Below are 57,671 nucleotides of genomic sequence, written 5' to 3'. Positions count from 1 at the left end.
GCAACGTCTGGGAGTACGGCTGGGACGGCGACAGCCGGGTCGTGGACCTGTGTGTGCAGCGGCTGCGCCGGAAGCTGGGCCGGGACCGGATCGAGACGGTCCGCGGCTTCGGCTACAAGCTCAGGCGCTGAGGCCGGTGCGCCCGTTCCAGCGGCTGCGGCCGGCCCGCATGCCCCTGCGCTGGAAGATCGCCGCACTGGCCGCGGCCACCGCCTGTCTGGTCGCGGTGGCGGTGGGCGTGCTGGTGCACGTGTGGACCGCGCAGGACATCCGGAGCCGGGCCGCGGCACAGGCGTTCAACAGGCTGTACTCGGCCATGGACGCCTACCGGCGCACCGGAACGCTCACCGACGGTGCGGAGCTCGATCCGGCCGGGCTGCCCGCCGACCTGCGGCACCCGGCCGACGGCGCACGGCACACGGCCTACGACGGGCGTGTCGAGGGGAACGTGGGCCCGAGCGCCTGGGCCGCCCAGCGGGTCGACGGCCCGGGCAGCCGGGTGCTGGCGCTTCAGGTCAACATGAGCTCGGAGCTGTACACGCTGCGACGGCTCGACATGAGCATGGCGGTGGCCTCGCTGGTCGCGCTCGCGGCGGCGGTGCCCCTGGCCGTCTACGGGGCCGGGCTGCTCGGCCGCCGACTGCGGCGGGTCTCCGAGACCGCGGGGCGGATCTCCGCCGGTGACCTCGACGCCCGGACCGGGCCCACCAAGGGCAGCGACGAGGTGGCCGACATCGCCGCCACCGTCGACCTCATGGCCGACAGCCTCGGCCGGCGGCTGCGCACCGAGCGCCGGTTCACCGCGGACGTGGCCCACGAGCTGCGCACCCCCGTCGGCGGTCTGCTGGCCGCCGCCGATCTGCTGCCGCCGGGTGAGACGGAGGACATGCTCCGGGCCCGGGTGCGCGATCTGCGCGGCCTGGTCGAGGACCTGCTGGAGATCTCCCGGCTCGACGCCGGCGCCGAACGGCCGGTCCACGCCCGGGTCCCGCTCGGGGCGGTCGTCCGCGAGGCCGTGGCGCGCACCGGCCTCGACACCGAGGTCACCGTCGCCGGCGCACCGCACGGAGCGGACGCGCAGCCCGTCCAGACCGCGCGCCCCGTGGAGACCGTGGAGACCGACCCGCGCCGCCTCGAACGGATCGTCAGCAACCTCGTCGTCAACGCCCACCGGCACGGGGACGTCCCGGTCCGGGTCACGGTCGACGGCCATACCGTCGTCGTACGCGACCACGGCCCCGGCTTCCCCGCGGACCTGCTGCGCGACGGCCCGCGCCGCTTCCACACGGGCGCGAAGGAGCGCGGCACCGGCCACGGCCTCGGCCTGACCATCGCCCTGGGCCAGGCCGGGCTCCTCGGCGCCGAGCTGCGCCTGCACAACGCCCCGGACGGCGGCGCCGTCGCCACCCTGCGCCTGCCGCACTGACCGCCGCCCCTACAGAACCGGTACGCAACGGAGCAGACGCCGATACACGGCGGCCGAGGTCCCGATACGTACCTCGGACACCTTTCGCAGTGCACCCTTCCGCACCCCGAAGACCGCACCCCGAAGAGGAGTCCCCGTGACCGCCGCCCCCCTCGACACCTTCGCGCAGTACCCGCCGACCGGGATCGCGGCCGCCACCACCGACCTGTCGAAGGTCTACGGCAGCGGCGACACCCGCGTCGTCGCCCTGGACCGGGTCAGCATCGCCTTCCCGGAGGGCGAGTTCACCGCGATCATGGGCCCCTCCGGCTGCGGCAAGTCCACCCTGATGCACTGCGCCGCCGGGCTCGACGCGTTCGACTCCGGCTCCGTCCGCATCGGCACCACCGAACTGGGCACGCTCGACGACCGGCAGCTCACCGCGCTGCGCCGCGACCGGATCGGCTTCGTCTTCCAGGCGTTCAACCTGCTGCCGACGCTGACCGCGCTGGAGAACATCACACTGCCGCTGACCGTCGCCGGGCGCCGGCCCGACCGGCAGTGGCTGGACCGTGTGGTCTCCATGGTCGGCCTCTCCCGGCGCCTCGACCACCGGCCCGGCCAGCTGTCCGGCGGGCAGCAGCAGCGCGTGGCGGTGGCCCGCGCCCTGGTCTCCCGCCCCGCGATCGTCTTCGGCGACGAGCCCACCGGCAACCTCGACTCCCGCGCCGGGGGCGAGGTCCTCGGCTTCCTGCGCGACTCGGTGCGCGAACTGGGCCAGACCGTGGTCATGGTCACCCACGATCCGGTCGCCGCCGGCTACGCCGACCGCGTCGTCTTCCTCGCCGACGGCCGCCTGGTGGACGAGATGGCCCGTCCCACCCCGGACCGGGTCCTGGACGTGATGAAGACCTTCGACGCCCGCGCACACACCGGCTGACCCGCCGTCACCCCCGCACCGAGCCGACCGACCGCTCGCGTCCCGGGCCCCGCTCACCTGCGTCGCACCGCCCCGTACCCCCACGTCCCGGAAAGCCACCCATGCTGAGAACAGCCCTGCGCAACGTCCTCGCGCACAAGGCCCGTCTGGTCATGACCGTCCTCGCGGTCTGCCTGGGGGTCGCGTTCGTGTGCGGCACCCTTGTCTTCGCGGACTCCTCCGCCGCGGCCTACCGCGCCGCCGCGTCGAAGAACTTCGCGGACATCGCGGTCACCGTGACCGCGAAGGCTCCCCCGCCGGGTGCCGCCGCGGACCACCGCACCAGCGTGCTCGACGACGCACTCGCCAGGAAGCTGGCCGGCGTGCCCGGTGTCGCCGCCGTGCACCCGTCGGCCGACGGCTCGGCCACCCTGAACGCGGCGGACGGCACTCCGCTGCGGGCCGGCAAGGCGTGGGCGAACCTGGCCGCCGCCTACGTACCGGGCAGGGACGGCAAGGACACCCGCCATCCGCTGGTCGAGGGCCGCGCCCCGCGGAACGGCGGTGAACTCGCCGTGGACAGCGGCACCGCCGCCGCCGGCCGGTTCCGCATCGGCGACACGATCACGCTGGCCACCGACGGCCCGGTCATGACCGAGCGACTCGTCGGCATCGTCACCACCGACGACACCCGGGTGACCGCCGGCGGCACCCTCGCCCTGTTCGACAAGGCCACCGCCCAGCGGCTGTTCGCGTCCCCCGGCCACTACACCGGGATCGACCTGTCCGCCGAGCCCGGCACCGACCAGGTCGAACTCGCCGGCCGGGTCACCGCCCGGCTCCCGGCCGACCGGGCCGAGGCCGTCAGCGGCGCCGCCCAGGCCGCCCAGCAGGCCACCTACGTCGACACCCTGACCCGCGGCTACACCAAGCTGCCGCTGGTCTTCGCCGGGGTCTCGCTGTTCATCGGCTCGTTCCTCGTCGTCAACACCTTCACCATGCTCATCACCCGGCGCACCCGTGAGATCGCGCTGCTGCGGGCGATCGGCGCCTCGCGCCGCCAGGTGGTCCGCTCCGTCCTGCTGGAGGCCCTCCTGCTCGGCCTCGGCGCGTCGGCCGCCGGCTTCCTGCTCGGCCTCGGCATCGCCGCGGTGCTGCCCGACGTCCTGAGCACCGGCCAGGACACGCTGCCCAACGGTCCCCTGGTGATCGGCCCCCGCCCGGTCGTGGCGGCGCTCGGCGTGGGCGTGGGCGTCACCGTGCTCGCCGCGTGGCTGCCGTCCCGCCGGGCGGCGAAGGTCGCGCCCATCGAGGCGCTGCGCTCGGCCGAAGCGCCGCCGTCCGCCACCCGGTCCCGGATCCGGGCCGGGGTGGGGCTGGTCCTCCTCGTCCTCGGCGCCGGTCTGCTGGTGTCGCTCACCGGGGCGAAGGACGCCTCGGTAGCGAACCTGCAAAGCGCGATGCTCGGTTGCGCCGCCCTCGCCGTCGCCATGATCGTGCTGGCGCCGCTGCTCGCCGCTCCCGTGATCCGACTGACCGGACGCCTGACCGACCGCTTCGGGATCACCGGCCGGCTCGCCCGGGAGAACGCGCTGCGCGACCCGCGGCGCACCGCGGCCACCGCCTCGGCCCTGATGATCAGCACGGCGCTGGTCGCCGGGCTCGCCGTCATCGGGAACTCCACCGGGCAGGCCCTCGACCGCCAGGCCGCGGCCGGCCTCGGCGCCGACTACGTCATCAGCACCCGCACCACCACGACCGGCATCGGCCCGGACGCCGTACGGCGGGTGGCCGACGCCTCCGGGGTGCGGACCGCCGCCGCCGTCGCGGACTCCTCCCTGTTCGTCGGCGGCGGTGTCCGGCAGATCTCCGGTATCGACCCCGACACCGCGAACGCCACCATGAAGCTCGACTTCGTCAGCGGCTCCCTCGCGGACCTCGGACCGGGCCGGATCGCCGTCTCCAGCACCCTCGCCCGGGAACACGGCGTGCGCGCGGGCGCCCGGCTCAACGCCCGCATGGGTTATGGCCAGGGCTTCACGCGGTACACCGTGGTCGGCGTCTACAAGGACAACCCCATCGCCCGGGACGCGCTGGGCGCCCGCGGTGAGGTGCAGCGGCACGGCTTCACGCCCGGCTCCGTCCAGCGGGTCCTCGTCCGCACCGACGGCGGCGCGCTCTCGAAGGCCACCGAGGACCGGCTGCGCACCGCCGTGGGCAACAACCCGCTGCTGACGGTCCAGGACCGGGAGGCGCTCGTCCACGAGGCCGCCGGCGCCCTCGGCAACCTGCTGACCCTGATGTACGGGCTGCTCGCCATCGGCGCCGTGATCGCCTCGCTCGGCATCGTGAACACCTTGGCCATGTCGGTCTCGGAACGCACCCGCGAGATCGGCGTGCTGCGCGCCGTCGGCATGGACCGCGCCGGCGTCCGGCGGATGATCCGTCTGGAGTCGGTGACCGTCGCCGCGTTCGGCACCCTGTTGGGCCTGACGGGCGGGCTGTTCGGCGCCTGGGCGGTCGGCGCGCTGGCCAACGGCGCGCTGGAGCAGTACTCCCTGGTGCTGCCCTGGGGGACGCTGCTCCTCGTGTGCCTGGTGTCCCTCGCCATCGGCGCGCTGGCGGCCGCCGTCCCGGCCCGCCGGGCAGCCGCCCTGAGCCCGCTGGAAGCCGTCGCGGAGATCTGACGGACGGCACCGGTGGAGACTGACGCACGACACCGGTCGGAACGACGCCGCGCCATTCGCCACCGGTCCCTCCCCTCGTGGGGACCGGTGTCGAATGGCGCGGGCGGGTTCGATCCGCGCCCCCCGTACCGGCGCGGATCCAGAGAAGAGCCGGACCCGTGGTCGACGCGGCAGCTGTGGTGCCGGCTCTACGGACTCCCCGCTCATGGACCGGGGTCGTCACCGCCGGCTCGCGAGTCCGGCGGCAGGTGACCGAGAACATGCGTCATGGGAGTTGTCCCTCCGAGCGCTGAGCTGGTGACCTGTCCGGGTGATTACCCGATGGCTGCGCCGCTGGGTCGTGATCCTGCCAGCCGCGGATCCGGGCGAGCAGGTTCCGCCCTCGGGCCGACGGCGTAACCGCAGGTCAACCAGCTAAGGTGAGTTTTCCGGTCCGGACGTCCAGATGCGGGGGAAGTAAGGGGTAGAGACCTTGAGTTCCGACTCAGGGGCACGCACGGCCCTCGCCGAACGCCTCGCGCTGTTGTACAAGGAGGCCGGTAACCCGCCTCTCAAGAAGGTGGCCGAGGCGGTCGTCCGACTCCAGCGGGTCGACGAACGAGGGCGGCCCGTACGGGTGTCCGTGCAGCGGATCAGCGACTGGCGACGGGCCAAGAACGTGCCCGCGCAGTTCGCCGCCCTCGCAGCCGTGCTGCACGTCCTGATCCCCCAGGCACGGCGCGTGCGGCCCACACCGGTGTCCACGGGCCTGTACGACCTGGCCCAGTGGCAGCGCCTGTGGGAGCGCGCGGTGGCCGACCCGGTCGGCGACCGCACCGCATCCGCGGAAGTGGAGGAACGTCCGCCGGTAGAGGCCCCGGCCGTCCCCGGTGTGTGCCCGTACCGCGGGCTGGCCTCGTACCGTCAGCAGGACGCCCGGTGGTTCTTCGGTCGGGAGCGGAGCACGGGCGCCCTCGTCGCCCAGCTCCGCGCCGCGGAGGAGACGGGTGGCCTGGTCATGCTGGTGGGCGCCTCCGGGGCGGGAAAGTCCTCCCTGCTGAACGCCGGTCTGGTGCCCGCCCTGCGGAACGGCGCGCCGGGCGACGGGAGCGGGCAGCGGCGGGAAGTACTGCAACTCGTGCCGGGCGGCGACCCCCTCGCGGAGCTGACGCGCCGGATCCCCGACCTGGCACCCGTCGTCCCCGGCGCGGACGCAACGGCGGCGCCGGAACCCGGTACCGCGCCGTTCGCCCGGGCGGTGCGGGAGGCCGTCACGGCGTGGGCGCGACGCGTGACGCCGCCGTCCGCCGGCCGTCCGGTCGTGATCGTGGACCAGTTCGAGGAGGCGTTCACCCTCTGCTCCGACGAGGCGACCAGACGCACCCTCATCCAACTCCTGCACGCCCTCCCCCAAGCTCTCGACTTCGCTCGAACAGGGGGGACCCCCACCCGCCGCCGACCCGGCCCCGGTGCTCGTCATCATCGGCATACGCGCCGACTTCTACGAACACTGCCTCGTGCACCCCGAACTGGCCGACGCGCTGCAACACCGGCACATGGTGCTCGGGCCGCTGACCGCCACGGAGCTGCGCGAAGCGGTGGCCGGGCCGGCCAAGGCCGTGGGTCTGGAACTCGAACCGGGTCTGGCGGAGCTGATCGTCCGGGAAGTGAGCGCCGACGGCCCCGGCGGGGCGCACGACGCGGGCGTACTGCCGCTCCTCTCGCACGCTCTGCTCGCCACCTGGCAACGGCGGAAGGCGGGCCGGCTGACGCTGGCCGGCTACCGCGCGGCCGGCGGCATCCAGGGCGCGGTGGCGGCGACCGCCGAGCGGGCCTGGTCCGGCCTCGACCCGACGGCACGCACGGCCGCGCGACTGCTCCTCCTGCGGCTGGTGCGGCTGGGCGAGGACACCCAGGCCACCCGTAGGCGGGGGAAGCGGCGCCAACTGGCGGACGAGTCGACGGACCCGGGCAAGACGGAGGAGTCGCTCGAAGCGCTGGTGCACGCCCGTCTGGTGACGCTCGACGCGGACGCGGTGGAGATCACCCATGAAGCGCTGCTCCATGCGTGGCCGCGGCTGCGCGACTGGATCGACGAGGACCGGAACGACAACCTGCTGCGCCAGCGGCTGGAGGAGGACGGCAGGGCCTGGGAGGGCTCGAACCGCGACGCGTCACTGCTCTACCGGGGTTCCCGTCTGGAACAGGCCCGCGTCTGGGCGCAGTCGGCCGGTGACACCTTCCTGACCCGCAGCGCGGTGGAGTTCCTGGCCGCTTCGGTTCGGCTGCGCAAGCGCACGGTCCTGATCAGCCGCGGTGCGGTGGCGGCTCTGGTCGTCATGGCGATGCTGGCCATCGGTTCGGCGGTGCTCGCCTGGCAGCAGCGGGACGACACCGTCTTCGAGCAGGTGCTCGCCGAAGCCGATCGCGCCCAGTACACCGATCCGTCCCTGTCGGCGCAGCTCGACATGGTGGCGCACCGCCTGCGGCCCGACGACGAGGGCACCAACAACCGGTTGATCTCGATCGTGAACGCGCCGCTGGCCACGCCGCTGCTGGGCCACACCGGCGCCGTCTACCTCACCTCGTTCAGCCCGAACGGCCGCGTCCTGGCCACCGCCGGCTACGACCGGACCGTCCGTCTGTGGGACGTGGCGGACCCGACGCGCCCCAAGCCCCTGGGCAAGCCCCTCACCGGCCATACGAGCTGGGTGAGCACCGCCGTCTTCAGCCCGGACGGGCACACCCTCGCCAGCGCTTCGGACGACGGCACGATCCGGCTGTGGGACGTGCGGGACCCCGGCCGTCCGCAGCTGCTCGGTGCGCCCCTGACCGGCCATGACGGCACGATCTACCTGCTCGCCTTCAGCCCGGACGGACACACGCTGGCCTCCGCCGACGAGAAGCGGACCGTCCGCCTGTGGGACGTCGGCGACCCGCGCCGGCCGAAGCCGCGCGGGGTGTTGACCGGTCACACCGCCGCCGTGCGCTGCGTGGCGTTCACCCCCGACGGACGGACGCTGGCGGCCGGGAGCGACGACGACACGATCCGGCTGTGGGACATGACCGACCGACGTCGTCCGACGCCGATCGACACGGTGCTGACCGGCCACACGGGCACGGTGCACTCCGTGGCCTTCAGCCCGGACGGCCGCACTCTCGCCAGCGGCAGCTCGGACAACACCGTCCGGCTCTGGGACACCACCGACCCACGTCGTGCGGCACCGCTCGGCGCACCGCTCACCGGCCACACCGGCCCCCTGTGGTCCGTGGCGTTCAGCCCCGACGGAAACATGCTCGCCGCCGGCAGCGCGGACAGCACCGCGAGCCTGTGGAACGTCAGTGATCCGGCCTACCCGTCGCAGGTCGGCGAGCCCCTCGCGGGCAGCAGCGGTGAGATGTACGCCGTGGGCTTCAGCCCGGACGGGCGAACCCTCGCCACCGGGAGCGGCGACAGCAAGGTCCGGCTGTGGTCGATCCCTACGTCGAACATGGTCGGCCGGAGCGGAGCGTTCCGCCCGGACGGGCGGGTGCTCGCCACGGCCGCACGCGACGGCAGGGTCCGGCTGTGGAACGTGAAGGCCCCCGACCGGCCCGTTGCGCTGAACACACCGTTCATGCCCGGGGACGGTGGCCAGCGTTCGCTGGTGTTCTCCCCCGACGGCCGCACACTCGCGGTACTGACGGGGAACCAGGCGGTGCGTCTGTGGAACGTGACCGACCCGGCGCGACCGGTCTCCTACGGGCGGCCCCTCACCCTGCGGACGCGGTTCATGGGCCCCAACGCGCTGGCGTACAGCCCCGACGGGCGCACTCTGGCCACCGCCTACGACGACCGCACCCTCCAGTTGTGGAACGTCAGCGACCCCTCCCGCGTCACCCCGCTCGGCAAACCGCTCACCGGCCACAAGGGCTACATCGAATCCCTGGTCTTCAGCCCGGACGGACGCACTCTCGCCAGCGGCAGCGCGGACGCCACGATCCGGCTCTGGAACACGGCCGACCCACGTCGTCCCGCCCTGCTCGGCGCACCCCTCAGGGGACACCTGGGGCCCGTCAACGCGCTCGCCTACAGTCCGGACGGCCACACGTTGGCCAGCGGCAGCGACGACGACACCGTCCGGCTCTGGAACACCACCGACCCCCGCACGGCGACCCGGCTGGGCTCCGCTCTCACCGGCCACACCGAAGCGGTGGTGTCGCTGACGTTCAGCAAGGACGGCCGCACCCTGGCGAGCGGCGGCAACGACAACACGGTCCGGTTCTGGAACGTCACGCACCCGTCCGGGGCCACGCCCATCGGTCAATCGACGAGCCCCAACGCCAAGACGGGCAACTTCCTGTCGTTCAGCCCGAAGAGCCACATGCTCGGAGTATCGACCGGCGGCGGCACCGTCCGGCTGTGGAGCCTCGATGCCGACAAGGCAATTCGTCGCATCTGCTCGACCACGCGGGGCGTTCTGACGCCGGAGAAATGGCACGAGTATCTGCCCCATCTCTCGTACGAGCCTCCATGCGACGAGTAACGGGCCCGGCCCTCTGCCAGCGGCATGCGTGCGTCCCGGTAGACCACTTTGGGTGAGTCTGATCACAACTCCGCGGCGCAATTCCACAGTTGACTCCCATTGCACCGCCAGCCTTGCTAGGCTTGGCCACAGCCCGATCGCTGGTGCATCCCCCGTCGCCAGCGATCGGGCGTTTTCGTGCGGCGGGCCGGTGATCCCCGTCGAGGAACACCACGGAAATACCCCTCGGCAATTAGTCGAATATTCAATGAATTCGGATGCGGATTCTTTCTCCGGCCGCGCACTCCGTACGGCATGCCGCCTTCCACCCCTCTTGCGGACTCGTAAGCTGAGCGCGCCGGTCAGCCGGCCGGCCAGGGCATCGATGCCGTTCACCGTTCCCCTGGAAAGGTGGTGAGTGCCGTGCGACGGCGCATCATCATCGTCACCGCCGTACACGCGCCGTCGGCGCACTACCTGCCGGACGCCCACGCCTCCCTCTGCCGGCAGGAACTCCCCGAGGGGTGGGAGTGGCACTGGGTCGTCCAGGAGGACGGCAAGGGCGACGAGGTCGCTCCGCACGTACCCGAGGACGCGCGGGTGACGTTCCGTCAGGGGCGCTCCGGCGGCCCCGGCGTCGCCCGCACCATCGCCCTCGCCCATGCGGACGGCGAGTACGTCAAGGTCCTGGACGCCGACGACCAGTTACCGCCCGGGGCGCTCGCCCGCGACCTGGCCGCCCTCGAAGCCGACCGGAGCATCGGCTGGGCGACGTCCCGCGCCCTCGACCTGCTGCCCGACGGCTCCACCGCCGGCTTCCCCGGCGACCCCGAGCCGGGGCCGGTCGAGCGCGGCGCCGTGCTCGACTTCTGGAAGGCGAACGGTTTCCGCGCACAGGTCCACCCGGCAACCCTGTTCGTCCGCCGCGACCTGCTGCTCTCCCTCGGTGGATGGATGGCCCTCCCGGCGTCCGAGGACACCGGCCTGCTCCTGGCGCTGAACGCGACCAGCCGTGGCTGGATCTCCCCCGAGGTGGGCCTCCTCTACCGCAAGTGGCCCGGCCAGGCCACCGGCCAGGCCGCCCACGTCGACACCGCCGAGCGCGACGCCCGCATGGCGGTGGTGGAGGCCAGGGCGCGCCAGCTCGCGCACTTCAACTGGCGCTATCCGGCCGGGGATTGAGCGACGCCACCGATGGGCCGGCGCGGCACGCCGCTCTGGTGTGTTCGGGCCCGACGTGTCACCCTGCGCGGCACCCGGCGCTCGGTCCTGGCGGGCCCGGTGCCGGGGCACGCCGCGGGCATCCGTCTGCCGGCGGCACCGTCGCTCTGACAGAGAAGGAGACGGCATTGAGCGAGACCCATGAAGGCGAGCGGCAGGGCGCCTCGCCGGGCGCCGACACCGTGGTCCGGGAAACGTCGGGTGCGAGCACCGAGGAGGCGCTCCGGAGGGTGCACGCCGCCCGGGCGCGGAGTGCGGCCGGGCGCACCACGGCGGCCTGCCGGTACGCCGGCTTCGCGGCGGATCCGGCGGTCGTGGTCGCCGTCCCGCGAGAGGCGGCCGCCAAGGCCGCCAACGCCGTCCGGTTGTCCTCGGACGCCGTCGCCGCGCTGGCCGGGAGTGCCCCGGATCCGGCAGCGGACGGCCGGCAGGCCAGGAACGCCGCTGCCGCCGCCGTACTGGCCGCCCAGATCGCGCAGTCGCACGGCGGCGGCGAGCCGTCCGACGCCGCGTACCGGGCTGCGCTCACGGCGTCCCAGGCCGCGGGGAAGGCCGCCGGCCGGGACGGTCTGGGCCGGAACGCGACATTGAACGCCGAGGCGGACGCCGCGGAGGCCGCCGCCGTCGTCGCGGCCGAGGCCGCCGGCTGGATGTAGCGGGCCCCGGGACCCGTCCGGCACCGGCCCGCGCCGGGGCGCGGCGCCGGACGGGAGCAGCCCCGCTCCGAGGGCCAGCCCGGTCGGAGGGTCAGCCCCGGTCGGAGGGTCAGCCCCGGTCGAAGGGGAGGTCCAGCATCCGGATGGCGTTGCCGCGGAGGAGCTTGTACGTCACGTCCTCGGGCAGGCCCGCGACGTGCTCGGCCGCCACCTGCCTGGTGTGCGGCCAGGTCGAGTCGACGTGGGGGTAGTCGGTCTCGAACGTCGCGTTGTCCACCCCCACCGTCTCGATCGCCTCGATGCCGTGCTTGTCGCGGAAGAAGCAGCAGAAGATCTGCCGGTAGTAGTACGACGAGGGCGGCTCGGGGACCAGGTCCTTCACCCCGCCCCACGCCCGGTGCTCCTCCCAGACGTCGTCCGCCCGCTCCAGCGCGTACGGGATCCACCCCATCTGGCCCTCGCTGTAGGCGAGCTTCAGCCGCGGGAACTTCACCAGGACGCCGCTGAAGAGGAAGTCCATCATCGAGGCCATCGCGTTGTTGAAGCTCAGCGACGCCTGGACCGCGGGCGGCGCGTCCGGCGAGGCGGCCGGCATCTGCGACGACGAGCCGATGTGCATGTTCACCACCGTCCCGGTGTCCTCGCACGCGGCGAAGAACGGGTCCCAGTACCCGGAGTGGATGGACGGCAGCCCCAGGTACGTGGGGATCTCGCTGAAGGTCACCGCGCGTACCCCGCGCGCGGCATTGCGCCGGATCTCGGCGACGGCCAGGTCGATGTCCCACAGCGGGATCAGGCACAGCGGGATCAGCCGGCCGCCGCTGTCCCCGCACCACTCCTCCACCATCCAGTCGTTGTACGCCCGGACGCAGGCAAGCCCGACCTCCTTGTCCTCGGCCTCGGCGAAGGTCTGCCCGCAGAAGCGCGGGAACGTCGGGAAGCAGAGCGACGCCTCGACGTGGTTGACGTCCATGTCCGCCAGCCGGGCCTTGGGGTCCCAGCACCCGCGGCGCATCTGCTCCCGGGTGATCCCGTCCAGCGTCATCTCGTCCCGGGAGAAGCCCACGGCGGCGATGATGCGCTTGTACGGGAACAACAGCCCCTCGTACTCCCACCAGTCCGTGATCTGACCTTCCGGGTCCGTGGTGAACCGGTACTTCCCGCCGACGTACTCCAGCTCGCCGATGCCGGCGGTCAGGGGCTTGGGCCCCTTGTCGCGGTACTTCTTCGGCAGCCAGGTCTCGAAGAGGTGCGCGGGCTCGATCACGTGATCGTCCACGCTGATGACCTTGGGCAGTTCCGCGGTGCCGCTCTCCCTGCTGATCACGCTGTACCCCCAACTTCCCGCCGGTGAACCACTCGGAGCGCAAATCTGACGCTCCATCAGTTTCGAGGCTATGGGCTCACCCCTGCGACGGCAAGGCGCGTCCGGGAACTCCACCCCTTGCGGCGCGTCGCGAAGTCCGCTGAACTGACGGTCCGTCAGCTCACTGCGGAACGAGAGACGAGGGCAGCATGCAGACGATCTGGCTCAGCGGCGCCGAATGGTTCGCCGTCCTCCGCATCGGCCTCGGGCTGTGGTGGCTGGAGAGCTGGCGCCACAAGGACAAGAAGACCTGGTTCGCCGGCGGCGGCATCACCTGGGCGGCCGGTATCGCGGCCGAACACCGCTGGCCCCTGGTCCGCAAGGGCTTCGAGCGCTTCGTACAGCCCCACCCCCGGCTCATGGCGTACCTCGTCGCCTACGCCGAACTCGCCCTCGGACTCGGCCTGATCGTGGGCTTCCTGACGCCGATAGCGCTGGTCGCCGGTGCGCTGCTCAACCTGATCTACCTCGTGCTGATGATCCACGAATGGGCGGAGCAGGGGCAGAACCTGATGATGGGGCTGGTCTCGATCACCGGTCTGTTCGCCGTGAGTTGGCAGACCTGGTCGATCGACGGGGCCTGGGGGCTCTTCGGGTAGCCGGCCGCCTGGAAGGACGTTCGGCCTGAGGGAACGGAGCCCGTGCACCGGTCGCGACCCGGCCGTGGCGGGCCGCTGTCAGCCGGCTGTCAGCAGGTGCTTGGTCCAATGGGCGGCGTCTGTGGCGGAGAGGCCGAGAGTGGTCGGCGGTGATGAGCGGGAGGCGCTTGATGGCCTGGACGGAGTGCAGCGAGAACCGGCCGTTCGCAGCTCGGCGGTTGGTCTGCTTCCCGCATGCCGGTGGGTCGTCGTACTTCTTCCGGGAGTGGCGGAAGGGACTGCCCGAGTTCGAGGTGCACGCGGTGTGCTACCCGGGGCGGGCGGACCGGTTCGGAGAGCCGCTGGCCACGGATCTGGTGGCCATGGCCAGGGAGATCGCCGAGGCGATCAGACCGCTGATGGACCGACCAACGGCCCTTTTCGGACACAGCATGGGGGCGATCGTCGCGTACGAGACCGCGCGGGCACTGGAGGCCGATGGCGTCCGGCCGTCGCACCTGCTCGTGTCGGGCGCCCGTGCGGCGCACCTGGTGCGGCGGGACGCGCGCGCGGCGGCGACGGACGACGAGACCGCCGTCGCGACGCTGGTGGAGCTGGGCGGCACCGACACCGAGTTGCTGGACAACCCGATGTTCCGTGAGCTGATCCTGCCGTATGTGAAGGGCGACTTCCGCATGTTGGGCGCCTACGGGCATCGGACCGGTGTGCCGCTGGGGTGTCCGGTCACCGCTGTGGCGGGAGAGAGCGACCCCCGGGTAACGGCTGATCAGGTCGCGCAGTGGGCAGGGCTGACCGAGGGCCGGTTCGTGCAGCGGATGGTGCCGGGCGGTCACTTCTACCTGGCGGACGCACCGCCGTACGCGCTGGTGCGGGAGGCGTGTGCCGGGGAGCGGGACGAGCGGGCGGGAAACCGGTAGGGCGGGACGACGCCGGTGGACATCGATGGGGCGGGACGACACCGGTAGGGCAGGACGTCGGTAGGACGCAAGTCGGTAGGACGCAGGTCAGTAGGGCCGGAGCGCGGTGGGGGCGGGCGGTGGCTGGTGCGGATGCGGCCGACCGGGGCCTTCGCCGTGGCGATGTGACGACTACGGAACCACGGGGGACGGGCGTGCGGGTGGGAAGCGGGTTCGGCAAGAAACGGGTCGCTGTGGTCGCCGTGATGGTGGTGGTGCCGCTGGCGGTGATCGTCTGGGCGGCGACGGCCGTCGTCACGGGCGAGGCGCCGGGCAGGGGCGCGGCCGGGGCGGGGCACGGACTGGACAAGGCCGGGCACTTCTTCCTCGCCGTGGCGGTCATTCTGGTCGCCGCCTACCTGGGCGGACTGCTGGCCGACCGGCTGGGGCAGCCGCGGGTGATCGGCGAGATCTGCGCGGGGCTGGCGCTGGGGCCGACCGTGCTGGGCCGGTTCGCGCCGGACGCGGGGCACTGGCTGTTCCCGGCGAACACGCTGCCGATGCTGGACGGGCTGGCCCAGGTCGGCCTGATCTTCTTCATGTTCGGGGTCGGGCGGGAGCTGACCGGGATGCGGCTGCGGGGCACCGGGCCGCAGGCCCTGCTGGTGAGCCAGGCCTCGCTGCTGCTGCCGTTCGCGGCGGGGACCGCGGCGGCCGTGCCGCTGGTGCACGGGTTCGTGGGGCGGACGGCCGATCCGATGGCGTTCGTGCTGTTCGTGGGGTGTGCGCTGAGCGTCACCGCGTTCCCCGTGCTGGCCCGCATCCTGACCGACCTCGGCATCACCCGCACCCGCCAGGGGCAGTTGAGCCTCTTCGCGGCGGCGGTCGGGGACGGGGCGGTCTGGCTGGTGCTCACCGGGATCCTGGCGGGGCTGCACGGGAGCAGCCCGGCGGGCGTGCTGTGGAACGGGCTGATCGCCGCGGTGATCACGGTGGTCTTCCTGGGGCCGCTGCGGATCGGGTTGGCCCGGTGGGCGCGGTCCCGGGCGGCGGCCGGGGCGGAAGGCGAGGGCGATGCGACGACCATGGTGCTGCTCGCCGTCGGGATCGCTGCGACGTCCACCCTGACGACGGTGGTCGGGGTGCACCAGCTGATCGGGGCGCTGCTGGTCGGGCTGGCCTGGCCGGTGGGCAATGACGGGGCGATGGGGGTACCTCCCACGCCCTTGAGGCAGTGGGGGAGCGTCGCCGACCAGCTCTCCGGCACGGCCAAGACCGTGCTGCTGCCGTTCTTCTTCTTCGGTTTCGGGCTCAGCATCGACCTGGGGTCGTTGCGCTTCGACCGGGCCTCCGTGCTGGCGCTGGGCACACTGCTCGTCCTGGCCGTCGTCACCAAGGTCTTCGGGCCCGCGCTGAGCGCCGTCCTCACCGGGATGCGCGTGCGGCCGGCCCTCTCGCTCGGCTGGCTGCTCAACTCCCGCGGCCTGACCGAACTGGTCATCCTCCAGATCGGCTACCAGGCCGGCATCATCGACCAGCGGCTGCTCAGCATCCTCACCATCGTCGCGCTGGTCACCACGATGATGACCCGGCCGATGCTCCGGCTCCTCGGGCCGGACGCGGTCGAACCGGCGCCGGCACGGCGCGCGGCGGACGGCGCGTCCGGACACGATGCGCCCGAGCTCTCCTCCGCCCCCCGGTAGTCGCCCGGTAGTCCCCCGGTAGTCCCCCGCACGGAGCGGCCGCGTGATCGACCAGATGCTTCCCCCGGCCGTCGCCGCCGCCGAGTCCTTCGGGGATCCGCCCGATGCGCGGCTGTTCCCGGAGGAGCGGGCCGCGTTGGGCGAGGCCGGCGCGGCACGCCGGCGCGAGTACACCACGGTGCGGCACTGTGCGCGGCGCGCCATCGGCGCCCTGGGCCTGCCGCCGGTGCCGATACTGCCGGGCGTACGCGGTGCCCCACGATGGCCGGACGGCGTCGTCGGCAGCATGACCCACTGCGCCGGCTACCGGGCCGCGGTCGTCGCGCGCGACTCCGCGGTGCGCACCCTCGGCATCGACGCGGAGCCCCATGAGCCCCTGCCGGACGGCGTGCTGGGCTTCGTCGGGCTGCCCGAGGAACGGGCGCGGGTCGCCCGGCTCTCCCGGCTGGAGCCCCGGGTGTGCTGGGACCGGCTGCTGTTCTGCACCAAGGAGGCCGTCTACAAGGCGTGGTTCCCGGTGACCGGGAGCTGGTTGGGCTTCGACGGCGCACGGGTCTCGCTCCGCTCCGACGGCACCTTCCACGCCCGCGTCCTGGTCGCCCCGCCGGCCGAACACCCCACCGCGCCAAGGGACTTCACCGGGCGCTGGCTGGCGCGCGAGGGCCTGGTGGTGGCGTGTGTGGTGGTCCCGGCAAGCGCTCCCTAGGCGGCCGGCGGGCGACTGTCCGGCGGGGCTCGTCGGCTGTCCGGTGGGGCTCCGTCGGCTGTCCGGTGGGGCTCCGTCGGCTGTCCGGCGGAGGCTCCGCCGCGGGTCCGCGCACGGCTTCCCGGGCTGCCCACAGGGGGTTTGACAGCCTTTCTCGGCATGTGAAAGATTTAACTTACACATACAGTCCGGCAGGCTGGGGAGGTGGACGTTGACCAGCGAGGAGCTGCTGACCTTTCTCGCCGCGGTGGGCCACGCACAGCGTCTCCGGGCCATCGCAGGGCTCGCCGACGGCCGGATGTACGTCAGTGAACTGGCCCGTCAATTGGGCATGTCCCGCCCCCTGCTCTACATGCACCTCGAACGCCTAGAGAAGGCCGGCCTGGTCGTCGGCAATCTGGAACTCTCCGACGACGGGAAGGCTCTGAAGTACTTCGAGCTGGCTCCGTTCGAGGTGCGTCTCAATGTGCAGACGATCCTGGACGTCCTCCGGGAGGACGAGGAACGGGCACGTGAGGCGGACGGGCCTACCGATGAGGAAGGTTAGAACGCAATGAGGGGGACCCGGACATGACCGGCGCCATCGTCGCCATCGCCATCGTCTTGATCGTCGTCGGGGGAATCACAGCGGCGGTGGTTTCGCACTTCAGACTCCAGCGCCACCGCGCCGATGCCGTGGCCATGGCCTCCTACCGCAAGCTCGCCGAGGAGGCGGTGGCCCGACAGGAGGCCCTCCAGGCCGAGTTGGCCGAGCTGAAGGCCCGGGTGGGCTCGATCGACGAGATGCTGCGGAGGATCGAGTGACCGCGCTGCCCCCGGGGCGGCTGCGTCCGCCGGACTCGCTGGTCAGACTGCCGTTATCGGCCGCCCCCTGGCTCGCCGCCGGCTACCTCGCGAGCTATCTCGTGGCCGGCAGCGCACTGTTCGCCGTGGCGACGGCGGCCTTCCTCGGCGGGGTGGTGCTGAGCCAGTTCACCGTCACGGTGCCGCTGATCATCGGGTCGGCGTGGGTGATCCGGGGCTGTGCGCAGGTCGAGCGGGGCCGCGCGACTCTGATCGACCGGCCGATCCCGTACCTCTACAAGGAGGTCACCGAGCCCGGTCTGCCCGCCCACCTCAAGGCCCGCTGCGCCGATCCGGCGATCGTCCGGGACTGCGCCTATCTCATCCTCCTCTTCCCTCCCCTGTTGCTGCTGGACCTCCTCGCCCTGGTCGTCTGGCTGGTGCTGCTCGGCTGCGTCACCCTGCCGCTGTGGTACCGGGTCGTGACCGTCTCCGGCGGAACGGCGGGGCAGGGCCATGCGTTCCTCGCGGTCGACACCCTGCCCGGAGCGCTGGCCATCGCGGTCGTCGCGCTCCTTCTGCTTCCCTTCGCCGCCCGGCTGCTCGTGACCGCCGCACGGCTGCACCTGGCCGTCGCCCAGGCGGTGCTCCGTCCGCCCGGTGACCCGCTCGCGCAGGTCAAGGGCGTGCTCGCTCGTCCCGGTCCGCTCTGTGCGCAGAGCGGGCTTCGCACCAGCACTTCCACAGACACGACATCTGATGAGGAAGCCCATGAACCGAAACCCGGGCGGGCCGGCTGACGCCGTCGTCCATCTGGACTCCGTGTACAAGGTCTACGGCGGCGGCAAGAACAAGGTGGCCGCCCTCGACGGGGTCAGCATCGGTCTGCGACGGGGCTCCTTCACCGCGGTGATGGGCCCCTCAGGATCCGGCAAGAGCACCTTCCTGCACTGCGCCGCGGGGCTGGACCGGCCGACGTCCGGCACGGTCCAGCTGGACGGCGTGGAGCTGTCCCGGCTCAAGGAGAAGCAACTGACCAAGCTCCGCCGGGAGCGGGTCGGCTTCGTCTTCCAGGCGTTCAACCTGATGCCCGCGCTGAGCGTGCGGGACAACGTCACCCTGCCGTTACGCCTCGCGGGCCGCCGAGCCAAGGCATCCGAGGTCGACGAGGTCATCGAACGCGTCGGCCTCGCGTCGCGTCAGAAGCACCGCCCCGGCGAACTCTCCGGCGGCCAGCAGCAGCGGGTGGCCATCGCCCGCGCACTGGTCACCCGCCCCGCCGTGGTCTTCGGCGACGAGCCGACCGGAGCGCTGGACACCCGCACCGCCCGTGAGGTCCTCGGCCTGCTGCGGGAGGCCGTCCAATGGGCCGGGCAGACCATCGTGATGGTCACCCACGACCCGGTGGCCGCCGCACACGCCGACCGCACCCTCTTCCTCGCCGACGGCCGGATCGTCGACGCACTGGAGCGCCCGACCGCGGACATGGTCGCCGAGCGCATGACCCACCTCGGCGCCTGGGCCGACGAGCAGGCGTCGCAGGGCGGGCAGCACGGAGCGGCCCGATGATCGGCCTCGCGCTGCGCTCCCTGAAGTTCCACAAGGGCGGCTTCATCGCCTCCTTCATCGCACTGTTCTTCGGCGCGTCCATCGTGATCGCGTGCGGCGGGCTGCTGGAGACCGGGGTGCGCGGGCTGGCCGCGCCGCAGCGGCTCGGGGCCGCGCAGATCGTCGTCACCGGGGACCAGAACTACCCCGAGTCCAACAAGGTCTTCCAGGAGCGGGTCCGGCTCGACGCCGCCGCGGTGCGCAAGGCCGCCGCGGTGCCCGGCGTACGGGCCGCGGTGCCCGACGTCTCGATGCCCGTCGCGCTCGTCCTGAAGGGCGGCAAGGGCGGCACCACCGCCACCGGACACGGCTGGGACTCCGCCCGGCTCGGGCCGTACCGCCTGACCAAGGGCGGCGCCCCGGTCGGCGCGGGGAAGCTGGCGCTGGACTCCCGGCTCGCCGCACAGGCCGGTGCCGGCGTCGGCGACCGGATCACCCTGGGCGTGCACGGCACCCTCCGGCCGTACGAGGTGACCGGGCTGGTGGACGGGCCGGGCGAGGCCGGGACGGTGTTCCTCTCGGACGCCGATGCCGCGCGGTACGCCCCCCAGCCGGGCAAGGTCGACTCCATCGGCGTGCTCACCGCCCCCGGCACCGATGTCGGCCAGGTGCAGACGGCGCTCGCCGACGCCCTCAAGGACACGCCGGTTTCGGTGCTGACCGGCGACGAGCGGGGCCGGGCGGAGTTCCCCGACGTCGTCACCCACGGCAAGAACCTGGTGTCCATGTCCGCGGTGTTCGGCGGTCTGGCCGCGATGGTGACCGTCTTCGTGGTGGCCAGCACGCTGGGGCTGTCGATCCAGCAGCGGCAGCGGCAGATGGCGCTGCTGCGCGCGATCGGCTCGACGCCGGGCCAGGTCCGCCGGATGATCCTGGCCGAGACCTTCACCGTGGCCGTCTTCGCCACCGCGCTGGCCTGTGTGCCCGGACCGCGACTGGGCAACTGGCTGCTGGGCCGGTTCGTGGACGCCGGTGTGGTGCCGGACGTGGTGATGTACCGGGCCGGCTGGATCCCCCTGGTCGCGGGGGCCGGCGCGGCGCTGCTGACCGCCCTCGGGGCGGCGTACATCGCGGCCCGCGGTGCCGCCCGCACCCGCCCGACCGAGGCGCTGGCCGAAGCGGCCGTGCAGCGCCGCTGGCTCAACTGGATCCGGCTGCTCGCCGCGCTGCTCTGTCTGGCCGGTGGCACCGCCCTGGCGTTCGTCACGACGCAGATGGACGGTGCGAAGGCGGGCAGTGCGGCCACCCCGGCCGCGATGCTGTGGGCCGCCGGCTTCGGACTGCTGGGGCCCGGCCTGACCAAGCTGATGACGGCCCTGCTGCGCTGGCCGCTGCGGGCGGTCACCGGCTTCGCCGGGCAGCTGGCCATCCTCAACGCCAGGGCCCGGGCGATCCGGCTGGCCGGCGCGGTCATGCCGGTCATGCTCGCCACCGGCCTGGCCACCGCGCTGATCTACCTCCAGACCACCCAGAGCGAGGGTGCCGAGCAGGCGTTCAAGGACAACCTCCGGGCCGACCTGGTGATCACGTCGGCGACCGGCGGGATGCCACCGTCCGTCGTCGACCGGGTCGAGCGGCAGTCCGGTGTGGCGGCGGCGTCCGCCTACGTGCCCAGCTCCGGCTTCCTGGAGCCGTCGAAGGCCGAGTGGGCCGACTACAACGGCAAGGGCCGGAAGCCGAAGGGCACACCGGTGCAGATCACCGGCGTCTCGCCGAAGGGCATCGAGCGGACCACCGCGGTCCGGGTGGTCAGCGGCAGCCTCGCCGGTCTGCGCGGGGACACCGTGGCGCTGCCCGAGTCCTCCGCCAAGGGCCATGCGCTCGGTGAGCGGATCCCGATGCGGATGGGCGACGGCACCAAGGTCGAGCCCCGGCTGGTGGCCACGGTCGGCGAACGGCGCGGCTACGGTGCGGTGTTGATGCCCGCCGCGCAGGTCACCGCGCACACCACCAAGGGCGTGGTGCCGCAGCTCCTGGTGGCCGCCGCGCCCGGTACCGACACCGCGCGCCTGGCCGCCGAGCTCACCGGCCCGGGTGCCGCATCGCCCGGACTGCGGGCGGTCGACCGGTCGTCGCTGGTCACCGCCCAGGTCAAGCAGAACGACACCCAGACCTGGGTGGCCTACCTCCTGGTCGCCATGGTCATCGGCTACGCCGTCATCGCCCTGGTGAACACCCTGGTGATGGCGACCGCCGAGCGGCGCCGGGAGTTCACCCTCCAGCGGCTCATCGGCGCCACCCGGGCCCAGGTCATGCGGATGATGACGGTGGAGGCGCTGCTGACCGCATTGGCCGGTATCGTGCTCGGCCTGCTGGTCGCGGCCGCGACGCTGGTGCCGCTGAGCTATGCGGTGCTCGAACGGGCCCTGCCCGCCGGGCCGCCGTCGATCCTGATCACCGTCGTCGCCTTCGCGCTGGTGCTGACCCTGGGCGCCACCCTGCTGTCGGCCCGGATGGCGCTGCGCACCCGGCCCTCGGCGGCGGTCGGCACCCGGGAATGATCTGAAATCTGGAAAACTCGCCTACGTCACCTGCGAATTTCGCCCACCACTTAACAACGTGGTGGGCGAAGTCTTGTCAAACCTACGCTCGCTCTTATGGCGTTGAAGCCCCTCAAGCACCGTCTTGTCGCGGAATTGGAGTTTCCCAATGCTCAATAGAGTCGTGATCGTGGGTGGCGGTACAGCCGGCTGGATGACCGCGTCGTACCTCAAGGCGGCATTCGGTGACCGGATCGACATCACCCTGGTCGAATCCGGAAAGGTCGGCACCATCGGCGTCGGCGAAGCCACTTTCAGTGACATCCGGCACTTCTTCGAGTTCCTCGGTCTGAAGGAATCCGACTGGATGCCGGCGTGCAACGCCACCTACAAGCTCGCGGTCCGCTTCGAGAACTGGCGGAAGCCCGGCCACCACTTCTACCACCCGTTCGAGCAGATGCGGTCGGTCGACGGCTTCCCGCTCACCGACTGGTGGCTGAAGAACGGCCGCACCGACCGCTTCGACGTCGACTGCTTCGTGATGGCCAACATCTGCGACGCGGAGCGCAGCCCGCGCCACCTCGGCGGCGCGATGCTCTCCCAGCCGTACGACGAGCACGCCGACGAGCCCGCCGGTCTGACGATGTCGGAGCACCAGGGCAAGACCCAGTTCCCGTACGCCTACCACTTCGAGGCCGCGCTGCTGGCCAAGTTCCTCACCAAGTACACGGTGGACCGCGGCGCGAAGCACATCGTCGACGACGTCAAGGACGTCACGCTCGACGAGCGCGGCTGGATCAAGAGCGTGGTGACCGCCGAGCACGGCGAGCTGGAGGGCGACCTCTTCATCGACTGCACGGGCTTCCGCGGGCTGCTGCTGAACAAGGCCCTCCAGGAGCCGTTCATCTCCTTCCAGGACACCCTGCCCAACGACAGCGCGGTCGCGCTCCAGGTGCCGCAGGACATGGAGAAGCGGGGCATCCGGCCCTGCACCACCGCCACCGCCCAGGACGCGGGCTGGATCTGGACCATCCCGCTCTACGGCCGGATCGGCACCGGCTACGTGTACGCCAGCGACTACCTCTCCGCGGAGGAGGCCGAGCGCACCCTGCGGGAGTTCGTCGGTCCGTCGGCGGCGAAGGTCGAGGCCAACCACATCAAGATGCGCATCGGCCGGAGCAACCGCTCCTGGGTCAACAACTGTGTGGGCGTCGGCCTGACCAGCGGCTTCGTCGAGCCGCTGGAGTCCACCGGGATCTTCTTCATCCACCACGCCGCGGAACAGCTGGTCAAGAACTTCCCCGGGGCGGACTGGAACCCGGTGCACCGCGACAGCTACAACAGCTCGGTCGCCAACGTGATGGACGGCGTCCGCGAGTTCCTGGCGCTGCACTACGCCGCTGCCGCGCGCAACGACACGCAGTACTGGAAGGACGCCAAGACCCGGCCGCTGCCGGACGGCCTGGCCGAGCGGATCGAGCACTGGAAGCACCAACTGCCGGACAGCGAGTCGGTCTTCCCGTACTACCACGGGCTGCCGCCGTACTCCTACATGTGCATCCTGCTCGGGATGGGCGGCATCGACCTCAAGCCGTCCCCGGCGCTCTCGCTGGCCGACGAGACCGCCGCACTGAAGGAGTTCCAGGCGGTGCACGACCGGGCCGCGACCCTCATCGACCAGCTCCCGACGCAGTACGAGTACTTCACGCACATGCGCCACTGAGCCCGCCGGCGCCGGGGCGGCCGCCGTGCCCATGTGGTCGCGGCGGCCGCCCCGGCGCCGTGTCCGTCGCCCCAGGAGCGTCACCCATGACCGAACTGACCCAACTCTCCGAACCGACGCAGTCGGCCGACCCGCACTCCGCGGCGGCCGTCGCCGCGGGCCAGCGCGCCATGATGAGCGGCTTCCCCACGGGGGTCGCCGTCCTCACCACCGTCGACCACGCCGGCACGCCCCGCGGGATGACCATCTCCTCCGTGTGCAGCGTCTCGCTGGACCCGCCGACGCTGCTGGTGTGCCTGCGGATCGGCAGCCCGACCCTGGAAACCGCCCTGGACACCGGCCGTTTCGCGGTGAACCTGCTGCACGGCGCGGCGCGGCCGGTCGCCGAGCTGTTCGCCTCGGGCGCGCCCGACCGCTTCGACCGGGTGCGCTGGCAGCACGACGCCGACGACCCGTACGCCGCCGGGCCGCACCTCTTCCACGACGCGCACGCCATCGCGGACTGCCGGGTGAGCGACCGGCACCGGAGCGGGGACCACCTGGTGGTCTTCGGCGGCATCCTGCGGGTCACGCCGTACCCGGGCCGACAGCCGCTGGTCTACGGCCGGCGGGAGTACCGGGCGTGGCCGGTGGGCGCGGAAGGCCGGTAGCCGCCGCCAGGGATCCGGGCGGCGGCCGTTGGCGCGGCCGTTCACGCGGCCGTTCTCGCGGTCTCTCTCGCGGGGCCGCCGGCGCGTCTCTCGCGGGGCCGTTCCGGCCGGTTGGGCCGGTTGCTCAGGCGCCCGCCGGTGACGGTACGGCCGGCGGGCCGGGGAGCCGTGCGGGCACGGTGACGCTGCTGGTGGCGGGGGCGATCACCTTGCCGTCCAGCAGGGCCATCCCCAGCGGTGTCACCGAGTGCAGCACGGTGTTGCGCACCCGCCGGGTGGTGATCAGCCCGGACTGGCGCAGCACGGCGGTGTGTTGGCTCGCGCAGGGCGCGGAGATCCCCAGCCGGTCGGCGAGCTGACCGGTGGTGCACGACGCCCGCAGCTCCCGCAGCGCCGCCGCCCTGGTCTGCCCGACCAGGGCGCCGAGCGCCTCCGAGGAGATCGCCGTCTCGTCCCACAGGACGCCGGACTGTTCGGCGTCCGGCGGCGCGGCGAAGACCAGGGCGGCCTGGCCGCGCTGCCGGTCGCCGTGGAAGAGCCGGGCGGGGCGGTGGGCGAGGAAGACCGAGGGGCTGAGCACCAGGCCGTTGCCGCCCAGGTGGACGTCCTCGTCGGGGCCGTCGTGGAGCTGGAGGACCTGGCCGTTCCATTCGGCCCTGCGCCCCAGGCCGGTGAGCAGCTGATCCACCCCGCCGGCCATCACCATCCGGCCGCGGGCGTCGCACTCGGCCTCGCAGTAGGCCAGCACCCGGTTCCAGTACGGGGCCACCGCGGCCCGCCAGAAGTCGGCCGGCGTCGGCGCGGACGACGGCTGCGGGCCGGCCTTGGCCCGCAGCCTGTTGTAGACCTGGCGGCGCCATCGTGCGTACACGTTGCCGGCGCCGCGGGCGAACAATTCACGGGCCAAGCCGGCCTCGATTTCCGGTCCTGCGGTGGTCCGCAGGCGGGTTCTCCCGAGATCGGCCGCCGTGAAATGAATTCTCTGCATTACGGTTCCCCCGTTGTCACCGTAGTTTTTGTGACGCGTCCACCCCCATGCGGGCAGCCGACGGGGGGAGACACCATCCGTACCGGCTTCAGCCGGACGGTTCAGCCCGCACTCCGCCCGGTGAGTTCGGCGAAGGCGTCGTCGAGAGTGGGCCGGCGCACGGCGAAATCCGCGACGGTCACGCCGGCCTTTTCGAGTGCGGTCGCGGCGGCGGCGATACTGCCCATACCGTCGTCGAGCCGTAGTGAGATGACGCCCTTTTCCGGGTCCACGGCCGGTTCTTCGGCCGCGCCCGTGCACAGGACCGCCAGGGCGTCGGTGACCGCGCCGTGGCCGACCACGCGGATCTCCAGCCGGTCCGGGCCGACGGACCGCTTGAGCTCGTCCGGCGTGCCCTCGGCGATGACCCGCCCGGTGTCGACGACCGCGATGCGGTCGGCCAGGAAGTCGGCCTCGTCCAGGTACTGGGTGGTCAGCAGGACGGTCACGCCGTCCGCCACGAGTTCGCGTACGGCGCTCCACAGTGCCATCCGGCTCACCGGGTCCAGGCCGGTGGTGGGCTCGTCGAGGAAGAGCACCGAGGGCGCGGCGACCAGGCAGGCCGCCAGGTCGAGCCGGCGGCGCATACCGCCGGAGTAGGTCCGGGTGGGCCGGTCGGCGGCGCCGGTCAGGTCGAAGCGCTCCAGCAGGTGCTCGGCGCGCTGGCGTGCGGCGCGCCGGCCCAGGTGGAGCAGCACACCGATGAGGGTGAGGTTCTCCCGGCCGGTGAGCAGTCCGTCCACGGCCGCGTACTGGCCGGCCAGTCCGATCCGCCGGCGGACCTCGGCGGGCCGCTCGACGACGTCGAAGCCGGCCACCTCGGCGTGTCCACCGTCCGGTGCGAGCAGGGTGCTCAGCACCCGGACGGTGGTCGTCTTGCCGGCTCCGTTCGGGCCGAGCAGTCCGAGTACGGTGCCCGTCGCGACGGAGAGGTCGACGCCGTTCAGGGCCTGGTGGTCCTTGAAGTGCTTGCGCAGGCCCTCGGCCCGGATCGCGGTTTCCACGTCACTCTCTCCGGCCGGCGGGGGTGCGGGTCAGGCGCCGAGGTCGGCGGCGGGTGCACGGAGGCTGTTGGGCCGCAGATCGGTCCAGTGCTCCTCCACATGGGCCAGGGCGGCTTCCCGGGTGCTCTCGCCCAGGGACACCGTCCAGCCGTCCGGCACCTCGGCGAACGCGGGCCACAAGCTGTGCTGGCCCTCGTCGTTGACGAGTACGAGGAACGTGCCGTCCTGGTCGTCGAAGGGGTTCGTCACGTCGCGCTCTCCAGATCTGAGTAGGAGGCCACAGTGGGTCTCATCAGCGGGCCTCGACGCGGAACATGGTGTCGAGGCCCGCTGACACAGCACTGACCGCAGCCTGAAAGCCACGTACTACGCGGGAGTGGCCGCCTGGCGGGACGCGACGAAGCGCACCACGTCGTTCACCGTGCGGAAGTTCTCGATGTCGAGGTCGGTGGGCTGCACCGCGATGCCGAAGGTCCGCTCGACCCACATCACCAGCTGCACGGCGAACAGCGAGCTGACGCTGCCGGTGGCGAAGATGTCGTGGTCGTCGGTGAGTTCGGTGTCCCGGACGTGCTCGGAGATGAAGCCACGGACGGTCTTGACGATGTCGTCTGTCATCAGGCACCTGCCTTGTTCCCGGCGATGGCCGGCTCGTAGGAGTAGAAACCGTGGCCGCTCTTGCGGCCGAGTCGGCCGGCGGCCACCAGCTTGCGCAGCAGCGGCGCCGGGGCGAACTTGGGGTCGTTGAAGTTGTCCAGGAGGACTTCCAACGAGTACATGACGGTGTCCAGGCCGATCAGGTCCGCCGTCTCCAGCGGGCCCATCTGGTGGCCCAGGCACTGCCGGAAGAGCCGGTCGATGTCGCCGGCCTGCGCGACGTTGTCCTGGAGCAGCAGGATCGCCTCGTTGACGCTGAGCATCGCCACGCGGTTGGTGACGAAGCCCGAGGAGTCCTCGACCACCACGATGTCCTGGCCGATCAGCCCGAACAGCTCACGGGTCCGCTCGATCGTCTCCGGCGAGGTGTGGAATCCGCGGATCACCTCGACCAGCTTCTTCAGCGGCACCGGGTTCATCAGATGGGTGCCCACCACCCGGTCCTGACGGAGCGTCACCGAGGCCATCTTGGTGATCGGGATGGCCGAGGTGTTCACGCCGAAGACGCAGTGCTCGGGGGCGACGGCGTCCATCTTCCGGTAGAGCTCCTCCTTGACGTCCCAGTTCTCGGTGACGTTCTCGACGATGAAGTCGGCGTCGGCGAGGCCGTCGAGGTCGGTGCGGAACTCGATGCGGGAGAGCACCTCGTCGGGGGTGCTGGCGGCGAGCTTGCGGTCGATCAGCCCGTAGAACCGGGCGTTCTTCCCGATCAGGTCCCGGGCCCGGTCCAGGGCCTGGTCGGTGGTGTCCACGAGCACCACCGACAGCCCGGCCGCCGCGAAGGCATGGGCACCGCCGATGCCCATCGTGCCGGCGCCCAGTACGCCCACGCGCCGGATCTGGCTGGTCTCAGTCATCACATTCCCCTGGCCGGTTGTGGTGTGCGGTGTGGTGTGGTCCGGCACCGCTCGGCGAGCGGTGCCGGCCAGTCGTCGACGTCCCATCCGTACTGGCAGAGCAGGGCGTAGGTGAGCCGCTCCAGGCCGAATCCGACGCAGGCGGAGTGGACCGTGCTGCCGTCGGGGCCCTTGATGCCGAAGGCGTCGCCGAAGTGCTTTTCGTGCAGGTTGAACGAGCCGACCGAGATGCTGTCCCCGGGGCCCACGTCCAGGTGGAGTTCGTGCTTGAGCTCCAGCAGGCGCTGCGAGGAGACCTGCGCGGCGGTCGCCGCCCCGGCGAAGAACGGGTCGCTCGCCACCTCGCAGCGGCCGGCCAGGTCGAGCCGTTCGACGAGCTCGACGGCGCGCCGGCGGAACCGGTCGCGGGCCTCGCGGACGAACTCCGCGGTGCCGAGGAAGACCGTCTCGCGGATGGTGAAGTCCGCGAGCCGCTCCATGGTCTGGTGGTAGCGGGACTCGTGCCGGAAGGACCCGCCCTTGGCGGTCACCACGGTGTTCTCGTCCGGCAGGGTGGCGCCGGCGAACTGGTCGAAGGTGTGGTAGCACATCGTCGGCGGCAGCACCCGGTCCACCGGTGCGCAGCGGTGCAGCACCCGGTCCCCGATCGTCTCCCGCGCCCCGACCTCCTCGGCGAAGGCGCGGTAGGTGTCGACGTCGCCGTCGAGCCGGGCGGCGAACATCATGTGCTGCGGGAACGAGGAGAGGTACCCGCTGCGGTGCAGCGCGGTGACCGGCAGCAGCGTCGGATAGCGGTACTCCCGCGCGCCGAACTCCTCGCGGATGATCTCCTGGAGCAGCCCGTCCAGGGCGTCGAGCGCGGCCAGGGCCGGGGCGCCGAGCGCCACCTGCCCGGGGCCGATCTCGTGCACCACGCCGTCGGCCAGCAGCCCGGCGAAGGTGTCGGGCCGCGGGGTGCGGCCGGACGGCGAGCGCCACAACACCTTGGGGGGCGTGTGAAGTTGGGGGCGCACCTCGGTGTCGACGACGTGTCGGAGCTTCTTGCCGAGGGCCTCGGCGTCGACCGGCTGCTCGGTGGTCACCACGACGGCGCCCACCGCGTCGCCGCCGGTGCCGTCCGCGCCCTCGGCGGGGACCAGCCGGAATCCGGTGATGGCTTCGGAGATGTAGTAGACCCGCCGGTTCAGCTCGTCGAGGTGGGCCCCCGAGACCGGTTCGTCCAGGTCGAGTTGGTAGGAGTGCATGTCGGCCGCCTCTCGTCGTTACGCCGTCACGCCGCGGTGGGCAGGCCCAGCAGGCCGGCGATGATGGACCGCTGGATGTCCGAGGTGCCGCCGTAGATGGTGCCGGCGAGCACATCGCGCACCTCGCGCTCGATGCCGAGCTCTTCGGTGTAGCCGCGGGCGCCGTGGATCTGCATGGCGTCCAGGGCGGTGGTCTTCAGGCTCTCGCTGACGTAGAGCTTGAGCATGGAGGCCTCGTGCATCGCGAGCCGGCCCTGGGAGCGCAGCCAGCCGACCTTGTAGAGCATCAGCCGGGCCAGCTCCAGCCGGACCCGCATGTCGGCGATCTTGTTGGAGACGGACTGGAACGAGCCGATGGCGCGGCCGAACTGGCGGCGGTCGGCGGCGTAGGCCACGCAGCGGTCCAGCAGCCGGCTCATCACACCGACCTGGCTGGCGAACATGAAGCCGCGCTCCCACTCCATGGTGGCGGTGAACAGCTGGTACCCGGCGCCCTCCGCGCCCAGCCGCTGGTCCTCGCGCACGACGCAGCCGTCGAAGGTGATCTCGCCCATCAGGGTGCCGCGCAGCCCCGCCTTGGGGATGTCGCGGGCGCTGAGCCCCGGGGTGTCGGCCGGCACGACGAAGGCGGAGACGGCGCGCTGCGGGGCGCCGTCGCGGCTGGTGCGGGCGAAGACGATGAACAGGTCGGCGCGCGGCCCGTTGCTGATGAACTTCTTCGTCCCGTTCAGCACGTAGGTGTCGCCGTCGCGCTCGGCGGTGGTGGTGAGCGAGAGCATGTCGGAGCCGGTCTCCGGCTCGGACAGGGCGTGCGCGCCCACCAGCGAGCCGTCGCACAGGGCCGGCAGCCAGCGGTTGCGCTGCTCCTCGGTGCCGTGGTCGGCGATGTAGACGGCGCAGGCGAAGAGGTGGTTGTTGATCGCGAAGACCAGGCCGTTGTCGACGCAGCCTTCGCCGAGCGCCTCGTACGCCATGATCGCGGTCAGCGGGTCCAGCCCGCCGCCGCCGTACTCCTTCTTGATCGGCCAGCCCAGGACGCCGAAGTCGGCGCAGGCCTTCCAGCCGCTCTCGTCGAAGGTGGCGTTGCGGTCGTGCTCGGCGACCTGGGCGCCGAGGGTGTCCCGGGCGAACCGGACGACCTTGTCGCGCAGCGCCTGCTGTTCCGGCGTGGGGGCGAAATCCATCATCGTTCTCCGTGGTCGGGGGTCGCGGTCCGGGTGGGTGCGGGGCCGTGGTCGGGGGTCAGACCTCCCACAAGGTCACCGCCCAGGCGGCCACCGGGCTGTTGTTGAGGACCAGCACCAGGTCGCCCTGCTCCAGTTCGCCGCCGGCCAGCAGGGCGTCCAGGTTCAGCACCACGTCCATGGCCCCCAAGTGGCCGTACGCGGCGAGGTGTTGGCCGCAGACCGGGTGGATGGGCAGGCCGAGCAGGGTGGTGTAGAAGTCGTAGGCGGCGGCGGTGACGTTCTGCATCAAGGTGGCTTTGACCCGGTCCCGGCCCACGCCGGCGTCCGCGAGCACCTGCTCCACCATCGCGCCGAGCTTGCGGTTGCTGAGGGTGGCCAGTCCGAAGCGGTAGCGCGACGGGTCCTGGCACACCTCGCGCCACTCGTACCAGGGGGCCTGCTTGTAGTCGACGCGGAAGAGGTCGTGGAAGCTGCCGTCGGTCTGCTGGCGGTGGGCCCGCAGCACCGGACGGCCGCCGCGGACCATGGTCATCGCATAGGCGGCGTCGCCGACGACGGTGACCGGGAAGCGGATCCGGTCCACGCCGGTGGGGCGACTGGCGTGCGTGATCACCACCTGCTCCCGGGACGGGTCGGCGACCAGCAGGTCCCTCGCCAGCGCCCAGGCGGCGCTGGAACCGGTGCAGCCCAGTCCGTCGACGGTGAAGGCGAACGCGGAGGTCAGCCCGGCCTCGGTCTGCACCCGGCAAGCGTCCGAGCCGAGCAGCACGTCCGGGGCCCGCGGGCCGACCAGCAGCAGCGCGTCCGGCTCGCCGGGGTGCGCGGCGTACAGCTCCCGGCAGGCCCGCGCGGCGAGCGGCGCCTGCTCGGTCTCGTCGAAGACGCCGACGCTCCGTATGCCGGTGCCACGGGCAAAAGCGGCGGTGTCGGCGTCCAGCATCCCGAATTCGGGGAGCTCCTCCAGCGGCACCGTGGTGTCGGGGAGCAGACAGTGGATCGACCCGATGCCGATGGTGGTGGCGTCGGAGGTGGTGGCGTCGGAGGTTCCGGGGCCGGTGCTCATACGACGCTCCCCTCCACGGCCGGCTCGGCGGTGAGCGCGACCGGCAGTCCGCTGTAGCCGTTGACGAAGTTGGAGTAGAGCCGCTTGGGCGGGCCCTGGAGCCGGATGTCCGCGACCTGGACGCGCAGCGCGTCGAGCATGGCGTTCACATGGACCCGGCCGAGGAAGGCGCCGAGGCAGAAGTGCGGGCCGTGTCCGAAGGCGACGTGCTTGTTGGGCGTACGGGCCAGGTCGAAGACGTCCGGGTCGGTGAAGACGGTCTCGTCGAAGTTCGCCGAGCTGTTCCACAGGCTGACCACGTCGCCCGCCTTGATGGTCTGGTCCCGCAGCGGGACGTCCACCAGGGCCCGGCGCCCGAAGTGCATCGCGGGGGTGGTCCAGCGCAGCACCTCCTCGGTGGCGCTGTCCACGCTCACCGCGCCGGACTTCAACGCCCGCCACTGGTCGGGGTGTTCGGCCAGCGCGATCAGTCCGCCGACGGAGGACATCCGGCTGGACTCGTCGCCGCCCAGGATCAGGCTGTAGCAGTTGAAGACGATCTCGTCCTCGGTCAGCGGCTCGTCGTCGATGGTGGCCGTGGCCAGTGCGCTGATCACGTCGTCGCCGGGGTGGCGCCGGCGGCGGGCGGCCAGGTCGGAGAAGTACATCAGGATCTCGTTGCGCGCCATCCACTCCTCCATCTCGCTGTCCTCGGCGCTGTGCCGGGAGAGCGTCTGGGTGTTCCAGGCGACGAGCTGCTCACGGTCCTCGCGCGGAACGTCCATGAGGTCGCCGATGGTGTTGATGGGGATGTGGTCGGCCACGTCGGTGACGAAGTCCAGCTCACCGCGGGCGAGCGCCTCGGCGACCAGCGCCCGGGTCCGCTCGTGCACACCGGCGACCACCGGCTCCAGCACCCGCGGCGAGAAGGACTTGAGCATCAGGTTGCGGATCTCGCGGTGCCGGGCGCCGTCGGTGACGGCGAGCATCTTGCGCGAGGCGGAGTCCTCGCCCTGGAGCAGGGTCGCCAGGACGTTGCCGCGTTCGGAGGTGAACTGCTTGTTGTCGCGGTAGAGGGTGACCACGTCCTCGTAGGTGGAGATCACCCAGAACCCGGGGCCGCGGTCGGTGACCCGGTGCCAGAAGACGGGGTGCTCGGCCCGGAACCGGCGCCACATGTCCGGGAGGTCCACGTCGAGGAACGTCTGCGGATCGGTGAGGTCCACCGTGGCCAGGTCGTCCGCGGTCGACCGTAGTTGGGGCTTCATGTGCGGAATTCCTCCAGGAACGGATCAGGCGCCCGCGGTGCGGTAGCGGCGGAGACTCACCAGGGAGCAGAGGGCCAGGAGCAGGACCAGACAGACCGCGGCCACCACCCCGGGGTGGTCGGCGGGGAAGGTGCCGCCGGCCGTCGCGGGGTTGCCCCACAGCCGGCGGCAGCAGGCGATCACGGCGCTGACCGGGTTCCACTCGGCGACCGGCCGGATCAACGACGGGATGTTCTGCGGGGCCAGGAACGCGTTCGACAGGAACGGCAGCACGATCACCACGAACGGCGTGATCACGCTGATCGTCTCCACGTTGCGCAGGGTCAGCGCGAACAGCACACCCAGCCAGAGCATCACGTAGACGAAGGCCGCGATCAGCGCGAAGCCCGCCAGCACCGACAGCGGCCCGGTGTGCGGGCGCCAGCCGAGCAGCAGCCCGGCGCCGGTGACGATGGTCAGGCCCAGCAGCCCGACCAGCAGATCGGCCAGGGTGTGTCCGAAGAGCACCGCGGACCGGCTGATCGGCAGCGAGCGGAACCGGTCGGTCATCCCGCCCTGGAGGTCCAGCGCCACCGAGACCGCTGTCGGCCCCACACAGGCGAGGGCGACCTGGACCGCGCCGCCGGCGAAGACGTACTCCCCGTACGAGCCGCCGGCCGGCAGGTTGATGGAGTCCCGGAACAGGTAGCCGAGCATCACCATGCTCACCAGCGGGCTGAGCGCCACGCCCAGCACCCGGGCGGGTGCCCGCCGCAGGTGCCGCAGTCGGCGCCCGGTCACCGCGGCGACCTCCGTGAGGAGCGCCGCCGCGGGAGCGGGACGAGGTGCCACCACCGTCGTCATGACCGCCCGCCCTCGTGCTCGGCGTGCCAGCGGTCCAGCTCGGCGGTGATGGCCGGGCCGATCTCGTTCAGCGGTCCGCGGCTCATCATCTCGTCGTGGGTGCAGGCGATGTGGTGCACGTCCATCGGCCCGTCGAAGACCGGCTGCCACAGGGCGACCTTGTTCGTCCGCTCGCCGTCGGAGAGCGGCGACTCGGAGACGAAGAGCTGCATCTTCCCGTCGTAACCGCGGGGCGCATAGAGGGACTTGAGGGTCTGGTGATGGGCCATCAGGTCCACCATCCGCGCCATCCGGCGCTCCCCCATCTCCGCCAGCGGGCTGTTGTCGCGGCGCAGGGTCTCGAAGATGTCCTGGACGGTCAGGTCCCGGTCGCCGAACTCCGAGCGGTGGTGGCCGATGCCCTCCAACAGCCAGGCGAACAGCGACTGTTCCTCCCGGTCGTCGGGCACCCCGGTGCGGGGGTAGGCGTCCAGGACGGAGAGCACCCCGACCTGCTCGCCGGCGGCCCGCAGCTGCACCGCCATCTCGTACGCGATGGTGCCGCCGAACGACCAGCCCAGCAGGTGGTACGGGCCCTCCGGCCGCAGCTTCCTGATCATCTGGAGGTAGTCGGTGGCGATCTCCTCGATCGACCCGGGCAGCGGTGCGAAGTCCACCACGCAGGGGGCCTGGATGCCGTAGATCGGGTGCTCGGCCCCGAGGTGCTGGGCGAGCGGCAGGTACGGCAGGCTGAAGCCGACACCGCTGTGGATGCAGAAGACCGGCGGCCGGCTCCCGGTCGGCTTGATGCACAGCATCGCGCTGAACGGATCGGACAGGTCCAACTCCGCGGAGGCGCCGAGCGCCCCGGCCATCAAATCCGCACCGCTGCGCGCCTCCGCCTCCGGCCCGGCCCCGGCGGCCTGCTCGGTCCGCGCGGCCTGCGCGGTCGCCGCGGGCTCCGCCGGTTCGGCGGCGAGCGGACCGGGACGGCAGGCGTCGGCGAGCGCCGCCACGCTCTGGTGCACGAAGACGTCCGCGATGGTGATCTCCAGCCCGGCGTTCCGCGCCCCGCTGACCAGTCGCAGCGACTTCATGCTGTCCATGCCGACGTCGAAGAAGTTCTGCTCGACGCCGAACCGGGACAGCCCCAGCACCTCGGCGACGATGCCGTGCAACGCCGTCTCGGTCGCATCGCGCGGCGCGGTCCCGGCCACCTGACTCGCGGCCTCCGGCGCGGGCAGCGCGGCGCGGTCCACCCGCCCGTCGGCGGCCAGCGGGAGGGCGTCGAGCGCCACGAACACGGACGGCACCATGTAGGCGGCGAGCGCCGACCCGGCGGCCTTGGCGAGCGCCGCGGGGTCGATCACGGCCCCTTCGGCGGGCACCACGTAGGCCACCAGCCGGACGTCGCCCGGACGGTCCTCGCGGGCCACGACCACCGCCCGGTCCACCGCGGCCTCCCGCGCCAGCACGGAGGCGATCTCACCGAGACCGACCCGGTAGCCGCGGATGCGCACCTGGTCGTCCGACCGGCCCACGTACCGCAGCGTGCCGTCCGCGTCCCACTTCACCAGGTCGCCGGTGCGGAACATCCGGGACCCGGCCGGGCCGTAGGGGCAGGCGACGAAGCGCTCGGCGGTCGCCGCCGGGTCACCGGCGTAGCCGCGGGCCAGGCCCGCGCCGGCGAGGTAGAGCTCACCGGCCACGCCGGGCCCGACCGGCCCCAGCCAGGGATCGAGCACATACGCCCGGACGTTGTCGATCGGGCGGCCCAGCGGCAGGGTCCCGGTGCCGGTCTCCCGGCCGGGCTCGACGGTCCCGGCGACGGCGCCGACCGTGGCCTCCGTCGGGCCGAACTCGGTCAGCACCCGCGCCTGGGGGTGGGCCTTGCGCCACCCGGCCAGCTGCTCGGCCTCCACCGGCTCGTCGGCGAGGACCAGTTCGCCGGTCGGCGAGCAGCCGTCGGGCAGCACGTCGAGCAGCGCCAGGTGGCTCGGGGTGCCCTTGAAGAACGCGGCGCCGGCGCCCGCCACGGCGTCGCCCTCGGCCAGTTCGCCGAGCCGCACCGTGCCGCCGGTGAGCAGCGGCAGGAACAGCCCGGTCACCGAGACGTCGAAGGACAGCGGGGTGGTCAGCAGCGCGTCGTCGGCCGGGGAGCGGTAGGCGTCCCGGGCCCAGGCGAGGTAGTTGACCACCGCCCGGTGCTCGACGACCGTGCCGCGGGGGTGCCCGCCCGCACCGGCGGTGTAGATCACATACGCCGGGTGCCCGGGGAGCAGCGGGGCGAGCCGGTCCGCGTCGGTCAGCGACGCGGTCGGCGTGCCCGTCACCGCGGGCCCGTCGAGCACGACCGGTGGCGTTCCGGCGGCCAGCATCCGCCGGGCGAGACCGGCGGTGGTGACCACCCGCAGCGGTGCGGCCCCGGCGAACATCCGCTTGATCCGCTCGACCGGCTCGTCGGGCTCGACCGGCAGGTAGGCCGCACCGGACTTGAGCACGCCGAGCATCGCCACGACCGCCTCGGGCGACCGGGGCAGGGCGATCGCCACGGTGGTCTCCGGGCCGGCGCCGGCCTCGACCAGATGGCGGGCCAGCTGGTTCGACCGGGCGTCCAGCTCCGCGTAGCTGAGGGAGCCGGACGCGGCGTGCACGGCGGTGGCGTCCGGGGTGGCCGCCGCCCGTGCGGCGAACAGCTCCGGCACGGTGGCCTCCGGCACCTCCCGCGCGGTGGCGTTCCATGCGGTCAGCACCTGGTCGCGCGCGTCCTCGCCCAGGACGTCCAGCCGGCTGAGCCGGACGTCCGGGTCGGCGACCACCGCGCTCAGCAGCCGGGTGAAGGCCGCCACGATGCGCTCGGCGGTGGCCCGGGTGAACAGGTCGGTGCTGTAGCCGAGCAGACCGCGCATGGAGCCGTCCTCGGGCCACTCCAGCAGCTGGAGGGAGAGGTCGACCTTGATCCGGCCGGACTCCACGAACTCGGGGCGCACCGTCAGTCCGGGCAGGACCAGCGGTGCGTCCTCGTTGTTCTGGAGCGTCAGCATGACCTGGAACAGCGGGTGCCGGGAGAGCGAGCGGGCCGGGTTGAGCGCGTCGACGATCCTCTCGAACGGCACGTCCTGGTGGGAGTACGCGGCCAGGTCGGCCTCCCGGACCCGGGACAGCAGCTCGCTGAACGTCGGGTCGCCGGCGGTGTCGGTGCGCAGCACCAGCGAGTTGACGAAGAAGCCGACCAGGTCGGCCAGTGCGTCGTCGGTGCGCCCGGCGACCGAGGTGCCCAGCGGGACGTCGGTACCGGCGCCGAGCCGGGTGAGCAGGGCGGCGAACGCGGCCTGGAGCACCATGAACTCGGTGGCGCCGGCCCGGCGGGCGATGGCCACCAGCGTGCCGTAGAGGTCGGCGTCGAGGGTGAACAGCACCTCGCCGCCGGAGTTCCCGCTCACCGCCGGCCGCGGGAAGTCGGCCGGCAGGGCCAGCTCGTCGGGCAGCCCGGTCAGCGCCTCCTTCCAGTACGCCAGCTGCCGGGAGACATGGCTGTCGGGGTCGTCCGCGGAGCCGAGCAGCTCCCGCTCCCAGACCGCGTAGTCCGCGTACTGCACCGGGAGCGGCGCCCAGTCGGGTGCCCGGCCGGCGCAGCGGGCCCGGTAGGCGGTGGACAGGTCGCCCAGCAGCGGCGCCATCGACCAGCCGTCGAAGGCGATGTGGTGGAAGACCAGCAGCAGGACGTGTTCGTCCTTGCCGAGGGTGAACAGCCGTACCCGCAGCGGCGGTTCGGCCGTCAGGTCGAAGCCGAGGTCGTACTCGGCGGCGAGGGCGGCGGCCAGGCCGTCCGCGGACAGCGAGCGGACCTTCAGCGCCGGGCCTGCGGTGGCCGCGTCCAGCACCCGTAGCGAGGGCCGTCCGTCGGTCTCCGGGATCACGGTGCGCAGCACCTCGTGCCGGCCCGCGACGTCGCGCAGCGCCGCCTGGAGGGCGTCGGCGTTCAGCCGCCCGGTGAGCCGGAAGGTCATCGGCGAGTTGTAGGTGCCGGTGGACCTGCCCTCGCGGCGGTTGAGGAACCACAGCCGCTGCTGGGCGAAGGACAGCGGCCGGTGCCGGTCGCCGTCCTCGCGGGGTGCCGGGACCAGCGGCGGGCGGGCGGCCGCGGCGGACTCCAGCTGACCGGCCAGCGCGGCCACCGTCCGGGCCTCGAACAGCGCCCGGATGGGCAGTTCGACGCCGAGCGCCGCCCGGGCCCGGCTGACCAGCCGGGTCGCCAGCAGCGAGTGCCCGCCGATGTCGAAGAAGTCCTCGTCGATGCCGACCCGGTCCAGGCCGAGCACATCGGCGAACAGACCGCAGAGGATCTCCTCGGCGGGGTTGCGCGGCTCCCGGCCCTGGAGCGCGGTGTGCAGCTCCGGCGCGGGCAGCGCCTTGCGGTCCAGCTTGCCCTGCGGCGTCAGCGGCAGCTCGGGGAGCACCACCACCGCGGAGGGGACCATGTAGTCGGGCAGCGCCCCGGCGAGCTGCTCGCGCAGCCCGTCGGCCACCGCGTCCTCGTCGTCGAGCACCACGTACGCCACCAGCCGCCGGTCGCCGCCCTCGTCCTCCCGGACGGTCACCACGGCCTGGTTCACGCCCTCCTGGGCGAGCAACGCCGAGGAGATCTCGCCGAGTTCGATGCGGAAGCCGCGCAGCTGGACCTGGTCGTCGGCGCGTCCGACGTAGTCGAGTTCGCCGTTCGCGAGCCACCGCACCAGGTCGCCGGTGCGGTACATCCGCCCGCCCGGAGCGCCGTACGGGTCGGCCACGAACCGCTGGGCGGTGAGCCCGGGACGGTCCAGGTAGCCGCGGGCGAGACCGCCGGCCACGTACAGCTCCCCGACCACGCCCACCGCGGCGGGCGCCAGGTCGCGGTCCAGCACGTAGACGCGGTGTGCGGAGGTCGGGCGGCCGATGGGCGGCCGGCCGCCCCCGGCCAGCGGCCCGCTGACCGTCGAGCTGACCACGGCCTCGGTCGGGCCGTACCCGTTGTACAGCCGCACCCGGGACGCCCAGCGTTCGACGGTCTCGGCGGGCACCGCCTCACCGGCGACGGCCAGCCGCAGGTCGGCGGGGAGCGTGCTGCCCTCGGGCAGGCCGTTGACCACCACCGGCGGCAGACCGGCCAGGTTGACCCGGGCGCGGTGGATGAGGTCGACCAGCGGCCGGCCCGGCGTGCGGCACTCCTCGTCGGCGATCACCAGCGTGCCGCCGTTGAGCAGCGCCAGCATCAACTCCCAGACGGAGGCGTCGAAGCTGAACGAGGCGAACTGGAGCACCCGGGTGTCGCGGTCCAGCCCGAAGCGCTCCACCAGGCTCGCGACCATCGCCAGCATCCCGGCGTGCTCCACCACGACGCCCTTGGGCCGCCCGGTGGATCCGGAGGTGTAGATGACGTAGGCGGGGTGGCGGGCGGCGAGCGGGGCGCGGCGTTCGGCGTCGGTGACGTCGTGGCCGGGGTACCAGTCCAGTGCGGCGACGGTGCCGGCCGCGTCCACCGCGACGGCGTCGGTCCCGGTGGCCGGCAGCCGCTCCAGGACCTCCTCGGTGGTCAGCAGGGCCACCGGACGGGCGTCGTCCAGCATGTACCCGATCCGGTCCGCGGGGTACGCGGAGTCGACCGGCAGGTAGGCCGCGCCGGCCTTGAGGACCGCGAGCGCGGCCACCACCATCGTGGTGGACCGCGGCAGCGCGACCGCGACCACCTGCTCGGGGCCGACCCCGCGGTCGATCAGCAGCCGGGCCAGGCGGTTGGCGCGGGCGTTGAGGTCCCCGTAGGCGAGTTCCTCGCCGCCGTCGCCGTGGACGACCGCGGTGGCCTCGGGCGTGCGTGCCGCGTGCTCCTCGAAGAGCTCGGTGGCCGGGCGCCGCGCGTCCGGTGCCGGGGTGCCGGCCCAGGCGTCGAGCAGCTGCCGGCGCTCGTCGTCGCCGAGGGCGTCCACCGTGCCCAGCCGTGCGCCGGGCGCGGCGACCAGCGCCTCCAGGACGTGGACGAAGCGTCCGACGATCGTCTCGATCTGCGGGGCGTCGAAGACGTCGGAGCGGTACTGCGCCTCCAGGCGCAGCCGGTCGCCGGGGAACACCCCGAGCGCCAGCGGGTATTCGGCGATCACCCGGGCCTTCCAGGCCAGCATGGACAGGCCGGGGATGCGCTCGCCGAGGCCGTCCAGCACCCCGGTCGGGTAGTTGTGGAAGCTCACCACGGTGTCGAAGAGCTCACCGATCCCGGCGCCCTGCTGCACCTCGGCCAGCCCCAGGTGCTGGTGCGGTTCGAGGGCGAGCTGGCGCGACTGGAGCTCGACCAGCATCTCTTCGAGGGTGGTCTCCGGGGCGAGGGGCACCCGCACCGGCAGGGTGTGCATGAACGAGCCGACCATCTGCTCCACGCCCGCCAGCTCGGCGGGGCGTCCGGAGACCACCGCGCCGAAGGTGACGTCCCGGCGGCCGGTCAGCCGGCCCAGGGCCACCGCCCAGGCGCCCTGCGCCACGGTGTTCATGGTCAGTCCGCGGGCGTGCGCCCACGAGGTCAGCGCGGCCGTCAGCTCCTCGGGCAGCTCGGCGGTCCAGGTCTCCGGCAGCGTCTCGACCCGGGCCCGGTCGGCGGGGCCGAGCCGGGTGGGCTCGTCCACCCCGGCCAGCTCCTGCTGCCAGGCCTCCCGTGCGGCCTCCTTGTCCTGTTCCGCGGACCACTCCAGGTAGCCGCGGACGGAGGCGACCGGCGGCAGCGCGGAGGGGTCCGCGCCGTTGGCCCACAGGGTGACCAGCTCGTGTGCCAGCACGGCCGACAGGGACCAGCCGTCGACGAGGATGTGGTGGGCGGTCCACACCACCCGGTAGCGGTCCGGGGCCAGCTCGTAGACCGTGAACCGGGTCAGCGGCGGCTCGGCGACGTCGAAGCGGCGCAGCCACTCCTGGTCGGTCAGCCGGACCACCTCGGCCTCCCGCTCGTCCGCCGGCACGCCGGTCAGGTCGACCTCGTACCAGGGCAGTTCGACGGAGTCGGGGATCAGCTGGACCGGGTCGCCGGCGTCCCGGTCGCGGAAGCAGGCCCGCAGGGCGTCGTTGCGCTCCAGCAGCGCGGCCACCGCCCGGCGCAGTGCGCCCTTGTCCAGCGGCCCGGCGATGTCCATGAGGACCTGGAGGGTGTACGCGTCCATCCCGTGCCGGTCGAACTCGGCCTGGAACAGCAGGCCGCGCTGGAGCGGGGAGAGCGGCAGGACGTCGGTGAGCCCCTCGACCTCGCGCTCGTAGCCCTCGATCTCGCTCTGGTCGACGGTGACCAGCGGGAATTCCGACGGGGTGCGGCCGCCGGCGCCGGGCTGCCGGGCGTGCTCGGCCAGCTGCCCCAGGGCGTGGAACCACCCCTCGGCGAGCTCGCGGACGTCGTCCTGCGCCAGCAGCCCACCGGCGAACGTCCAGGTGGCCGAGAGGACCGGGCCCTCGGGGTGGTCCTCGGTGACCGAGACGACCTCGACCGGGTAGCGCAGCGGGGTGTCCGGGTGCGCGGTCTGGCCGGAGGCGCCGGCCTCCATCTGCCAGGCCTCCCCGGTGCCGGCGGTGAACCGGCCCAGGTAGTTGAAGCCGATCTGCGGTACGGCGTGCCGGGCCAGCACCCGGGCGGACTGCGGGTTCAGGTGCCGCAGCAGGCCGTAGCCGATGCCGTGGCCGGGGACGGCGCGCAGCTGCTCCTTGATGCGCTTGAGCGCGGTGCCGCAGCCGGGGCCGGCGTCCCGCACCTCCTTCCAGTCCACTGCGCCGAGGTCCAGGCCGACCGGGAAGACGCTGGTGAACCAGCCGACGGTGCGGGAGAGGTCGAGCTCGCCGGCGACCGGCTCGCGACCGTGCCCCTCCAGCTCGATCAGCGTCCGGTCGGCGGACACCCCGCGCCTGCGGCGCCAGTCGGCGACCGCCAGCGCCAGGCCGGTCAGCAGGACCTCGTTCACCTCGGCGTGGAAGGCCGCCGGGACGGTGGTGAGCAGCGCGGCGGTCTGCTCGGCGGACAGCTCGATCCGCACCTCCCCGGCGGTGGCGCAGGTGTCCTGGGCCGGGTCCAGGGGGCGCGTGCCCAGCAGCGGGTCGTCCCCCGCCGACTGCTCGGTCCACCAGCCCAGTTCGGCGACCCGCTGGGCGGTACGGGCCTGCTCCGACAGCGCCTTGGCCCAGCCGCGGTAGGACGTGGCGACGGGGTCGAGCCGCACCGTGCGGCCCGCGGCGGCCTCGCTCCACGCGGCCTGGAGGTCGGGCAGCAGGATGCGCCAGGACACGCCGTCCACGGCCAGGTGGTGGACGACCAGCAGCAGCCGTCCCGGCCGGTCGGGGCCGGCGTCGAGGAGGACGGCCTGCAACACCAGCCCGTCCATGGGGCGCAGCCGGGCCCGTGCGGCGGCCAGTTGGGCCGGCAGCGGGTCCTGGTCGGCTCCGGAGACGTCGACCCGGGTGACGGTGTCCACGGCGCGCACGGCGCCGACCGGCAGCGCTTCGAGGGACCACAGCCCGGGGGCCGGGGCCACCAGCCGCAGCCGCAGGGCGTCGTGGGTGTCCAGCAGGGCCTGCACGGCCGTGGTGAGCCGTTCGGGGTCGGTCCCGGCGGGCACCGCGACGGTGACGTACTGGCTGAACTCCCGTGCGGCATCGGGCAGTTCGGCGAGTTCCTCGCGGAGCTGGTCGACGATCGGGGTCAGCTCGATCTCGCCGACGCCGTCCTGTGCGGCCTCCTGGGGCCGCTCCTCGACCGGCCGGGCCGCCGCCGCGATGGCGGCGGGGGTGCGGTGCAGGAAGACGTCCCGGGAGGTGATGACCAGACCGGCCTTACGGGCCCGGCTGACCACCTGGATGGAGCTGATGCTGTCGCCGCCCAGGGCGAAGAAGCTGTCGTCCGGGCCGACCGAGGGCAGCCCGAGCACCTGGGCCAGGACCTGTCCGATGACCTCCTCCGCCCGGCTGCGCGGCGCCGCGACATCGGGGGTCGGCGCGGCCGCCGCGGCCGCCGGGGCCGCGAACTCGGGCGTGGGCAGGGCCTTGCGGTCCACCTTGCCGTGCGCCGTCAGCGGCAGCCGGTCCAGGGCCGTCAGGGCCGCCGGGACCATGTAGCCGGGCAGCACCTGCGCCAGCCCGTCGCGGACCGCTGCGGTCCCGGGCGCGTCCTGCTCGGGCACGAAGTAGCCGATCAGCCGCTTGTGGCCGGCCTGGTCGGCGCCCGCGACGACCACCGCGTCCGAGACGCCGGGCAGGGCCCGCAGCGCGGTCTCGATCTCGCCCAGCTCGATCCGGTGGCCGCGGATCTTGACCTGGTGGTCGCGGCGCTCGATGAAGTCCAGCTGCCCGTCGGCGCGCAGCACCACCCGGTCGCCGGTCCGGTACATCCGCGCCCCGCCGCCCACGAACGGGTCGGGCACGAAGGTGGTGGCGGTGCGGCGCGGGTCGGCGAGGTAGCCGCGGCCCACACCGGCGCCGCCGATGAAGAGCTCGCCGGGCACGCCCTGCGGCACCGGCCGCAGTTCGTCGCCCAGCACGTACAGCAGGGTGTTGCGCAGCGGCCGGCCGATCGGGACGAACACCCCGTCCAGCACGTCGCCGTTGCGGACGTAGGCGTGCGTGACGTCGTCCGAGCACTCGGTCGGCCCGTACATGTTGACCAGCGGGATCGCCGGGTAGCGGGCGAACCAGCGGTCGCACAGCTCGGGGGCGAGCGCCTCGCCGTTGGAGATCATCCAGCGCAGGCCGGGCAGCCCCGGGGCGTGGCCGGTGGTGTCCCAGGCGTCGAGGGTGGCGCGCAGCAGGGACGGGACCACCTCCAGCACGGTCAGGCCCTCGTCGCCGATGACACCGAACAGCGCGTCCGGATCGGCCGCGGTCTCCCGGCTCACCACCCGGATCCGACCGCCGACCAGCAGGGTGGTCAGGGTCTGCCACACCGTGATGTCGAAGGTCACCGGCGCGTTGTGCACCAGGCTGTCCGCCCGGGTGAGGGAGAGCTCCTCGACCTTGGCCAGCAGGTGGTTGATCATGCCGCCGCGCTGCACCATCGCGCCCTTGGGCTTGCCCGTGGACCCGGAGGTGAAGATCACGTACGCCAGGTCCTTCGGCCCGCCGACGACCGGGGCCAGCGCGTCCGGTGCGTCCTCGGCGTCGTCCAGGACCAGCAGATCGAGCGCCCGGTCGGCCTCGGCGGTCAGCCGCTCGGCCAGCTCGCGGTTGGCCGCGTCGGCCACCAGGCAGGTCGCCCCGCTGTCGGCCAGCAGCGCGGTCAGCCGGGCGTGCGGCGAGCGCGCGTCGAGCGGCAGGAAGGCCCGCCCGGCACCCAGCACGCCCAGCTCGGTGACGACGAAGTCCCGCCCGGGCTCGGCCAGTACGGCCACCAGTCCGCTTCCGCCGAGCCGCCGGGAGAGCGCGCTGGCGCGGCCGGTCAGCCGGGCGTAGGTCAGGCTGCCGGCGTCGTCGGTCACCGCGACGGCGGTGGGCCGCTCGGTCGCCCGGGCCCGCACCCGCTCCACGACGCCGAGGTACGGCTCGGGCCGCTCCGGACCGGTCAGCACCCGCGCGAGCCGCTCGTCCTCGCCGGGCGCCAGCAGCTCCAGCGCGCCCAGCCGGTCGTCGGCGCCGGCGGTCACGAAGCGGTCGAGGTAGCCGATGAACCGCGCCAGGTGGCCACGGACCTCGTCCCGGTCGTAGCGGCTCTCGTTGGCGCTGAGGTCGACGCCGACGCCGGCCGCGCCCTTGTCGGCGACGGTGAACTCCAGGTCGTCGACGAGCCCGGTCGACGGGCTGTACAGGACCGCCTCGCAGGGCCCGATGGCCAGCTTCTCGATCTGCGGCATCATGTTGAGGAACGGCCCGAACGGGCGCCGGTCGTCGCTGCCCAGCCGCATCGCCCGCCGCACCTTGCTGACCCGGTAGCGCTGGTGCTTGAGGGCCCCGGTGATCTCCTTGTACGCGGCGGCCAGCAGCTCGCCCCGGGTGGTGCCGGGGCCGATCCGCAGGCGCAGCGGCAGGTAGTTGACGACCATGCCGGGGATGTTCTGCATGGTGCCGCCGACCCGCGCGGTGACCGGCAGCGACAGCAGCGCGTCCGCGGCCCCGGTCATCCGCTGGGTGTACGCGCCGAGCGCGGCGACCAGCACGGTCTGCCAGGTCACCCGGGCGTCCCAGGCCACCGCCCGCAGCCGCTCGGCGAGCTCCTCGGTGAGGACGGTCTCCTCGCGCAGGAACGACTGGGCCGGTTCGGCGTCCCGGCGGGCCAGGGTGACCAGTTCGGGCGCGTCCGCGAAGTGCTCCTCCCAGTAGGCCCGGTCCCGCTCGTAGCGGGGGGAGTCGCCGTACGCCGCCTCGGCCTCGATCAGCGCGGTCAGCGGCGCGAACCGGCCCTCGTCCAGGGAGCTGCCGGCGGTCATCGCCTCGTAGATGGCGGAGAGCCGCTGCCAGTAGATGACGTAGCTGAAGCCGTCCGAGACCAGGTGGTGGTTGAGGAGGCAGAAGAAGGTCCGGTCCTCGGCGAGGGTGAACACCAGCAGCCGGAACAGGGGCGCGTCACCGCCCACCGTGAACGGCACCCGCAGGTCGGCCCGGATGGCCTCCCGGGCCGCAGCCACCGGGTCGGCGGCGGCGGAGACATCGGTCACGGTCAGCGGCAGGGTGCGGAGCTCCTCGACGACCTGCCGGGGCTCGCCCTCCACCTCGAAGAACCGGGCCCGCAGGCACTCCGACTCCTCGGCGAGCCGGGCCAGCGCGGCCGCGAAGCGCTCCTGGTCCAACGGGCCCTTGATGTCCCAGTAGATCGCGGTGTTGTACGTGGCACCGCCGCCGGTGAGCTTTTCGTCGAACCAGATGTCCTTCTGGCCAGCGGTGAGCGGCAAGCCGGCCGTCGGCACACGCGTCATTGCAATCCCCTCGGAAAGGTTCATCAGGTCCATGCCGTCCGTCCGGCCGTCACCACGCGATCGCCCGCTCGACGTCCCAGGCATGGGGCCACGCACACGTACTGCCCCTCGCTGGCTGTCCAGGGCGGCAAGGGGCAGCGTCGTGTCCGATGGTGTCCAAGTGCGCTGAAAGTGCGCTGACAGCGCACTGACCGAGAACTGACGGTCCTCGGCACCGGGCCGGGTCAGCCGCAGCCCCCGGCGTGACCGTCGTCGGTCCCGCGGCCGATGCCGACCGCGCCGGCGGTGGCGGCGGGCAGCGCCTGGGCCGTCGGCGCCGTGCCGCGCAGGTGCGTCACGAAGGCGTCCAGGCGGTCCAGTCCCCAGTACCGGTTGAAGCCCTGCACGAAGAACGGCACCCCGAAGACCCCGTCCTTGCAGACGTCCATCAGCACGTCCACGCCCCGGGCACGCAGCTCGGGGTCCTCCTTGGCGCGGGAGACCGCCTCAGGATCGAGGCCCAGTTCGCGGCCGACGTCGGCGATCGTCTCCGGATCGCAGATGTTGCGGCCCTCGCCGAACCTGGCCCGGTAGACCGCGGCGATGTAGTCGTGCCCCCGGCCCGCCCGGTCCGCCACCAGGTAGCCCAGGTGCGGCACCTCCCATACCGGGTCCTTGTCCACCGGCCAATTCACCGTGATCCCGCGGGACTTGGTGATCCGCCCGATGTCCTGGAGCACGTACATGTTCTTCGCCCGGGACATCTCCGAGTACGGGAAGGTGCCGCCGCGCTCCTGGAGCATCCGCGCGCTGACCTCGTCCGGCTCGAAGAACGGCAGCCACTCCAACCGCTCCACCACGTCCGGATGATGCGTCGTCAGATCATGGTAGGCGAGCCAGGAGTACGGGCTGCGCAGCGAGAAGTAGCACCGCGGCGTCTTGTTCTTGGGCATGCAGCTCCCCCATCCGATTCTGGGTACACGAAGGGGCGGGCCCGCCAGGACCCGCCCCGCGGGGCGCTCAGACGACCAGACCGCCGTCGACGCCGAAGACCTGTCCGGTGATGTACGCGGCCCGGTCGGAGACCAGGAACGACACCAGGTCGGCCACTTCCTGGGGGCGACCGAAGCGGCCGAGCGGTATCCGCTCGGTCATCTTCCGGGTGTGCTCCTCGGCGAGCCCGGAGAGCATGTCGGTGTCGATGAAGCCCGGCGCGACGGCGTTGACCCGCACGCCGTAGCGGCCGGACTCCTTGGCCAGCGCCTTGGTGAAGCCGATGATCCCGGCCTTGGACGCCGAGTAGTTGGTCTGCGTCGCGTTGCCGTACACCCCCGCGACCGAGGACATCGTGACGACGGTCCCGGCCCGGCGCTTCATCATCGAGAACACCGCGGCCTTGCACAGGTGGTACGTGCCGTCCAGGTTGGTGCGCAGCACCGCGTCCCAGTCGGCCTCGGGCAGCATCACCAGCGGGTTGTCGCGCACGATGCCGGCGCAGGACACCACCGCGTGCAGCGGGCCGAGCGCCTTCTCGGCGGCCAGGACGAACTCCCGCACCGCGCCCGGGTCGGCGACGTCGGTGCGGTCGGTGAACACCGCCGCGCCCTCCTTCTCGGCCTCCTCCGCCACGGTCCGCGCGGCGTCCTCGTCGGACCGGTAGCAGAACGCGACGTCGAAGCCGTCCCGCGCGAGCTGGGTGACCACATGCCGCCCGATGCCCCGGGAGCCCCCGGTCACCAGCGCGACCCTACGGGCGGTTGTCTGCACGCTCACTTCTCCTCGTTCGTGGGGGCGGCGAGCAGCGCACAGCCGGCCGTCCCGTCCCGGTCGACCGCCGTGACCAGCGCCAGGGCGGGTGCGGCCGCCGCGTCCTCGGCGACGTCCTCGAACACCGTGAGCACCGCGGCGAGTTGCAGGCTCCCGGCCGCCGCCGAGGCGTCGCCCAGCAGCGCCCGGCTGCCCAGCCACCGGGGCCGGGCCGCGCCCAGCGCGTCACCGACCGCGGCCTCCTCGACACCGGCGAGCACCCCGCCGGTCTCCACCGGAGCCACCAGTCGGACGTCCTCGGCGGCCGCGCCGGCCTGCTTCAGCGCGTCGCGAACGCACTCGGCCAACGCCGCCCGAGCCCCGCCCGGTTCGTCGAAGGCCCGGAACCGCGTGGTCAGCAGCCGGGCCCCGATCGGCCGGCCGGCGGCCCGCGCGTCCTTTGCGGTCTCCAACAGGAAGACCGCGCCGCCCTCACCGAGCGGCGACGCCTGATCGTCACCGTCCCGGCCGTGCCACTCCAGCCAGGCCCGTTGCACGGAGTACTCCTCCGCCGCCCCGCACAGCACCCGCGCACAGTGCCCGCCGCGGTGCAGCCGGGCGGCGTAGCTCAGCGCGGTCAGACCGGTCAGCCGGCCGCCGGCGATGGTGGTGTTCGGGCCCTTGATGCCGTGCCAGATCGCGCTCTGCCCGGCGGCCCGGTTCATCACCGTGTTCGGGAAGCGGGCCGGGTCCACGTGGTACGGGCGCTCCCCCACCAGCGAGTCCCGGGTGAAGTCCATGATGCTCTGCACGCTGCCCGAACCGGTGCCCAGGACCAGCCCGATCTCCTCGGGCCGGGCGGTCAGTTCCGGCCCGCCCTCGGTCAGCAGCCGGCCGACCGCGGTCACCGCGATGGCGGTGACCCGGTCCATGGTGCGGGTGCCCTTCCGGCCGACGTACTCGGCGGCGCTGAACCCCGGCACCAGCGCACCCCGCGCGAACGGACCGGGGTGGGCCTCCCGGTCCAGCTCGGCGACGGCGCTGCGCCCGGCTCGTATCCCCGCGCGGAAGGGATCGCTCCCCACTCCGAACGGGGTCACCGCCGACCAGGTGGAGAAGACCAGTGCGGACATCAGGCAGCCTCCCGGTGCCGTCCCAGGATGAGCACGGCGTTGTTGCCCGCGAAGGCGAGCGCGTTGTTCTGCACCACCGAGAGCTCGGCCGGCCGCGCCTGGTTGGGCACACAGTCGACACCGCAGTCCGGGTCGGTCTCCCGGTGGTTGATCGTCGGCGGGATGAAGCCCTCGGCGATGGCCAGCGCACAGGCGGCCGAACCCAGGGCGCTGGCCGCGCCCATGCTGTGCCCGACCATCGACTTGATCGAGACGGTCGGCGGCGGCGCGTCGAAGACCTGCCGGATGGCCCCGGCCTCGGTCACGTCGTTCGCCTTGGTACCGGTGCCGTGCGCGGAGATGAAGTCGACGTCCCCCGCGGCGATCCCGGCGTTGCGGTGCGCCAGCGCCATGCACCGCGCGAGGCTGTCCTGGTCCGGGGCGACGGGATGGTGGGCGTCGCAGTTCAGCCCGTAACCCAGCACCTCGGCGTAGATCCGCGCCCCGCGCGCTCGCGCGGACTCCAGGCTCTCCATCATCAGGATGCCCGCGCCCTCACCCGTGAGGATGCCCTTGCGGTCCCGGTCGAAGGGCTGGCACACCTCCGGTGCGATGGTGCCCAGCCGGTAGAAGCCGGCGAAGGTCTTGCGGCACACCGCGTCCGCCCCGCCGCACAGCGCCACGTCGACGTCGCCGGCCCGGATCGCGTCGTACCCGCTGCCGATCGCGTAGTTGCCGGCCGCGCAGGCGGTCGGGATGGTCAGCGCCTCGACGTCGACCAGCCCGAGTTCGCGGACGATGCTGGAGGACAGCCGGCTGGCGTGCGCCCGGCGTACGACCTGCCGGGACAGCTGCTCCGGGCCCCGGTCGAGCTGCTCACCGGCCAGCACGTCCAGGTCGCGGGACTCCGCGTCCGTGGTGCCGACCGAGACCATCGCCCGTCGGCCGCGCAGCTCGGCGAGGTCGATCCCGGCGTCGGCGACCGCCATGTTGGCCGCCGCCACGGAGAACTGCGTGGCCCGGCCCAGTTCGTCCGGCTCGATGGTGTGGATCCACTCCGCCGGGTCGAAGTCGGTCACCTCGCACCCGTAGGAGTGCGCGAAACCGGTGGTGTCGAACGCCGTGATGGGCTTGGCCCCACTGCGACCGGCCCGCAGACCGGCCAGGAACTCCCCGACGCCGAGGCCGATGCTGGTGACCAGGCCGAGTCCGGTGATCACCACCTGCCGCGGCCGCTGATCGTTGTCGTACACCCTGTACTCCAGTCCCTGACGCCCGGCCCCGGGCGGCCCCGAGGCGGGCAGCGCCGGCTACTTGGCGGCCACGGCCTCGTCGACGACCGCGACCACGGCGTCGAGGTTGACCATCCGGGCCAGCACGCTCTGGTCGAGGTCGATCCCGAACGCGCGCTCAAGGGAGGAGAGGATCTCGATGGCTCCCATGGAGTCGGCCTCGTGGTCCTCCTTGAACCGACTGGTGTCGGTCATGTCGGTGGGCTCGATCTCCAGGATGTCGCAGATGATGTCCTTGATCTGGACACGCCGTTCGGCGCTGGTGGCTGCTGTAGTCATGCGCACGATGCTGGAGCAACGGCCTGACAGCTGGCTGACCGCGAACTGACGTAGGACGCCGCCGACTTCAGCCCCTACCGGCCTCAACTCGAAGGGGGCCGGACGATTGTCCGGCCCCCTTCGAGTTCGTGGCTCATGTCCACAGCAGCGCCGAGGTGGTCAGCCGATGGGGTTGACGAAGGTGGCCGGGTGGGTGGCGCTGCGCTGGTCGACGAGCGTGCCCCAGGGCCACTCGATGGTGATCGCCTTGGTCTCGTTGGGCGGGGTGATGTCCGCGTAGGCGGGCTGGTAGAAGCCCTTGTCCTCCTTGGTCAGGGCGACGTTGATCGTGAAGTCGGTGCTGTCCCCGGGCCCCAGGGTGATCGAGCCGTGCTTCGCCGACGAGCGGACCAGCGACCAGCGCTCACCGCCGTTCACGGACTTGAGGTCCACGCCCGGGAAGCCGCCGATCACACAGGCACGGCTGCCCTTGTTGGTCAGCACGACGCTGGTGGTCGTCGAGCCGCCCGCGTTCGGGTCCGGGGCCGCATCGCCACCCATGGCGAACGCCGCCTTCAGGCCGGAGGTGTGGCAGCGCTCGACGCCCGAGCCCGCCTTGCCGGCGCCGGCGGCCTGCCCGCCGCCCGACTGCTTGCCCGACTGCTTGCCCGCAGCGCCCGCCTTGGCGTCGGCCTTGGTGTCAGCCTTGGCACCGGAGTCCGCCTGGCCGTCGGAGCCCTGCGCTCCGGCGGAGGAGCCCGCGCCGCTGGACCCGGGGGCGGCCGAGCCCGTGTCCGACTGGCCCGCGGCCTTCGTGCCGGTGGCGTCCGAGCCGGAGCAGGCGGTCAGGGTGAGGCCGGCGACCGCGGTCAGGGCCGCGACGGCAACGCGCAGGGTGCGGCGACGAGCGGTGCGGGCAGTGGTGCTGGAGCGCATTTCGGGATCCCCCGTGGCAGTCGGTGTCGTGCTTTCCTCGGTACGTCACCCACTCTGGTCGGGGCCACTAGCGGGCGGCTGCCGCTCCACTAACGTCCGGCTAACACCCTCGCCGTCCGGATCGGGCAGCCGCGCTCCCCGACTGTGCGCCACGCGCAACACGGCCACCAGGGCCTGCGTCGCCGCCCGCAACGCGAGCCGCAGCGCGTGCTCCCCGGCCCTACCGTCGTCCAGCACGGCCTGGGCACCCTCGACCACATCGGCGCCGTCGCACAGCTGCTCCGCCTCGATCTCGTCGGCGATCCGGGACATCCTGCTCCAACTCCCGTCCGCGGACAGGTAGCAGGGCTTCCCACTGTCGCTCTCCCACGGCAACAGCCGCAGCCCGGACCCGGGCGCAGGGGTGGCCTTCCGCTCACCGCTCATCACGCAACCACCTCCACATCGCGCATCCGCCGCAGCCGCTCCCGCTCCTGCTCCCGTTCCTGCCTCTCGTACACGACCAGGTACGGGCGCACGAGGGCGGAGTCCTCGCCCCGCAGAGGCTCCGAGTGGCGCGGGGGCACCCAGCGGGGTGGTGGTGCCGCCACCATCGGCTCGTCGGCGATCCGATGCCGTCCCGTCGCGGGCAGTAACAGGCGTAGCAGCGGCTCGAAGAGCCGGACAGCGTGGTGCACGTTGTCGATCTCCACTCTGGGTTGATGGCCACGCCCCCGGACGCCTGCCAACGTCGCGGGGGTCTTGCCATGCCAAAACAGGCCGTAATCGGCCGAAGAGCCGCTTACTCTGGGTGTGTTCATCGTTGCTCAGCGAGAGGACCGGTCACAACGCTGAGCGCGTGACATTTGCCAACTGTCACGAAGGGGGCGCCGTGAACCGACGCAACGCCATGGGCGGAACGGCAGCCACCACGGCCGCCGTGTTCGGCGAAGTGCTGAAGCATCACCGGGAGGCGGCAGGCCTCACCCAGGAAGCCTTGGCCCGCAAGGTCCCGTGCGACCGCTCGCACGTGGCGCGGGTGGAGGCGGGCACCCGCGTACCGCAGGACACCTTCGCCAAGGCGTGTGACGAACTGCTCGGTACGGACGGGGTGTTACTACGGCTGTGGCTGCGGATCGACTGGTATCCGGAGGTGCAGCATCCGGACTGGTTCGAGCGCCGGGCGAATATGGACGCGGAGCTCGTTACCCTGCGTGAGTACCAGATCCGTGTCATGCCGGGCTTGTTGCAGACAGAGGACTACGTCACAGCGCTGTTCTCGCGTCGCGACACGAGCCCGATGGAAGTCGAGGAACGCGTCAGTGCGCGGCTGAGCCGGCAGCAACGCTTCCTCACTGACGGCGGCCCGCTGTACCTCGTCATTCTGGATGAGAGCTGCCTACGTAACGTGGTGGGAAGCGCGGCTGTCATGCGCGACCAGTGTGCGTACTTACTGGTCGTGGGCCAACGCCCCAACATCCGCATCCAAGTGGCCCCAGCTGACAACCCGCAGCTCGAACGCCCGGCGACTTCCATGTCGTTGATCAAGCTTCCTGACGGGCACGAATGGGTCTACTCGGAGTCCCTGGACCGTGGCCATTTCAACGACGATCCAGCCGCCTACGAGCGTCACAGTCAGACCTATGATGTGCTCAGGGCGGACACCCTGTCAGCTCCGGAATCTGCCGCTCTGATCGCCGAGGTGATGGAAGGTTACGGGCATGATGGTCAGCCACGAGTTCAGCTCCGCGATATGGGCCAAGAGCAGCTACAGCGAAGCGAATGGCGGCAACTGCATCGAGGTAGCGCTCAACTGGAAGAAGACCAGCTACAGCGGCGACAACGGCGGAGACTGCATCGAAGTAGCCCCCGGTATCCCCGACATCGTCCCCGTCCGTGACAGCAAGAACCCCCACGGCCCCACCCTCGCCTTCCCCACCGCCACCTGGTCCTCCTTCCTCAGCGCGATCAAGAACGGGGACTTCCCCACCTAATCAGCGAGGCATGAAGGGTGTGGATGGGCACCATGAGCAGCCACGAGTTCAGCTCTGCGATATGGATCAAGAGCAGCTACAGCGGCGCAAACGGCGGCAACTGCATCGAGGTAGCGCTCAACTGGAAGAAGAGCAGCTACAGCGACCGCGACGGCGGCGACTGCATCGAAGTAGCCCCCGGTATCCCCGACATCGTCCCCGTCCGTGACAGCAAGAACCCCCACGGCCCCACCCTCGCCTTCCCCGCCACCACCTGGTCCGCCTTCGTCACTGCCGTCAAGGACGACGACCTGCGCGCCTAAACGCGCAGACCAGCGTCGCCTCAGGCCCTGCTCGGCAGCAGCCGCGACGGCCCCGACAGGAACTTCGCCACCTCGCGGAACTCCTCGGGATGGCCGGTCATCCAGGACCAGTAGCGCGGGATGGTGCGCGCGTACTCGCAGTAGTAGCGGCGCACGCTCTCGACCAGTTTCCACAGCGTCGGCCGGCCGATCGACTCGCTGCGCCACACCAGCACCAACTCACAGGTGTGGGCGTCGGCGATGGGCACCAGGCGGATGTCCTTCGTGGCGCCGGTCGGGGTGGTCAGCGCGGCCACCCCGGCGTCCCGGACCCAGCTCATCGCCTCGTGGTGGCCGCGCACCCGGTGCACCGACGCGGGCCGGCCGTCGACGAGATCCGCGAACGCCGCCTCCTCGACGTCGTGGAACCAGTGGCCGCGCGCGTAGCGCACCCAGTCGAGGGAGTGCACCTGTGCGGCGGCCACCGGCTCCTGGCCGGACAGGTGGTGGCCCGGCGGCAGCGCGAGCCACACCGGCTCCCGGACCACCACGGCCGTACTGAGCGGCACCTTTCCGGCCTCCGCGGCCGGGCGGGCCTTCACGTTGGGCACCAGCGCCAGGGTGAGCAGGCCCTCGCTGACCGCGTCCATGGCGTCGACCGGGTCCACCGTCTCGGTCTGCACGTCGGCGGCCGGCAGCGAGGCGGCGATCGCGTCCCGCAGGGTGGGTGGTGTCCACTCCACGTTGCCGATGCGAACGGTGTTGGTGCTCTGTGCGGCCACCTCGGCGAGGAAGGCGTCCCCGCGCCGGGCGAGGTCGACGAGCATCGGAATCAGCCGCTCGCCGAGCGGCGTCGGCACCACTCCGGCGTGCGACCGGACGAAGATGTCTCCGCCTAATTCCCTCTCGATACGCCGTAGTTGGGCAGAAAGGGCAGGCTGCGGAAGGTTGAGCTGTGCAGCTGCCTTGGATATACTCCGTGCGGTCGCGATTGCTGCCACGAGTCGGGCGTGCCGTAACTCGACGTGCATTGCAGGCCGGCCCCCCTGGCTCCCCCTGGACACGCCCTTGAGGGTGTGTCACACATCGGGGCGCACGCCAGACTGCCCTCTACGCCCCGTGCGTCGCATCTTAATCCGTGGCCTCAAGGCGCGTCCACGCTCAATTCCCGCCGCAGGGTCAGCCGGTGAGCGCGAGGGACCGGCGGGGGCGACCGAGGATGTCGTCCTGCTTGAGGATCGCCTCATAGATCTCGTGCAACGAGCGTCCGGGCTCCAGCCCCAGGTCGTCCGCGAGGCGCCGGCGTGCTCCGTGGAAGACCTCCAGCGCCTCGGTCTGTCTGCCGTCGCGGTAGAGCGCCAGCATCAGCAGTTCGCTGAGGCGTTCCCGTCCGGGATGCTCGGCGGCGAGGTGACGCAGCTCCGGGACGGACACCCGCTCCACGCCGACCGCCAACTTCGCGGTGATCAGGTCCTCGTAGGCGGTGAGCCGGCGCTCGTCCAGCTGCGCGGCCTCGGTCCGGCAGCGGAAGCCTTCGCAGACGTCCAGCAGGGCCGGCCCCCGCCACATGCCCAGCGCCTGCTCCAGCACCTCGGCGGCCAGCCGGGCATCCTGGCCGACCAGAGCGGCGCCACGATCGGCCAGGGTCAGGAAGCGCTGGGCGTCGACCGACTCGGTGGGGACGTCCAGGAGATAGCCGCCGCCGACCGTACGGACGACATCGCCGCCCTGCCGTCCCGTGATGGACGCCAGGAGTTTCCGCAACCGGGTGACGTTCGCCTGGAGGGCGTTCTTCGCATTGGCGATCCGTCCGTCGGACCACAGCTCGTCGACGAGCTGGTCGAACGGGACCGGCTGCCCCGGGGTCAGGGCGAGCAGGGCGAGCACCGAGCTCACCCGCTTCGACGCCACGCCCCACCGCTGCGTTCCCTGAGTCAGTGCAAGTGAACCAAGTATGTGGATTTCCACCGTTCTTACCCCCGTCTTCGTCAGGTCCACATCCTGACCCGCCCGAAACATCCCTGGGAAATACCATCCCGTCGGTTCTCCCATACCTGTGCCGGTATAGCCCACCGACATAGTCGCGCCGAAAAAGGTGCTGGGCCGCTCGGGGGAACGGCCCAGCACCTGGCCTTCCCGGGGGTGGAAGGCCTTTCGCAGAGCTGCCGGGGTCGGCAGCCGTGGTTCAGAAGCGCCCGGTTTCCTGCACCGGACGGAGGTCGGGCGCGGCGGAACCGGACAGGCCGGTCGGCTGCGACTGCGCGCGGCGCATACCGCGGGACGGCCACCAGCTCGCGTTGCCCAGCAGGGTCATGGCCGAGGGCAGGATCATGATGCGCACGATGAAGGCGTCCAGCAGGACCGCCACGGCGAGGACGAAGCCCATCTGCTTCATCTCGACCAGGTTGAGGAAGACGAAGCTGGCGAAGACGGTGACCATGACGATCGCGGCGCTGGTCACCACGCCCGCCGAGCTGCCGATTCCGTCCAGCACGGCCTTGCGGGTGTCCAGACCGCGCAGCGCCGCCTCCCTGATCCGGCTGACCACGAAGACCTGGTAGTCCATCGACAGTCCGAAGAGGATGACGAACAGGAACAGCGGCACCCGGGACCCGATCGCGCCGGTGGAGTGGAAGTCGAGGATGCTCTGCGCCCACTCGCCCTGGAAGACCACGACCAGCAGACCGAACGCGGCGGCCGCCGAGAGCAGGTTGAGCATGATGCCGATCAGGCCGATGACCACGGAGCGGAAGGTCACCACCGTCACCAGGAACGTCACCAGCAGCAGGAAGCCGACGACGAGCGGGAGCTTGGAGTTCTGGTGGTCGAGGTAGTCGGAGTCGCGGGCGATGTCACCGGTGACGTACGCCTCGGCGCCGGGCACCTTGCCGACCGTGGCGGGAAGGAAGTCGTCGCGGATGTGGGCGAGCGAGTCCAGCGCCTGGGACGAGCTGGGCTTGGACGGCACCGAGAGCATCAGGCTGCTGACCCGGCGGTCACCGGAGGTGCTCAGCTTGAAGTACGTGGCGTCCTTGGCGAACATCGGGTCCGCCTGGGCGCGCCGCCGGAGGTCCTCCAGCGCCTTCACCACCTGCGGCGAGCGGTCCGCGTCGGCGCGCACCACGACCTGGTGCTGGACCAGCATCTCGGGGAAGGCGGCGGTCAGCCGGTCGTAGGTCTGCACCGCGGGGATCTTGCGGGAGAAGGTGTCCTTGCCCAGCACGCTCAGCTTCAGGCCGAGCGCGGGCGACGCCAGGCCCAGCATGATGAGCACCGAGATCAGCAGGGTGATCGCCGGGCGCTGGGTCGCGGGGCGCAGCATGGCGTTCCACACCTTGCTGGTCCCGGCGTGGTCCCGGTTCCGCTTGCCCTCGGCCGCGCGGCGGGCGCTGCGGCGCTCGGCGCGGGCACCGAGCTTGGCCAGCAGGGCGGGCAGCACGGTCAGCGAGCTGGCCATGGCGACCAGCACGACGATGATGGTGCCGGTGGCCAGCGAGGAGAAGATGACGTCGGTGGCGAGGTAGAGGGTCGCGGTCGAGACGATCACCGCGAGGCCGGAGACCACGATGGCCCGACCGGCGGTCGCCGCCGCGAGCTCCACGATGGCCTGTGAGCCGAGCTTGCCTCCCGCACGGGCCCGCTCCTCGCGGTCCCGCTTGAGGTAGAAGAGCGAGTAGTCGACGCCGACGGCCATACCGATCAGCAGGATGATGTTGTTGCCGACGCCCGCGTCCGGCAGGACGTGCGAGGCCAGGGCGGACAGGCCCATCGCGGCGGCGATCGAGGAGAGCGCCAGCAGGACCGGGACGCCGGCCGCGATCACCGAGCCGAAGGCGATCATCAGGGTGATGACGGTGACCGGCAGGGTGAGCATCTCGGAGAACGCGAGGTCGTCACCGCGCTGCGCGTCGAGGCCCTTGCTCATCGAGGGGCCGCCGGTCTCCTGGACCCGTACGTCGGGGTGGCTCTTCTGCGCCGCCGCGGTCTGTGCGACCAGCGGGTCGACGTGCTTGCGCGCGGCGAGCTCCTCGCCCTTCATGACCACCTGGACCATGAGGACCTTGCCGTTCTTGGAGAGAACGGGCTTCTCGACCCTGTCCACCTCCGGCAGCTTCTGCATCCGCGCGGTGACGTCGGCGGCGGCCGCCCGGGCCGCGGAGACGTCCAGCGTGCCCGAGGCCGAGTCGATGACGATCTGCTCGACCGGCCGGCGCTGAAGGCCACCCTCGGCGGCCATCGCCTCGGCCTGTCCGGCCTTGCCGACCCGGTAGTCCTCGGTCGTGGCGCTGTGCGTGCCCGCGACGGCGGACGCGGCGAGGCACAGCACGACGAAGAGGAACCACCCGACGATGGCACGCCAGGGGTGAGCCGCGCTCCAGCTCGCCACCCTCACGGTGACCGACTGCTTCTTCACTGACTCCATCCCCTTACTCACGTCGACCCTGGCTTTTACCTGTCAGCCACACATTACAGGTGAATGATGACGCGTCAATCGCTCTCCGAGAACAAACCCGCTGGCATGTACGGCAGTTGGGCGACATCCGGCCACTCGGCCAGGGACCCCGCCCCCTCGGAATCGGGGGCGGGGTCCGCCGTCGTGCACCTACGGGCAGCTCGACCGACTGCCGGTCACCTGCCGCGCAGTTCGACGCGGATCAGCGCCGCAGCCCGGTCCAGGGCCTCGGTGACCGCCGCCCGGCTCTCGCCGACGGCGACGACATGGCCGATCCGGCCATACGCATCGGTGGGCGGGGCAACGGGGCGGCCCTCGGCCGCGGTGACCACCACCCGCTCCACCCCGGCCACGGCCCGGGCCTCCTCCAATCCGGTGACGCCCTTCAGCACCCCCGCCTCGGTCGGCAGGATGAACTGGATGCCGGCGTGGCGGGCGAAGCCGTCGGGCAGTACCGGGGCGGCCCCGCTGGCGTAGCCCACCTGGGCGGTGAGCAGGTCGACGCCGGTGGCGAGGCGGTAGAGCTCGGGGATCAGCCCGCCCGCGAGCCGCGGGTTGATCTCGACGACGGCGCTGCCGGACGCGGTGCGCTTGACCTCGGTGTGGCTCGGGCCGCGGCCCAGGCCGGTCGCGGTCAGCGCGGCCGAGACCGCCTCGGTCATCTCCCGCGCCACCTCGGCCGGCAGGTCGGCCGGCACGATGTGCCGGGACTCGACGAAGTGCGGCGCACCGGTCACCGTCTTCTCGGTG

At 72.2% G+C, this 57,671-nt stretch carries 44 protein-coding genes and 1 pseudogene (2 of these 45 running past the window's edge); 21 read left to right on the top strand and 24 right to left on the bottom strand.

Going from position 1 to position 57,671, the window contains the following annotated elements:
- The 7 genes and pseudogenes from cseB to AB0C96_RS01195 all read left to right on the top strand — a co-directional run.
- A protein-coding gene (gene cseB / locus AB0C96_RS01225; protein ID WP_362912362.1) for a two-component system response regulator CseB crosses the window boundary here: on the top strand, positions 1-131 show its end. It extends 610 nt beyond the left edge of the window; 131 of the gene's 741 nt are visible here — the last part of the coding sequence; the start codon falls outside the window, past its left edge; the stop codon is at positions 129-131.
- Between the two features lie 38 nt (positions 132-169).
- Entirely contained in the window at positions 170-1,426 is a 1,257-nt protein-coding gene (locus AB0C96_RS01220) for a HAMP domain-containing sensor histidine kinase (RefSeq protein ID WP_362912449.1), read from the top strand.
- A 136-nt stretch (positions 1,427-1,562) separates the two neighbouring features.
- Positions 1,563-2,345: an ABC transporter ATP-binding protein gene (locus AB0C96_RS01215; RefSeq protein ID WP_362912360.1), complete on the top strand. Its 783-nt coding sequence runs from the start codon at positions 1,563-1,565 to the stop codon at positions 2,343-2,345.
- A gap of 101 nt (positions 2,346-2,446) precedes the next feature.
- The gene (locus AB0C96_RS01210) at positions 2,447-5,011 is read left to right on the top strand and encodes an FtsX-like permease family protein (RefSeq protein ID WP_362912359.1); all 2,565 of its coding nucleotides are present in this window, start codon (positions 2,447-2,449) and stop codon (positions 5,009-5,011) included.
- 472 nt (positions 5,012-5,483) lie between these two features.
- A pseudogene (locus tag AB0C96_RS01205) lies at positions 5,484-9,516 on the top strand (AAA family ATPase).
- A gap of 402 nt (positions 9,517-9,918) precedes the next feature.
- Positions 9,919-10,677, top strand: coding sequence for a glycosyltransferase family 2 protein (locus AB0C96_RS01200; RefSeq protein WP_362912357.1), 759 nt, complete (start codon positions 9,919-9,921; stop codon positions 10,675-10,677).
- Positions 10,678-10,844: 167 nt separating this feature from the next.
- A complete protein-coding gene (locus AB0C96_RS01195) occupies positions 10,845-11,372 on the top strand; it encodes a hypothetical protein (RefSeq protein WP_362912355.1) in 528 nt (175 codons plus the stop codon).
- A gap of 109 nt (positions 11,373-11,481) precedes the next feature.
- Here AB0C96_RS01195 and AB0C96_RS01190 read toward each other — a convergent pair whose 3' ends face one another.
- Positions 11,482-12,699, bottom strand: coding sequence for an amidohydrolase family protein (locus tag AB0C96_RS01190; protein WP_362912353.1), 1,218 nt, complete (start codon positions 12,697-12,699; stop codon positions 11,482-11,484).
- A gap of 188 nt (positions 12,700-12,887) precedes the next feature.
- Here AB0C96_RS01190 and AB0C96_RS01185 point away from each other — a divergent pair, with 188 nt between their 5' ends.
- From AB0C96_RS01185 to AB0C96_RS01135, 11 genes are all read left to right on the top strand, one after another.
- The gene (locus AB0C96_RS01185; protein ID WP_362912351.1) at positions 12,888-13,337 is read left to right on the top strand and encodes a DoxX family protein; all 450 of its coding nucleotides are present in this window, start codon (positions 12,888-12,890) and stop codon (positions 13,335-13,337) included.
- Between the two features lie 170 nt (positions 13,338-13,507).
- A complete protein-coding gene (locus tag AB0C96_RS01180; protein WP_362912350.1) occupies positions 13,508-14,254 on the top strand; it encodes an alpha/beta fold hydrolase in 747 nt (248 codons plus the stop codon).
- A 194-nt stretch (positions 14,255-14,448) separates the two neighbouring features.
- On the top strand, positions 14,449-15,936 hold the full coding sequence (locus tag AB0C96_RS01175; RefSeq protein ID WP_362912348.1) for a cation:proton antiporter: 1,488 nt from the start codon (positions 14,449-14,451) through the stop codon (positions 15,934-15,936).
- A 43-nt stretch (positions 15,937-15,979) separates the two neighbouring features.
- Positions 15,980-16,642, top strand: coding sequence for a 4'-phosphopantetheinyl transferase superfamily protein (locus AB0C96_RS01170; RefSeq protein WP_362912346.1), 663 nt, complete (start codon positions 15,980-15,982; stop codon positions 16,640-16,642).
- 211 nt (positions 16,643-16,853) lie between these two features.
- Positions 16,854-17,189 carry a winged helix-turn-helix domain-containing protein gene (locus AB0C96_RS01165; protein WP_362912344.1) on the top strand — a complete coding sequence of 112 codons (336 nt, stop codon included), beginning with the start codon at positions 16,854-16,856 and terminating at the stop codon, positions 17,187-17,189.
- 23 nt (positions 17,190-17,212) lie between these two features.
- Positions 17,213-17,446, top strand: coding sequence for a hypothetical protein (locus tag AB0C96_RS01160; RefSeq protein WP_362912342.1), 234 nt, complete (start codon positions 17,213-17,215; stop codon positions 17,444-17,446).
- Positions 17,443-18,225, top strand: a complete 783-nt coding sequence (locus AB0C96_RS01155; protein WP_362912341.1) for a sensor domain-containing protein — start codon at positions 17,443-17,445, stop codon at positions 18,223-18,225. The genes AB0C96_RS01160 and AB0C96_RS01155 overlap by 4 nt, the downstream gene beginning before the upstream one ends.
- Entirely contained in the window at positions 18,197-18,994 is a 798-nt protein-coding gene (locus AB0C96_RS01150) for an ABC transporter ATP-binding protein (protein WP_362912339.1), read from the top strand. Before AB0C96_RS01155 ends, AB0C96_RS01150 begins: the two co-directional genes overlap by 29 nt.
- Positions 18,991-21,534 (top strand): FtsX-like permease family protein, encoded by a 2,544-nt coding sequence (locus AB0C96_RS01145; RefSeq protein WP_362912337.1) that lies wholly within the window; start codon positions 18,991-18,993, stop codon positions 21,532-21,534. The genes AB0C96_RS01150 and AB0C96_RS01145 overlap by 4 nt, the downstream gene beginning before the upstream one ends.
- A 148-nt stretch (positions 21,535-21,682) precedes the next feature.
- Positions 21,683-23,236: a tryptophan halogenase family protein gene (locus AB0C96_RS01140; RefSeq protein ID WP_362912335.1), complete on the top strand. Its 1,554-nt coding sequence runs from the start codon at positions 21,683-21,685 to the stop codon at positions 23,234-23,236.
- An 86-nt stretch (positions 23,237-23,322) separates the two neighbouring features.
- On the top strand, positions 23,323-23,886 hold the full coding sequence (locus AB0C96_RS01135) for a flavin reductase family protein (RefSeq protein WP_362912333.1): 564 nt from the start codon (positions 23,323-23,325) through the stop codon (positions 23,884-23,886).
- A gap of 124 nt (positions 23,887-24,010) precedes the next feature.
- On the opposite strand, the gene AB0C96_RS01130 is transcribed toward AB0C96_RS01135, so the two are convergent.
- The 19 genes from AB0C96_RS01130 to AB0C96_RS01040 all read right to left on the bottom strand — a co-directional run bounded on the left by AB0C96_RS01130 (position 24,011) and on the right by AB0C96_RS01040 (position 50,906).
- Positions 24,011-24,793 (bottom strand): winged helix-turn-helix domain-containing protein, encoded by a 783-nt coding sequence (locus tag AB0C96_RS01130; protein ID WP_362912331.1) that lies wholly within the window; start codon positions 24,791-24,793, stop codon positions 24,011-24,013.
- 182 nt (positions 24,794-24,975) lie between these two features.
- Positions 24,976-25,917, bottom strand: coding sequence for an ATP-binding cassette domain-containing protein (locus tag AB0C96_RS01125; protein ID WP_362912329.1), 942 nt, complete (start codon positions 25,915-25,917; stop codon positions 24,976-24,978).
- Between the two features lie 30 nt (positions 25,918-25,947).
- Positions 25,948-26,166, bottom strand: a complete 219-nt coding sequence (locus tag AB0C96_RS01120) for an MbtH family protein (RefSeq protein WP_362912328.1) — start codon at positions 26,164-26,166, stop codon at positions 25,948-25,950.
- A gap of 117 nt (positions 26,167-26,283) precedes the next feature.
- Positions 26,284-26,535, bottom strand: a complete 252-nt coding sequence (locus tag AB0C96_RS01115; RefSeq protein WP_362912326.1) for an acyl carrier protein — start codon at positions 26,533-26,535, stop codon at positions 26,284-26,286.
- Positions 26,535-27,431: a 3-hydroxyacyl-CoA dehydrogenase family protein gene (locus AB0C96_RS01110; protein WP_362912324.1), complete on the bottom strand. Its 897-nt coding sequence runs from the start codon at positions 27,429-27,431 to the stop codon at positions 26,535-26,537. The genes AB0C96_RS01115 and AB0C96_RS01110 overlap by 1 nt, the downstream gene beginning before the upstream one ends.
- Entirely contained in the window at positions 27,431-28,675 is a 1,245-nt protein-coding gene (locus AB0C96_RS01105; RefSeq protein WP_362912322.1) for a hypothetical protein, read from the bottom strand. Before AB0C96_RS01105 ends, AB0C96_RS01110 begins: the two co-directional genes overlap by 1 nt.
- 26 nt (positions 28,676-28,701) lie before the next feature.
- Positions 28,702-29,859, bottom strand: a complete 1,158-nt coding sequence (locus AB0C96_RS01100) for an acyl-CoA dehydrogenase family protein (protein WP_362912320.1) — start codon at positions 29,857-29,859, stop codon at positions 28,702-28,704.
- A 58-nt stretch (positions 29,860-29,917) separates the two neighbouring features.
- Complete coding sequence (locus AB0C96_RS01095; protein ID WP_362912318.1) at positions 29,918-30,925, bottom strand: 3-oxoacyl-[acyl-carrier-protein] synthase III C-terminal domain-containing protein; 1,008 nt, start codon at positions 30,923-30,925, stop codon at positions 29,918-29,920.
- A complete protein-coding gene (locus AB0C96_RS01090; RefSeq protein ID WP_362912316.1) occupies positions 30,922-32,172 on the bottom strand; it encodes a cytochrome P450 in 1,251 nt (416 codons plus the stop codon). Before AB0C96_RS01090 ends, AB0C96_RS01095 begins: the two co-directional genes overlap by 4 nt.
- A gap of 24 nt (positions 32,173-32,196) precedes the next feature.
- Positions 32,197-33,015: an ABC transporter permease gene (locus AB0C96_RS01085; RefSeq protein WP_362912314.1), complete on the bottom strand. Its 819-nt coding sequence runs from the start codon at positions 33,013-33,015 to the stop codon at positions 32,197-32,199.
- Positions 33,012-44,891: an amino acid adenylation domain-containing protein gene (locus AB0C96_RS01080; protein ID WP_362912312.1), complete on the bottom strand. Its 11,880-nt coding sequence runs from the start codon at positions 44,889-44,891 to the stop codon at positions 33,012-33,014. Before AB0C96_RS01080 ends, AB0C96_RS01085 begins: the two co-directional genes overlap by 4 nt.
- A 224-nt stretch (positions 44,892-45,115) precedes the next feature.
- The gene (locus AB0C96_RS01075; protein ID WP_362912311.1) at positions 45,116-45,823 is read right to left on the bottom strand and encodes a 2-hydroxychromene-2-carboxylate isomerase; all 708 of its coding nucleotides are present in this window, start codon (positions 45,821-45,823) and stop codon (positions 45,116-45,118) included.
- A 67-nt stretch (positions 45,824-45,890) separates the two neighbouring features.
- Entirely contained in the window at positions 45,891-46,637 is a 747-nt protein-coding gene (fabG, locus tag AB0C96_RS01070; RefSeq protein WP_362912447.1) for a 3-oxoacyl-ACP reductase FabG, read from the bottom strand.
- A 2-nt stretch (positions 46,638-46,639) separates the two neighbouring features.
- Entirely contained in the window at positions 46,640-47,749 is a 1,110-nt protein-coding gene (locus tag AB0C96_RS01065; RefSeq protein ID WP_362912309.1) for a beta-ketoacyl synthase N-terminal-like domain-containing protein, read from the bottom strand.
- Positions 47,749-48,981, bottom strand: a complete 1,233-nt coding sequence (locus AB0C96_RS01060; RefSeq protein ID WP_362912307.1) for a beta-ketoacyl-[acyl-carrier-protein] synthase family protein — start codon at positions 48,979-48,981, stop codon at positions 47,749-47,751. The genes AB0C96_RS01065 and AB0C96_RS01060 overlap by 1 nt, the downstream gene beginning before the upstream one ends.
- 57 nt (positions 48,982-49,038) lie before the next feature.
- Entirely contained in the window at positions 49,039-49,299 is a 261-nt protein-coding gene (locus tag AB0C96_RS01055; protein WP_362912305.1) for an acyl carrier protein, read from the bottom strand.
- 159 nt (positions 49,300-49,458) lie between these two features.
- Positions 49,459-50,214, bottom strand: a complete 756-nt coding sequence (locus AB0C96_RS01050; RefSeq protein WP_362912303.1) for a DUF4232 domain-containing protein — start codon at positions 50,212-50,214, stop codon at positions 49,459-49,461.
- A gap of 45 nt (positions 50,215-50,259) precedes the next feature.
- On the bottom strand, positions 50,260-50,640 hold the full coding sequence (locus AB0C96_RS01045; RefSeq protein ID WP_362912301.1) for a hypothetical protein: 381 nt from the start codon (positions 50,638-50,640) through the stop codon (positions 50,260-50,262).
- Entirely contained in the window at positions 50,640-50,906 is a 267-nt protein-coding gene (locus tag AB0C96_RS01040; RefSeq protein WP_362912299.1) for a hypothetical protein, read from the bottom strand. Before AB0C96_RS01040 ends, AB0C96_RS01045 begins: the two co-directional genes overlap by 1 nt.
- Before the next feature lie 179 nt (positions 50,907-51,085).
- On the opposite strand from AB0C96_RS01040, the gene AB0C96_RS01035 reads away from it, so the two are divergent.
- Genes AB0C96_RS01035 through AB0C96_RS01025 form a run of 3 tightly spaced genes read left to right on the top strand, consistent with a single transcriptional unit; the run spans position 51,086 to position 52,489 of the window.
- Positions 51,086-52,093, top strand: coding sequence for a helix-turn-helix transcriptional regulator (locus AB0C96_RS01035; protein WP_362912297.1), 1,008 nt, complete (start codon positions 51,086-51,088; stop codon positions 52,091-52,093).
- Positions 52,050-52,187 (top strand): DUF397 domain-containing protein, encoded by a 138-nt coding sequence (locus AB0C96_RS01030; protein WP_362912446.1) that lies wholly within the window; start codon positions 52,050-52,052, stop codon positions 52,185-52,187. Before AB0C96_RS01035 ends, AB0C96_RS01030 begins: the two co-directional genes overlap by 44 nt.
- 32 nt (positions 52,188-52,219) lie before the next feature.
- Positions 52,220-52,489 carry a DUF397 domain-containing protein gene (locus tag AB0C96_RS01025; protein ID WP_362912295.1) on the top strand — a complete coding sequence of 90 codons (270 nt, stop codon included), beginning with the start codon at positions 52,220-52,222 and terminating at the stop codon, positions 52,487-52,489.
- 20 nt (positions 52,490-52,509) lie between these two features.
- Here the strand turns inward: AB0C96_RS01025 and AB0C96_RS01020 are convergent, their stop codons facing one another.
- From AB0C96_RS01020 to AB0C96_RS01005, 4 genes are all read right to left on the bottom strand, one after another.
- Entirely contained in the window at positions 52,510-53,499 is a 990-nt protein-coding gene (locus AB0C96_RS01020) for a LysR family transcriptional regulator (RefSeq protein ID WP_362912293.1), read from the bottom strand.
- A 148-nt stretch (positions 53,500-53,647) separates the two neighbouring features.
- Complete coding sequence (locus AB0C96_RS01015; RefSeq protein WP_362912291.1) at positions 53,648-54,379, bottom strand: AfsR/SARP family transcriptional regulator; 732 nt, start codon at positions 54,377-54,379, stop codon at positions 53,648-53,650.
- 274 nt (positions 54,380-54,653) lie between these two features.
- Entirely contained in the window at positions 54,654-56,882 is a 2,229-nt protein-coding gene (locus tag AB0C96_RS01010; protein ID WP_362912289.1) for an MMPL family transporter, read from the bottom strand.
- Positions 56,883-57,097: 215 nt separating this feature from the next.
- Positions 57,098-57,671, bottom strand: the 3' end of a protein-coding gene (locus AB0C96_RS01005; protein WP_362912287.1) for a pyridoxal-phosphate dependent enzyme. The gene runs 1,682 nt beyond the window's last position; 574 of the gene's 2,256 nt are visible here — the last part of the coding sequence; the start codon falls outside the window, past its right edge; its stop codon occupies positions 57,098-57,100.

Source organism: Streptomyces sp. NPDC048506, assembly GCF_040651315.1.
Taxonomy (GTDB): Bacteria; Actinomycetota; Actinomycetes; order Streptomycetales; family Streptomycetaceae; genus Streptomyces.
This window is presented reverse-complemented; position numbering and strand designations above follow the sequence as displayed.

Bases quoted from the DNA above. Each gene is read 5' to 3' on its own strand.
- AB0C96_RS01020 (WP_362912293.1), bottom strand. From the start codon at position 53,499: ATGCACGTCGAGTTACGGCACGCCCGACTCGTGGCAGCAATCGCGACC.
- AB0C96_RS01045 (WP_362912301.1), bottom strand. From the start codon at position 50,640: ATGAGCGGTGAGCGGAAGGCCACCCCTGCGCCCGGGTCCGGGCTGCGG.
- AB0C96_RS01135 (WP_362912333.1), top strand. From the start codon at position 23,323: ATGACCGAACTGACCCAACTCTCCGAACCGACGCAGTCGGCCGACCCG.
- AB0C96_RS01090 (WP_362912316.1), bottom strand. From the start codon at position 32,172: ATGAAGCCCCAACTACGGTCGACCGCGGACGACCTGGCCACGGTGGAC.
- AB0C96_RS01150 (WP_362912339.1), top strand. From the start codon at position 18,197: ATGAACCGAAACCCGGGCGGGCCGGCTGACGCCGTCGTCCATCTGGAC.
- AB0C96_RS01160 (WP_362912342.1), top strand. From the start codon at position 17,213: ATGACCGGCGCCATCGTCGCCATCGCCATCGTCTTGATCGTCGTCGGG.
- AB0C96_RS01220 (WP_362912449.1), top strand. From the start codon at position 170: ATGCCCCTGCGCTGGAAGATCGCCGCACTGGCCGCGGCCACCGCCTGT.
- AB0C96_RS01105 (WP_362912322.1), bottom strand. From the start codon at position 28,675: ATGCACTCCTACCAACTCGACCTGGACGAACCGGTCTCGGGGGCCCAC.
- AB0C96_RS01140 (WP_362912335.1), top strand. From the start codon at position 21,683: ATGCTCAATAGAGTCGTGATCGTGGGTGGCGGTACAGCCGGCTGGATG.
- AB0C96_RS01145 (WP_362912337.1), top strand. From the start codon at position 18,991: ATGATCGGCCTCGCGCTGCGCTCCCTGAAGTTCCACAAGGGCGGCTTC.
- AB0C96_RS01210 (WP_362912359.1), top strand. From the start codon at position 2,447: ATGCTGAGAACAGCCCTGCGCAACGTCCTCGCGCACAAGGCCCGTCTG.
- AB0C96_RS01055 (WP_362912305.1), bottom strand. From the start codon at position 49,299: ATGACTACAGCAGCCACCAGCGCCGAACGGCGTGTCCAGATCAAGGAC.
- AB0C96_RS01180 (WP_362912350.1), top strand. From the start codon at position 13,508: ATGGCCTGGACGGAGTGCAGCGAGAACCGGCCGTTCGCAGCTCGGCGG.
- AB0C96_RS01050 (WP_362912303.1), bottom strand. From the start codon at position 50,214: ATGCGCTCCAGCACCACTGCCCGCACCGCTCGTCGCCGCACCCTGCGC.
- AB0C96_RS01110 (WP_362912324.1), bottom strand. From the start codon at position 27,431: ATGACTGAGACCAGCCAGATCCGGCGCGTGGGCGTACTGGGCGCCGGC.
- AB0C96_RS01095 (WP_362912318.1), bottom strand. From the start codon at position 30,925: ATGAGCACCGGCCCCGGAACCTCCGACGCCACCACCTCCGACGCCACC.
- AB0C96_RS01085 (WP_362912314.1), bottom strand. From the start codon at position 33,015: ATGACGACGGTGGTGGCACCTCGTCCCGCTCCCGCGGCGGCGCTCCTC.
- AB0C96_RS01080 (WP_362912312.1), bottom strand. From the start codon at position 44,891: ATGACGCGTGTGCCGACGGCCGGCTTGCCGCTCACCGCTGGCCAGAAG.
- AB0C96_RS01075 (WP_362912311.1), bottom strand. From the start codon at position 45,823: ATGCCCAAGAACAAGACGCCGCGGTGCTACTTCTCGCTGCGCAGCCCG.
- AB0C96_RS01100 (WP_362912320.1), bottom strand. From the start codon at position 29,859: ATGGATTTCGCCCCCACGCCGGAACAGCAGGCGCTGCGCGACAAGGTC.
- AB0C96_RS01185 (WP_362912351.1), top strand. From the start codon at position 12,888: ATGCAGACGATCTGGCTCAGCGGCGCCGAATGGTTCGCCGTCCTCCGC.
- AB0C96_RS01115 (WP_362912326.1), bottom strand. From the start codon at position 26,535: ATGACAGACGACATCGTCAAGACCGTCCGTGGCTTCATCTCCGAGCAC.
- AB0C96_RS01025 (WP_362912295.1), top strand. From the start codon at position 52,220: ATGAGCAGCCACGAGTTCAGCTCTGCGATATGGATCAAGAGCAGCTAC.
- AB0C96_RS01065 (WP_362912309.1), bottom strand. From the start codon at position 47,749: ATGTCCGCACTGGTCTTCTCCACCTGGTCGGCGGTGACCCCGTTCGGA.